37 protein-coding genes are annotated in these 40677 nt (G+C 70.6%); 24 read left to right on the top strand and 13 right to left on the bottom strand.

The features are described 5' to 3' along the window. Nucleotides 1-111: 111 nt before the first annotated feature. Nucleotides 112-732, bottom strand: coding sequence for a TetR/AcrR family transcriptional regulator (locus AB0E05_RS34925; RefSeq protein WP_361971323.1), 621 nt, complete (start codon nt 730-732; stop codon nt 112-114). A gap of 217 nt (nt 733-949) precedes the next feature. On the opposite strand from AB0E05_RS34925, the gene AB0E05_RS34920 reads away from it, so the two are divergent. The 3 genes from AB0E05_RS34920 to AB0E05_RS34910 all read left to right on the top strand — a co-directional run bounded on the left by AB0E05_RS34920 (nt 950) and on the right by AB0E05_RS34910 (nt 4092). Beyond that, nucleotides 950-1849, top strand: coding sequence for an ABC transporter permease (locus AB0E05_RS34920; RefSeq protein WP_361971332.1), 900 nt, complete (start codon nt 950-952; stop codon nt 1847-1849). Nucleotides 1850-1856: 7 nt separating this feature from the next. After that, complete coding sequence (locus AB0E05_RS34915; RefSeq protein ID WP_361971330.1) at nt 1857-2705, top strand: ABC transporter ATP-binding protein; 849 nt, start codon at nt 1857-1859, stop codon at nt 2703-2705. A gap of 286 nt (nt 2706-2991) precedes the next feature. After that, nucleotides 2992-4092 (top strand): glycosyltransferase 87 family protein, encoded by a 1101-nt coding sequence (locus AB0E05_RS34910; RefSeq protein WP_361971328.1) that lies wholly within the window; start codon nt 2992-2994, stop codon nt 4090-4092. 73 nt (nt 4093-4165) lie between these two features. Here the strand turns inward: AB0E05_RS34910 and AB0E05_RS34905 are convergent, their stop codons facing one another. Further along, nucleotides 4166-9184: an NAD-glutamate dehydrogenase gene (locus AB0E05_RS34905; RefSeq protein WP_361971320.1), complete on the bottom strand. Its 5019-nt coding sequence runs from the start codon at nt 9182-9184 to the stop codon at nt 4166-4168. Between the two features lie 545 nt (nt 9185-9729). On the opposite strand from AB0E05_RS34905, the gene AB0E05_RS34900 reads away from it, so the two are divergent. Continuing rightward, nucleotides 9730-10287: a DJ-1/PfpI family protein gene (locus tag AB0E05_RS34900; protein WP_361535018.1), complete on the top strand. Its 558-nt coding sequence runs from the start codon at nt 9730-9732 to the stop codon at nt 10285-10287. A 78-nt stretch (nt 10288-10365) separates the two neighbouring features. On the opposite strand, the gene AB0E05_RS34895 is transcribed toward AB0E05_RS34900, so the two are convergent. Beyond that, nucleotides 10366-11034, bottom strand: coding sequence for an HAD hydrolase-like protein (locus AB0E05_RS34895; RefSeq protein WP_361971318.1), 669 nt, complete (start codon nt 11032-11034; stop codon nt 10366-10368). Between the two features lie 40 nt (nt 11035-11074). Further along, complete coding sequence (locus AB0E05_RS34890) at nt 11075-11581, bottom strand: hypothetical protein (RefSeq protein WP_361971316.1); 507 nt, start codon at nt 11579-11581, stop codon at nt 11075-11077. Nucleotides 11582-11937: 356 nt separating this feature from the next. Here AB0E05_RS34890 and AB0E05_RS34885 point away from each other — a divergent pair, with 356 nt between their 5' ends. Continuing rightward, entirely contained in the window at nt 11938-12429 is a 492-nt protein-coding gene (locus tag AB0E05_RS34885; RefSeq protein ID WP_361971314.1) for an Rv3235 family protein, read from the top strand. 108 nt (nt 12430-12537) lie between these two features. Here the strand turns inward: AB0E05_RS34885 and secA are convergent, their stop codons facing one another. Next, complete coding sequence (gene secA, locus AB0E05_RS34880; RefSeq protein ID WP_361971312.1) at nt 12538-15357, bottom strand: preprotein translocase subunit SecA; 2820 nt, start codon at nt 15355-15357, stop codon at nt 12538-12540. Between the two features lie 236 nt (nt 15358-15593). On the opposite strand from secA, the gene AB0E05_RS34875 reads away from it, so the two are divergent. Together AB0E05_RS34875 and AB0E05_RS34870 are read left to right on the top strand one after the other, a co-directional pair. After that, nucleotides 15594-16178 carry a GNAT family N-acetyltransferase gene (locus AB0E05_RS34875; protein ID WP_361971310.1) on the top strand — a complete coding sequence of 195 codons (585 nt, stop codon included), beginning with the start codon at nt 15594-15596 and terminating at the stop codon, nt 16176-16178. A 44-nt stretch (nt 16179-16222) separates the two neighbouring features. Beyond that, on the top strand, nt 16223-17386 hold the full coding sequence (locus AB0E05_RS34870) for a crosslink repair DNA glycosylase YcaQ family protein (protein ID WP_361971308.1): 1164 nt from the start codon (nt 16223-16225) through the stop codon (nt 17384-17386). A 58-nt stretch (nt 17387-17444) separates the two neighbouring features. Here AB0E05_RS34870 and AB0E05_RS34865 read toward each other — a convergent pair whose 3' ends face one another. The 7 genes from AB0E05_RS34865 to AB0E05_RS34835 form a co-directional block, all read right to left on the bottom strand. Further along, nucleotides 17445-18191, bottom strand: a complete 747-nt coding sequence (locus AB0E05_RS34865) for a response regulator transcription factor (RefSeq protein ID WP_361971306.1) — start codon at nt 18189-18191, stop codon at nt 17445-17447. A gap of 205 nt (nt 18192-18396) precedes the next feature. Next, the gene (gene raiA, locus AB0E05_RS34860) at nt 18397-19083 is read right to left on the bottom strand and encodes a ribosome-associated translation inhibitor RaiA (protein ID WP_361971305.1); all 687 of its coding nucleotides are present in this window, start codon (nt 19081-19083) and stop codon (nt 18397-18399) included. A 471-nt stretch (nt 19084-19554) separates the two neighbouring features. Further along, nucleotides 19555-20400, bottom strand: coding sequence for a ComF family protein (locus AB0E05_RS34855; protein WP_361971303.1), 846 nt, complete (start codon nt 20398-20400; stop codon nt 19555-19557). Nucleotides 20401-20580: 180 nt separating this feature from the next. After that, on the bottom strand, nt 20581-22338 hold the full coding sequence (locus AB0E05_RS34850; RefSeq protein ID WP_361971301.1) for an LpqB family beta-propeller domain-containing protein: 1758 nt from the start codon (nt 22336-22338) through the stop codon (nt 20581-20583). A gap of 82 nt (nt 22339-22420) precedes the next feature. Continuing rightward, nucleotides 22421-24607 (bottom strand): MtrAB system histidine kinase MtrB, encoded by a 2187-nt coding sequence (gene mtrB / locus AB0E05_RS34845; RefSeq protein WP_361971299.1) that lies wholly within the window; start codon nt 24605-24607, stop codon nt 22421-22423. A gap of 1 nt (nt 24608) precedes the next feature. Then, entirely contained in the window at nt 24609-25298 is a 690-nt protein-coding gene (gene mtrA / locus AB0E05_RS34840; protein ID WP_361535051.1) for a two-component system response regulator MtrA, read from the bottom strand. An 846-nt stretch (nt 25299-26144) separates the two neighbouring features. Next, complete coding sequence (locus AB0E05_RS34835) at nt 26145-26903, bottom strand: GntR family transcriptional regulator (protein ID WP_361971296.1); 759 nt, start codon at nt 26901-26903, stop codon at nt 26145-26147. 217 nt (nt 26904-27120) lie between these two features. Between AB0E05_RS34835 and AB0E05_RS34830 the strand changes: the two genes are divergently transcribed. The 12 genes from AB0E05_RS34830 to AB0E05_RS34775 all read left to right on the top strand — a co-directional run bounded on the left by AB0E05_RS34830 (nt 27121) and on the right by AB0E05_RS34775 (nt 33696). Continuing rightward, the gene (locus AB0E05_RS34830; RefSeq protein WP_361971294.1) at nt 27121-27450 is read left to right on the top strand and encodes a hypothetical protein; all 330 of its coding nucleotides are present in this window, start codon (nt 27121-27123) and stop codon (nt 27448-27450) included. Between the two features lie 4 nt (nt 27451-27454). Continuing rightward, entirely contained in the window at nt 27455-28792 is a 1338-nt protein-coding gene (locus AB0E05_RS34825) for an FtsK/SpoIIIE domain-containing protein (protein ID WP_361971326.1), read from the top strand. An 87-nt stretch (nt 28793-28879) separates the two neighbouring features. Then, nucleotides 28880-29035, top strand: a complete 156-nt coding sequence (locus AB0E05_RS34820) for a hypothetical protein (RefSeq protein WP_361971293.1) — start codon at nt 28880-28882, stop codon at nt 29033-29035. A 63-nt stretch (nt 29036-29098) separates the two neighbouring features. Then, a complete protein-coding gene (locus AB0E05_RS34815) occupies nt 29099-29791 on the top strand; it encodes a DUF2637 domain-containing protein (protein WP_361971291.1) in 693 nt (230 codons plus the stop codon). Between the two features lie 18 nt (nt 29792-29809). Further along, nucleotides 29810-29992, top strand: coding sequence for a hypothetical protein (locus tag AB0E05_RS34810; protein WP_361971289.1), 183 nt, complete (start codon nt 29810-29812; stop codon nt 29990-29992). Nucleotides 29993-29995: 3 nt separating this feature from the next. Continuing rightward, nucleotides 29996-30184, top strand: coding sequence for a mobile element transfer protein (locus AB0E05_RS34805; protein ID WP_361971287.1), 189 nt, complete (start codon nt 29996-29998; stop codon nt 30182-30184). Between the two features lie 7 nt (nt 30185-30191). Further along, entirely contained in the window at nt 30192-30482 is a 291-nt protein-coding gene (locus tag AB0E05_RS34800; protein WP_361971285.1) for a hypothetical protein, read from the top strand. 90 nt (nt 30483-30572) lie between these two features. After that, a complete protein-coding gene (locus tag AB0E05_RS34795) occupies nt 30573-30755 on the top strand; it encodes a hypothetical protein (RefSeq protein ID WP_361971283.1) in 183 nt (60 codons plus the stop codon). Beyond that, on the top strand, nt 30748-30942 hold the full coding sequence (locus tag AB0E05_RS34790) for a hypothetical protein (protein WP_361971281.1): 195 nt from the start codon (nt 30748-30750) through the stop codon (nt 30940-30942). The genes AB0E05_RS34795 and AB0E05_RS34790 overlap by 8 nt, the downstream gene beginning before the upstream one ends. Beyond that, nucleotides 30939-32333 carry a replication initiator protein RepSA gene (gene repSA, locus AB0E05_RS34785; RefSeq protein WP_361971279.1) on the top strand — a complete coding sequence of 465 codons (1395 nt, stop codon included), beginning with the start codon at nt 30939-30941 and terminating at the stop codon, nt 32331-32333. The genes AB0E05_RS34790 and repSA overlap by 4 nt, the downstream gene beginning before the upstream one ends. Continuing rightward, nucleotides 32330-32518, top strand: coding sequence for a helix-turn-helix domain-containing protein (locus AB0E05_RS34780; protein ID WP_361971277.1), 189 nt, complete (start codon nt 32330-32332; stop codon nt 32516-32518). The genes repSA and AB0E05_RS34780 overlap by 4 nt, the downstream gene beginning before the upstream one ends. Beyond that, on the top strand, nt 32518-33696 hold the full coding sequence (locus tag AB0E05_RS34775; protein ID WP_361971275.1) for a tyrosine-type recombinase/integrase: 1179 nt from the start codon (nt 32518-32520) through the stop codon (nt 33694-33696). The genes AB0E05_RS34780 and AB0E05_RS34775 overlap by 1 nt, the downstream gene beginning before the upstream one ends. Nucleotides 33697-33803: 107 nt before the next feature. Here AB0E05_RS34775 and mtnA read toward each other — a convergent pair whose 3' ends face one another. After that, nucleotides 33804-34946: an S-methyl-5-thioribose-1-phosphate isomerase gene (mtnA, locus tag AB0E05_RS34770; RefSeq protein ID WP_361971274.1), complete on the bottom strand. Its 1143-nt coding sequence runs from the start codon at nt 34944-34946 to the stop codon at nt 33804-33806. A 182-nt stretch (nt 34947-35128) separates the two neighbouring features. On the opposite strand from mtnA, the gene AB0E05_RS34765 reads away from it, so the two are divergent. From AB0E05_RS34765 to AB0E05_RS34745, 5 genes are read left to right on the top strand one after another with little or no spacing between them, the layout of a single operon-like run. Beyond that, nucleotides 35129-36340 carry a glycerophosphoryl diester phosphodiesterase membrane domain-containing protein gene (locus AB0E05_RS34765; RefSeq protein ID WP_361971272.1) on the top strand — a complete coding sequence of 404 codons (1212 nt, stop codon included), beginning with the start codon at nt 35129-35131 and terminating at the stop codon, nt 36338-36340. A gap of 10 nt (nt 36341-36350) precedes the next feature. Then, complete coding sequence (locus AB0E05_RS34760) at nt 36351-37031, top strand: DUF4129 domain-containing protein (protein WP_361971325.1); 681 nt, start codon at nt 36351-36353, stop codon at nt 37029-37031. Beyond that, entirely contained in the window at nt 37028-38215 is a 1188-nt protein-coding gene (locus AB0E05_RS34755) for a DUF4350 domain-containing protein (protein WP_361971270.1), read from the top strand. Before AB0E05_RS34760 ends, AB0E05_RS34755 begins: the two co-directional genes overlap by 4 nt. Next, a complete protein-coding gene (locus AB0E05_RS34750; protein ID WP_361971268.1) occupies nt 38212-39195 on the top strand; it encodes a MoxR family ATPase in 984 nt (327 codons plus the stop codon). The genes AB0E05_RS34755 and AB0E05_RS34750 overlap by 4 nt, the downstream gene beginning before the upstream one ends. A gap of 10 nt (nt 39196-39205) precedes the next feature. After that, entirely contained in the window at nt 39206-40516 is a 1311-nt protein-coding gene (locus AB0E05_RS34745) for a DUF58 domain-containing protein (protein WP_361971266.1), read from the top strand. Nucleotides 40517-40677 lie beyond the last annotated feature (161 nt).

Below are 40677 nucleotides of genomic sequence, written 5' to 3'. Positions count from 1 at the left end.
CACCCCCTTAAAAACACTCCCCCCACCCCCCCCCCTCTCCCGTCGTGGGCGGGGGGGGGGGCGGCGCCCCGGGGGGGGCGGCCCCCGCGCCCCCCCCACCACCTGTTTGCTTCAGACCCGCAGCGCCGCGACCGCGCCCCGCGAGAGCTGGTCGAGGTACCCCTTCGGCAGGTCGTCGCGGACCACCACCAGTCGCCAGTACAGCGGCCCGACCGCGACGTCCAGCAGCCGGGAGGCGTCCGTGGTCGCCGGCAGCTCCCCGCGGGCCACGGCGTCGCGCACGATCAGCGCGGCCATGCCGTGCTGGCTGTCGAGGAGCGCCGCCTTGATCGCCTCGGCGATCTCCGGATTGCGTACGGACTCCACCAGCAGATCGGGGATGACCTGGGAGGCGACCGGGTGGCGCAGGGCGTGGGAGGCGACCTCCAGCAGCGCCCGTACGTCCCCGTACAGCGATCCGGTGGCCGGGGCGGGCAGGCCCTGGGCGGCGAAGGCGGAGACCAGGTCGAGGACGAGGGAGAGCTTGGACTTCCAGCGCCGGTACACGGCGGTCTTGCCGACGCCGGCGCGGCGGGCGATCCCCTCGATGGACATCCGGGCGAAGCCGACGGAGGCCAGTTCCTCGAAGACGGCGGCCCGGATGGCCTCCGTCACGTCCTCGCGGAGCACGGCGGCTCCCGCGGGAGCGCGTCGGGGACGTCGTGGGTCCGGGGCCGGGTCCGTCGTGGTCATGGTCATGGAGCATACCCGTGACGACGAAACGGTTGCGTTGCGACGCGAGTACGCCTTAGTCTCGCCGTAGCGACGAAACGGGCCCGTCCCGTCGTCATCCCGGCGGTCGGCCGGACGTCCCGCCCTCCCCTCCCCGACCGCGCCTCTTCTCCGCCCCCCTCCGCCTGAGGCGAAAGCGATCCGAGTGAGCAGTCAGACGATCTCCCCACCTCTCGTGATGGGGACCGCGTCCCCTTCGGGGCTCCCCGGGGAGACCCCCCGGGAGTTCGCCCTGCGCCACGGCCTGACCGTCAGCGGGCAGCGCCCCTCGCTCGGCGCGTACGTGCGCCAGCTCTGGGCGCGCCGGCACTTCATCACCGCCTTCGCCACCGCCAAGCTCACCGCCCAGTACAGCCAGGCGAGGCTCGGCCAGCTCTGGCAGCTGATGACCCCGCTGCTGAACGCGGCGGTGTACTACTTCATCTTCGGGATCCTGCTGGGCACCAGCAAGCAGGTCCCGGACTTCGTCCCGTTCCTGGTCACCGGGGTCTTCATCTGGACCTTCACGGCGAACTCGATCATGGCGGGAACCAAGGCCATCTCGGGCAACCTCGGGCTGGTCCGCGCGGTGCACTTCCCGCGCGCCGCCCTCCCCGTCGCCTTCGCCCTCCAGCAGTTCCAGCAGCTGCTGTTCTCGATGGGCGTGCTGCTGCTGATCCTGATGGGCTTCGGCGAGTTCCCCGAGCCGTCCTGGCTGCTCGCGGTCCCGGCGCTGGCGCTCCAGGCCGCGTTCAACACCGGTCTCGCCATGGCGATGGCCCGGATCTCCGCGCGCACCCCGGACGTGGCGCAGCTCATGCCGTTCCTGCTGCGCACCTGGATGTACGCGTCCGGTGTGATGTGGAGCATCTCGACCATTCTGAAGGACCACGACCTGCCGGAATGGGTCATGCTTGCCCTGCAGTACAACCCGGCGGCGGTCTACATCGATCTCGTGCGCTTCGCCCTGATCGACAGCTACACCTCGGCCCAGCTCCCGCCGCACGTGTGGGCGGTCGCCCTCGGCTGGGCCGCACTCTGCGGGGTGGGCGGATTCATGTACTTCTGGAAGGCGGAGGAGCGGTACGGCCGTGGCTGAAAACCTGATGACGAAAGACGCGACGCAAGCGGCGCAGGAGGTAGGAGTGACCGCCCCCGTCCCCGAGAAGGTGCCCACGGTCGTCGTGGACGACGTGCACATCAAGTACCGCGTCCAGGGCGGCAAGGCCGCCAAGGGCAGCGCCACGGCGGCCCTGAGCCGGATGGTCTCCCTCAAGGCGCGCCGGGCCCGCAAGTCCGGTGCGCTGCCCCCCGGCGTGCGCGAGGTGCACGCGGTCAAGGGTGTGACCTTCACCGCGTACAAGGGCGAGGCCATCGGCCTGATCGGGTCGAACGGCTCCGGGAAGTCCACCCTGCTGAAGGCCATCGCCGGTCTGCTGCCCGCCACCGAGGGCAGGGTCTACACCCAGGGCCAGCCCTCCCTCCTCGGGGTGAACGCGGCCCTGATGAGCGATCTCACGGGCGAGCGCAACGTCATCCTCGGCGGCCTCGCCATGGGCATGTCGCGCCAGGAGATCCAGAACGCCTACGCCGGCATCGTCGACTTCTCCGGGATCAACGAGAAGGGCGACTTCATCTCGCTCCCGATGCGGACGTACTCCTCCGGCATGGGCGCCCGGCTCCGCTTCGCCATCGCGGCGGCCAAGAGCCACGACGTGCTCCTCATCGACGAGGCGCTGGCCACCGGTGACGCGAAGTTCCGCCGCCGCAGCCAGGCCCGCATCAACGAACTGCGCGCCGAGGCCGGCACGGTCTTCCTGGTCAGCCACAGCAACAGCACGATCCTGGAGACCTGCGAGCGCGCCCTGTGGCTGGAGGCGGGCGTCCTGCGGATGGACGGTTCCGCCAAGGACGTCATCGCCGCGTACGAAGAGTTCACCAGCGGCAAGAAGTAGTCCTCGCACCTCCGGGCGGTCCGGCTCCGCCCCGACCGCCCGGAGGGCCCGCGACCGCCGCCAACACTGCACCGATAGACCATCAATAGCGACTGAACATGACTAAAGCGGACTAAAGTGCCGGGCGATGACGCCCCACGGGATCACTCCGCTGCCCGCCACCCACCGCCTCGCCCCGCGGCCCGCGCTCCACGACCCGTACGACGGCCGAGGGCGCGACCGGCGCAGCGCCCAGCCGAGGGACGTCGCGGCCCTCGCCGCCGTCTGGGCGCTCACCCGGGCCGTCATGCTCGCGCTGCTGGTCGTCGACCGCCTCGGGGACAGCGGCGTGGCCGGCGAGGTCCACGCGCTCTACCGGAGCTGGTACGGGCAACTCGCCCACGGCGCGTTCCCCGTCCACGACGTCACCTGGCAGTACCCGCCCGGCGCCGCCCTCGTCTTCCTCTCCCCCGCCGCACTGCCCTGGCTCACCTACTTCCAGGCGTTCGTACTGATCGTGCTGGCCTGCGACGCACTCGTCACCACCGCCCTCACCCGCGCCGGCATCCGCGGCGCCTGGCTGTGGGTCTGCGGGCTGCCGCTGCTGCTGAACCTGCCGCTGGCCCGCTACGACGTCCCCGTGACCGCCGTCGCCGTCCTCGCGCTGCTCGCCCTGCCCACCCGCCCCCGCCTCGGCGGCACGCTCGCCGGCGTCGGCGCCACCCTCAAGGTCTGGCCGCTGCTGACGCTGCTGGGCACGCCCCGCGGCCCCGGCACCCGGGCCGCCTGGGGCGCGGCCGTCGCCTCCGGCGCCGCCCTCCTCGCCCTGCTCGTGCTGGGCTTCAGCAACACCCTGGACTTCCTGCGCCAGCAGGGCGCCCGGGGCGTGCAGATCGAATCGCTGGGCGGCACGGCGCTCCACGTCGCCCGCAACCTGGGCTGGCCCGGCGAGACCCGGTACCAGTACGGCGCCTTCGAGTTCGTGGGGCCGTACGTCTCCTCCCTCGCCCGGCTCTCGCTCGCACTGACCGCCGCCGCCTTCTGCTGGCTGCTGCTGTGGCGCGTGCGGGCGCGGCGCTGGGGGCCGGCGACGCCCTGCGACGCCGCGTTCGCCGCCGTCCTGCTGTTCACGGTCACCAGCCGGGTGATCAGCCCCCAGTACCTGGTGTGGCTGCTGGGGCTGGCCGCGGTGTGCCTGACCTCCCGGCACACCGTGATGCGCCCCGCGGCGCTGCTGGTGCTCCCCGCCGCGGCCGTGAGCGCCCTGGCGTACCCGCTGCTGTACGACGACGTCGTCGCCGGCACCGCGGTCGGCTGCACCCTGCTGGTGCTGCGCAACGGGCTGCTGCTGCTCGCCGCGGCGCTGGCCTGCCGGCGGCTGTGGCGGTCCGCCGCACGCCCCGGCTAGCAGCCGTACGGCGAGGGGCCCGCCCCGGCATCCCGGGACGGGCCCCTCGTACGCGTCCGTGCGCGTCGGTCCGTCAGCTGTGCGTGCGCAGCAGCTGGCGCATGGTCCGCATCGCCACCGACAGGTTCGCCAGGTCGAACGTGTCCGAGCCCTGGATCTCGTCCAGCGTGGCGCGTGCCCGGCTCAGGATCGAGGCGTTCTTCGACTCCCAGGTCGTGAACCGCTCCTCGGGCGTCGAGGTGCCGTTGCCGACGGAGAGCACGTCCGCGGTGAGCATGGCGTGCGCCGCGTACAGGTCCTCCCGGATGGCGGCGCGGGCCATCGACTGCCAGCGGTCGGCCCGCGGCAGCTCGATGATCCGGTCCATCAGCTGGGTGATCCGCAGCCGGTCCGCGAGGTCGTAGTACACCTCGGCGACGTCCAGCGGGTCCTGGCCCGTGCGGTCGGCGATGGCCACGATGTCCAGCGTCGGGAACGCCGAGGAGAACCCGGCCACCCGCAGCGCCAGCACCTGGGGCACGCCCTCCGCGGTCAGCTCGTCCACGATGCCCTGGTACCACTCCAGGTCCGTGCCGCGCATCAGCTTCGGCAGCTCGTCCCAGACGCGCGCCACGCGCTCCGCGAAGAACTCCACCGTCTCGGCCAGCTCCAGCGGCTGCGGGCGGTTGCCCAGCAGCCAGCGGGTGCCGCGCTCCACCAGCCGGCGCGAGTGCAGCCGGATCCGGGTCAGCACGTCGGCCGCGACCTCGTTGTCCAGCGCCTCGACCGCGTCCCAGACCGCGCCGAGCCCGAAGATCTCCCGGGCCGCGGTCTGCGCCCGCACCACTTCCTCGATCGACGCGCCGGTCTCCTCCCGCAGCCGGTGCAGGAAGGTCGCGCCACCGGTGTTGACGGTGTCGTTGACCAGCACGGTCGTGATGATCTCGCGGCGCAGCGCATGGCCGTCGACCGCCTCGGAGAAACGCTCCCGCAGCGGGGTCGGGAAGTACGCGTGCAGCAGCTTGCGCAGGTACGCGTCGTCCGGCAGGTCCGTGCCGATCAGCTCGTCCGCCACCGTGATCTTGGTGTACGCGAGGAGGACCGCCAGCTCGGGCTGGCTCAGGCCGCGGCCCGCGTTCAGCAGCTCGCGGATCTGGCGGTCGGCCGGCAGGAACTCCAGCGACCGGTCCAGGGCCCCGTCCCGCTCCAGCCGGCGCATGTGGCGCTGGCCGGCCTGGAGGAGGGAGGGCGCCTGGGCGAGCGCGTTGGCGAGGGCCACGTTCTGCGCGTAGTTGTTGCGCAGCACCAGCGCGCCGACCTCGTCGGTCATCTCGGCGAGCAGGGCGTTGCGCTGCTTGACGGTGAGGTCGCCGTCCGTGACCAGGCCGTTGAGCAGGATCTTGATGTTCACCTCGTGGTCGGAGGTGTCCACGCCGGCGCTGTTGTCGATGGCGTCGGTGTTGACCCGGCCGCCGGTGGAGTCGGGGCCGCCGGAGCGGGCGAACTCGATCCGGCCGAGCTGGGTCAGGCCGAGGTTGCCGCCCTCGCCGACGACCTTGACGCGCAGCTCGTCGCCGTTGACGCGGATGGCGTCGTTGGCCTTGTCGCCGACGTCCGCGTTGGACTCGCCGGACGCCTTGACGTACGTCCCGATGCCGCCGTTCCACAGCAGGTCGACGGGGGCCTCAAGGACGCTCTTCATCAGCTCGGCCGGCGTCATCTTGGTGACGCCCTCCGGGATGCCGAGGGCGGCCCGCAAGTGTGCGTTGATCGGGATGGACTTGGCCGTACGGGGGTGGATTCCGCCGCCCGGGGAGAGCAGCGAGGTGTCGTAGTCGGCCCAGCTGGAGCGCGGCAGCTCGAAGAGGCGGCGGCGCTCGGCGTACGAGACGGCCGCGTCGGGGGTCGGGTCGACGAAGATGTGGCGGTGGTCGAAGGCGGCCACCAGCCGGATGTGCTCGCTCAGCAGCATGCCGTTGCCGAACACGTCGCCGGACATGTCGCCGACGCCGACGACCGTGAAGTCCTGCGTCTGGGTGTCGTGGCCCAGCTCGCGGAAGTGGCGCTTGACGGACTCCCAGGCGCCGCGGGCCGTGATGCCCATGCCCTTGTGGTCGTAGCCGGCGGAGCCGCCGGAGGCGAAGGCGTCGCCGAGCCAGAACTCGTAGGCGAGCGCGACCTCGTTGGCGATGTCGGAGAAGGAGGCCGTGCCCTTGTCGGCGGCGACGACGAGGTAGGTGTCGTCGCCGTCGTGGCGCACCACGTCCGCCGGCGGCACGACCTCACCGGCGACCAGGTTGTCCGTGATGTCGAGCAGCGCGGAGATGAAGGTGCGGTAGCTGGCGACGCCCTCGGCGAGCCAGGCGTCCCGGTCCACGGACGGGTCGGGCAGCTGCTTGGCGACGAAGCCGCCCTTGGCACCCACCGGCACGATCACGGTGTTCTTCACCATCTGTGCCTTCACCAGGCCCAGGATCTCGGTACGGAAGTCCTCGCGCCGGTCGGACCAGCGCAGACCGCCGCGGGCGACCTTGCCGAAGCGCAGGTGGACGCCTTCGACGCGGGGCGAGTAGACCCAGATCTCGTACGCCGGGCGGGGCGCGGGCAGGTCGGGGATGGCCTGCGGGTCGAACTTCATCGACACGTAGCCGTGGTGGCCGCCGTCCGACGTCTGCTGACCCCTCTCGTCGCTTCCCTTGCTGGCGCTCTGGAAGAAGTTGGTGCGCAGGGTGGCCTTGATGACCACGAGGAAGGAGCGCAGGATGCGGTCCTCGTCGAGGCTGGCGACCTGGTCCAGAGCGCCGTCCAGCTCCTCCATCACGCCGTCGATCAGCTCGGTGCCCGCGTTCTGGCGGCCGGGCGACATCCGGGCCTCGAAGAGCGAGACCAGCAGCCGGGTGGTGTGGACGTTGGTGCGGAGGGTGTCCTCCATGTAGTCCTGTGAGAACGTCGACCCGGCCTGGCGCAGGTACTTGGCGTACGCGCGCAGCACCATCGCCTGGCGCCAGGTGAGCCCGGCGCCGAGGACGAGGGAGTTGAAGCCGTCGTTCTCCGCGGCCCCGGTCCACACCGCGGCGAAGGCTTCCTGGAAGCGCTCCCGGGCGTCGTCGCCGAGGTAGTCGTTGTGGCCGTTGCCGGAGGCGCTGGCGGCCGAGCCGTTCGGGACCGGCATGCGCAGCCCGAAGTCGTAGATCCAGGCGTACGTGCGGTCGGCACGGCACAGCTCGTACGGACGCTCGTCGACGACCTCGCAGCCCAGCCGCTGGAGCACCGGCAGCACGGCGGACAGGGAGACCTGGGCGCCGGTCCGGTAGATCTTGAAGCGGCGCTCGCCGGGGCCGGCACCGACCGGCTCGTACAGCGAGAGCGCGAAGTCCCGACCCGAGTGGGTCAGGTCGTCCAGGTGGACCAGGTCGGCGACGGCGCTGCGCGGCGAGTGGTCGGCCTTGTAGCCCTCGGGGAAGGCGTTGCCGTACTGGCGCAGCAGCTCGGCGGCGCGCTCCTCGCCCAGCTCGGCGGTGAGCGCCTCGGCGAAGCCGTCCTCCCAGGAGCGGGCCGCCTCCACCAGACGCGCCTCGATGCGCTCGGTGTCGGCGTCCGTGAGGTGCGGCAGCTCGGTGCCGGAGGGGACGCGGACGACGAAGTGGATCCGGGAGAGGATCGATTCGGTGTTCCAGGCGGTGAAGTCGACGCTGGTGCCGCCCAGCTCCTCCTTGAGGATCTCGATCAGCCGCAGCCGCACCGCGGTGGTGTAGCGGTCCCGCGGCAGGTACACGAGGGCGGAGTAGTAGCGCCCGTACTCGTCCTGGCGCAGGTAGAGCCGGAGGCGACGGCGTTCCTGGAGGTAGAGCACGCTGGTGACGGTGGCCCGGAGCTGGTCGACGGGCGTCTGGAACAGCTCGTCGCGCGGGTAGGTCTCCATGATCTGGAGCAGGTCGCGGCCGTCGTGGCTGTTGGGCGAGAAGCCCGCGCGGTCCAGGACCTCGGCGACCTTGCGGCGGATCACGGGGACGCGGCGCACGGACTCGGTGTACGCGGCGGACGAGAAGAGGCCGAGGAAGCGGCGCTCGCCGACGACGTTGCCCTTCTCGTCGAACTTCTTCACGCCGACGTAGTCGAGGTAGCTGGGCCGGTGGACCGTGGAGCGGCTGTTGGCCTTGGTGAGGACGAGGAGCTTGTGCTCCCGGGCCTTGGCGCGGGCGTCCGCGGGGAGCCGGCTGAAGGAGGGGCTGACGGGGTGCGCCTCGTCCTCGCGGTGCTGCGGGTCGGAGCGCAGGATGCCGAGGCCGGTGCCGGGGACGGCCGCCAGGGCGTCGCCGTCCACCAGCTCGTACTCGCGGAAGCCGAGGAAGGTGAAGTGGTCGGCGGCCAGCCAGCGCAGCAGCTCGCGGGCCTCGTCGATCTCCTGGCCCAGGATGTCGTCGGCGGTGGGCTCGGCCGGCAGGTCGTCGGCGATGCGCAGCGCCGCGTCCCGCATCTTCTCCCAGTCCTCGACGGCCTCGCGGACGTCGGAGAGCACGCGCAGCAGGTCGGTGGTGATCTGCTTGAGGTCGGCGCGGTCGGTCTCGCGGTCGATCTCGACGTGGATCCAGGACTCGACGAGCGCGTCGTGCGGGAGGTCCTTCTTGGCGGTGCGGGCCTCGCCGGAGAGCACCTCGATCAGCTTGCCGGTGACGTCGCGGCGGACCGTGACCTGCGGGTGGATCACCACGTGGATGCCGCGGCCCTGGCGGGAGAGCTCGTTGGTGACGGAGTCGACGAGGAAGGGCATGTCGTCGGTGACGACCTCGACGACGGAGTGGCTGCACGTCCAGCCGTTCTCCTCGACGGTCGGAGTGTGGACCCGCACGTTGGCCGTGCCCTGGGGGCGGTTCTCGGCCAGGCGGTAGTGGGAGAGCGCTGCTCCGAAGACGTCGACCGGGTCGCGGTCCGCGAGGTCCTCGGGTGCGGTGTGCAGGTAGTAGCGCTGGAGGTATGCGAGAAGGGTGTCCTGGTCCGGCCGCTTGCCCTGCTCGGGCCCGGCCGGTTGGTGACCACCGCCCGGACCGTTCTCGGCTACCCGGGCGGCTCGTGCGAGCAGCTCGGCCTTGGCGTCGTCCAGCTTGGTCTGCATGTCCTCTGGCTCCTGTCGCGCGCCGTTGCGTGACGTAGGTGAAAGGTGCGGCGCAACGCCACAGCACGGGGTGTCCGGTCTGGGTCGACGTTATGCCGCGATGAGAGGTGCCCGAGCCACAATCGACGAAATTCAACAGAATTCAACAATGGGGTCGGTACACGGGGACCAGCGATCGCCCGGCTGCGTTCGCGCGCCGGGCGACGGCCGGGGGCTTCGCTGCCCCCAGGGCGTATCGCACTGATCACGGCTCCAGGCTATCCCCCCGCACCCGGTCACCGTCATGGGCCTTATGTGTACAAAAGCAGGGTCGGAAGTTTGACACTCTGCACAGCGACAAGGAAGGAACGGGGCGGGCGGGTAGGTACCGGGTCGTCCCCGTCAGCCGCCGGGTCCCGCTCGACGGCTGGACCGGTCCGTCCCAGCTAGTCCGTTCCAGTTCTTTCTCGTCAGCTCCAGTCAGCCCGATCCAGTCAGCCATACCCAGTCAGCCCGACCCAGTCAGCTCGTTCCAGTCACCGCGCGACTCCACACCGGGAGCAGACATGGCAACGAAGGTCCTCATCGTCACCGGCGACGCAGCCGAGTCCCTGGAAGTGCTCTACCCCTACCAGCGGCTGTTGGAGGAGGGCTACGAGGTCCACATCGCCGCCCCCGCCCGCAAGAAGCTGCAGTTCGTCGTGCACGACTTCGAGCCGGGCTTCGACACCTACACCGAGAAGCCGGGCTACACCTGGCCGGCCGACCTCGCCTTCTCCGAGGTCGAGCCGGGTCAGTACGCGGCGCTGGTCATCCCGGGCGGACGCGCGCCGGAGTACCTGCGCAACGACCCGGAGCTGCGCAAGATCCTCAAGTCCTTCTTCGACGCGGACAAGCCGGTCGCCCAGATCTGCCACGGCCCGCTGCTGACGGCCGCCATCGGCAGCCTGGAGGGCCGGCGCGTCACCGCGTACCCCGCGCTCGAACTGGACATGCAGGCCGCGGGCGCCACCTTCCAGGACGTGGCGGCGGTCGTCGACGGCACCGTCGTCTCCTCCCGCGCCTGGCCGGACCACCCGATGTGGATGCGCGAGTTCCTGAAGGTGCTGCGCGCCAAGGGCTGACGCCGGCGGCGGACCGGACCACCGGGCTGGTGCCCGCCGGGCCGTCGGTCGGGCTGACGGGCGCTGACGGGCTGACGGTCAGGCCACCAGGCCGGTGGCCAGGTCGACCGCCTCCGCGAGGGAGTCCACCACCGGTGCGCCCGTCGCCTCCAGATTGGCCCGGCTGTGCGAACCGCCCGTGTACAGCACCGCCATCGCACCCACGTGCGCCGCCGCCACCGCGTCGTCCGCCGCATCACCGATCACCACGGTGCGCTCGACGGAGACGGTGGCGGCGAGCGCCGTGAGGTGGCGCTCCATGGACTCCGCCTTGGACGGGCCCGAGGGCCCCCTGCGCCCGTCGACCCGTATGAAGTGGCTCTCGATGCCGAAGCCCCGCACGGTCGGGACCAGGTCCTCGTGCACGTGCATGCTCAACAGCGACTGGCTGCGGCCGGCGCCCTGCCAATCGCGCAGCAGTTCCTCCACGCCCTGGGTGAGCCCGCACCCCACCCGGTGGTCGAGGTAGGCCCGCTGGAAGACGCCGTCCATCGCCTGCCACTCCGCGTCCGTCGGCAGCCGGCCCAGCATCCGCTCGTAGAACCGCGGTATCGGCACGCGGTACCACTCGCGGTACTGCTCGACCGTGATCGCGTCGAGGCCCACGACCTCCAGCGCGGCGTTCGTCGCGCCGACGACCGCCGTCACGTCGTCCAGCAGCGTGCCGTTCCAGTCCCAGACCAGATGGCTCCCCGAAATCTTCCCCATGTCGAACAACCGTACCTGCCGGGTCCGACAGCGGGCGGGGTCAGCCCACGAGGTTGGGGATCTCCTGCACGCCGTACCAGAGCAGCTCGTGGTCCTCGGCGCCGTCCACGGTGAACTGGGCGTCGTCGTCGCCCTGGTCCGCGGCGCCCAGCGCGTCGGCCGCCGCCGAGACGTCGGCCACGGCGTCGTCGGCGTCCACGTGCACCGCCGCGGCCAGCGACAACGGCACCGCCGCGGCGATCCGCACCTCGCCGAGGGAGGTCGCGTCCAGCGCCCGGTCGGGGTCGGCGGAGGCGTCCTGGTCCCGTACGTCGACCGCGACGACGACCCGGCGGCGGGCCGCGTCCGGAGCGCCCGCGATCATCCGCAGCGAGGCGGCAGCGGCCCGGCTGAGCGCCGCGTACTCCAGCTCCTCGATGTCGTCGGAGACGTACCACTCGCGCAGCCCCGGGGTGACTCCGTACGCCGTCACCGGCCCCGGGCCCAGCTCCCCGGTCTTGTGCGCCTCCGCGAGTCCGGCGAGGGTCAGGGGGACGTAGACACGCATGGCTGGCCGCTTTCGTAGTCGGAGGACGCACCTCAGGATACGTGCGCGGTCCCCCTTCGGACTGCCGCTCCACCAGGGCGGAACCGTCCACTCCGGGCAGCCCGGATACCGGGCCGCATGCCCCCGTCACGCCCCGCGATCACCCTGATAGGTGAATCGGGCGGCTCCCACGACCGCCCCGGCGCCCCGTTGCGACCGGCGCGCGCCGGCCCGTAGAAGGTCACCGAGCGCAGTTACCGCCCGGTATCGACCGCGGTCGAGCCGGGCCCGAGCGGACGGGGGCGATACAGATGGACGAAGTGAGCGGAGCGTACGGAACGTCCGGAACGGCTCCGGGCGGGCCGGCGGACGGAGTCGTGGAGAGAACGGCCGGCGGTGCGTCCGCGCCACCGAGCAGGACGCCGGGTCGGCCGCCCGGGCGGGCCGTCGCCGGGACCCGCCCCGGAGGACGGCGCGACCGACGCGGCCCGGGCCGCAGCACCCCTTCGGGACCGGCCCGTCCCCAACGGCAGGACAAGCCCCACTACTGGTTCGCCGAACGCCTCCTCGCCGTCCTCAGCGGCCAGCGCCCGGTGCACTGGATGCTCGGCCACACCATGGGCGTCGCGTACGAGCAGCTCGTACGGCTCGCCCCGGGCGCCCCGCTGCGCCCCGGCGAGCGCGTGATGCCCGTCGTACGCCACTGCGGGGAGTTCCGCCCCGGGCCCGGTGTGATCGAGGCGTTCGCCCGCATCAACGCGGGCGAACGGGTGCACGCCATGGCCTTCCGACTGGAGCAGGGCCCCGATGACCGCCGCTGGCGCTGCTCCGCGGTCGAGCTGGGCGACGACCGGGCCGCGGCGCCCTAGGACGTGCCGCACCCGGTCAGCACGACGGCGGCCGGGTCGGACTCCCGATGGGGAGTCCGACCCGGCCGCCGTCACGCACCACCCCGCATGCGCGGGGCTGTCGCGCGGTTACTTCTTGCGGCGGCGACCGCCGCCCTTCTGCGCCTTGCGCCGCTCGGCGCGCGTCATCCCGTCACCCGAGACGGACGCGGTGCGGTTCTCGGTGGTCTCGAAGTCGCCCTCGACGACACCGCCCTCGCCGTCCACCGTGGGGGCGGAGAAGTGCAGCCGGTCCGGACGCTGCGGGGCCTCCAGGCCCTTGGCGCGGATCTCGGGGCGCGCCGCCGGGACGGCGTCCTTCTTCTCCAGCGAGGTGCGCTCCGCGTCGTCCTCGACCGGGACCTCCTCGACCTGCTGCTCGACCTGGACCTCCAGGTTGAACAGATAGCCGACGGACTCCTCCTTGATGCCGTCCATCATGGCCGTGAACATGTCGAAGCCCTCGCGCTGGTACTCGACCAGGGGGTCCTTCTGCGCCATCGCGCGCAGACCGATGCCCTCCTGGAGGTAGTCCATCTCGTAGAGGTGCTCGCGCCACTTGCGGTCGAGGACGGAGAGCACCACGCGGCGCTCCAGCTCGCGCATGATCTCGGAGCCGAGCTGCTTCTCCCGCTCCTCGTACTGCTCGTGGATGTCCTCCTTGATGGACTCCGCGATGAAGTCGGCGGTGATCCCGGCGCGGTCGCCCGCGGCCTCCTCCAGCTCCTCGATGTCGGCCTTGACCGGGTAGAGCTGCTTGAACGCGCCCCACAGCCGGTCCAGGTCCCACTCCTCGGCGAAGCCCTCGACCGTCTCCGCCTGGATGTAGGCGTCGATGGTGTCGTTCATGAAGTGCTGGATCTGCTCCTGGAGGTCCTCGCCCTCCAGGACGCGGCGGCGCTCGCCGTAGATGACCTCGCGCTGGCGGTTGAGCACCTCGTCGTACTTGAGGACGTTCTTCCGCGTCTCGAAGTTCTGCTGCTCCACCTGGGACTGGGCGGAGGCGATGGCGCGGGTGACCATCTTGTTCTCGATCGGGACGTCGTCGGGGACGTTCGCCATCGCCATGACGCGCTCGACCATCTGGGCCTTGAACAGCCGCATCAGGTCGTCGCCGAGGGAGAGGTAGAAGCGGGACTCGCCGGGGTCGCCCTGACGGCCGGAACGACCGCGGAGCTGGTTGTCGATGCGGCGGGACTCGTGGCGCTCGGTGCCCAGCACGTACAGTCCGCCGAGGTCCGTGACCTCCTCGAACTCCGCCCGCACGGCCCCTTCGGCCTTCTCCAGCGCGGCGGGCAGCGCCGCCGCCCACTCCTCGACGTGCTCGACCGGGTCGAGGCCGCGCTGGCGCAGCTCCGCCTCGGCGAGGTCGTCCGGATTGCCGCCGAGCTTGATGTCCGTACCGCGGCCGGCCATGTTGGTCGCGACGGTGACGGCGCCCTTGCGGCCGGCCTGGGCGACGATGATCGCCTCCCGGTCGTGCTGCTTGGCGTTCAGCACCTCGTGCTGGACGCCGCGCTTGCTGAGCTGCTGCGACAGGTACTCGGACTTCTCGACGGAGGTCGTGCCGACCAGGATCGGCTGGCCCTTCTCGTGCTTCTCCGCGATGTCGTCGACGACGGCGGCGAACTTGGCGACCTCGGTGCGGTAGATCAGGTCGGACTGGTCCATGCGGACCATCGGCCGGTTCGTCGGGATGGGGACGACGCCGAGCTTGTAGATCTGCTGGAACTCGGCGGCCTCGGTCATCGCCGTACCGGTCATGCCGGAGAGCTTGTCGTAGAGGCGGAAGAAGTTCTGCAGGGTGATCGTGGCGAGGGTCTGGTTCTCGTCCTTGATGTCCACCCCTTCCTTCGCCTCGATCGCCTGGTGCATGCCCTCGTTGTAGCGGCGACCGGCGAGGATGCGGCCGGTGTGCTCGTCGACGATCATGACTTCGCCGTCGATGACGACGTAGTCCTTGTCCTTCTTGAACAGTTCCTTGGCCTTGATGGCGTTGTTCAGGTAGCCGACGAGGGGGGTGTTCACCGACTCGTAGAGGTTGTCGATGCCCAGCCAGTCCTCGACCTTGGCCACGCCCGACTCGTGGATGCCGACGGTGCGCTTCTTCTCGTCGACCTCGTAGTCGCCGGTCTCCTCGATGCCCTTGAGGTGGTTCCCGGCCTCGCCCTTGGTCAGGCGGGTGACGAGCTTGGCGAAGTCGCCGTACCACTTCGTGGCCTGGTCGGCGGGGCCGGAGATGATCAGCGGCGTACGGGCCTCGTCGACGAGGATCGAGTCGACCTCGTCGACGATGGCGAAGTTGTGTCCGCGCTGGACGAGCTCGTCCTTGGACCACGCCATGTTGTCGCGGAGATAGTCGAAGCCGAACTCGTTGTTCGTGCCGTAGGTGATGTCGCAGGCGTACTGCTCGCGGCGCTGCGCGGGCGTCATGTTCGCCAGGATGCAGCCGACGTCCAGGCCCAGGAACTTGTGGACGCGGCCCATCATCTCGGAGTCGCGCTCGGCCAGGTAGTCGTTGACCGTGATCAGGTGGACGCCCTCGCCGGAGAGCGCGTTCAGATAGGCGGGGAGGGTGCCGACGAGGGTCTTGCCCTCACCGGTCTTCATCTCCGCGACGTAACCGAGGTGCAGCGCGGCGCCGCCCATCAGCTGGACGTCGTAGTGGCGCTGGCCGAGGACGCGCTTGGCGGCTTCACGGACGGTGGCGAACGCCTCCGGAAGCAGGTCGTCCAGGGTGTTCTCACCGCTGGCGAACCGCTCCTTGTACTCTTCCGTGAGCGCCCGCAACTCGGCGTCGGAGAGGCTGACGAAGTCCTCTTCGATGGAGTTGACCTGGTCCGCGATGCGGTGCAGTTTGCGCAGGATCTTGCCTTCGCCTGCACGCATGAGCTTGTTGAAGACGGACACTGAGGCTGGTCTCCTTGCCGATTCGGGCCTGGCTGGGTCGTGGGGACTCGGACACGGGCACGGCAGGCGGGCCCCACCGCAACGGCCATCGTAAGCGAGGACCACGCCGGCTCGGGAGGTCCGCACCCGTCCCGGGCGGTCCGCGCTCCCCATGTGAACGCACGGGACGCACGGAAGGTGCCGGTGCGGCACGAAAAGTGCTCGCCTCCGGTAGGGGGCCCGTGAAGAATCCGGTCATGGAGCCCATCACACTCACCACCGAGCGACTGCTGCTGCGCAGCTTCACCGAGGACGACACCGACGAGGTGTACCGGCTCTGCCAGGACGCCGACATCCAGCGGTGGACGACGATCCCCTCCCCCTACGAGCGGCAGCACGCGATCGACTTCGTCGGACAGATGGTGCCGGAGGGCTGGCGCACGGGGACGATGTTCACCTTCGCCGTCGTCCCGGCGGGCGGCGGGCCGATCATGGCCTCCGTGGCGGTCACGCTCCGCACCCTCTCGGGCACGTGGGAGGTGGGCTTCTGGCTCGGGGAGCAGTACCGGGGCCGCGGGATCATGACGGAGGCGGTGGACGCGCTGGCCCGCTGGTCCTTCTCCCGGCTGGCGGCGACGCGCCTGGAGTGGCGGGCCGAGGTCGGCAACGCCGCGTCGCGGGCGGTCGCGGTGCGCGCGGGCTTCACGGTCGAGGGCGAGCTGCGGGCTTCCCTGCTGAACAACGGCAGCCTGCGGGACGCCTGGGTGGGCTCCTTGCTGCCGTCCGACCTGGGGATGCAGAGCGCGTACGCCTATCTCCCGGCCGCCCCGGCGCGGGGGTGAAACCCCCGGGTGGGCTGTCAGTGGCACCCTCTATCGTTCGGAGCATGACGACGCCGCCGCCCCCCGTTGCCGAGTTGTCCGCCGACGAGGCCCGCCGCATAGCCCTGCGCGCCCAGGGCTTCATGGGTGCGCCGGACAGACGCGCCGGCGTGCGGGGCGTCCTGCGTCACCTGGGAGCGGTCCAGTTGGACACGATCTCGGTGCTCGCCCGCTCGCACGAACTCGTGCCGTACGCCCGGCTGGGCGCCGTCGGCCGCACGACGGTCGACAAGGCGTACTGGACCGAGGGCCACAGCTTCGAGTACTGGTCGCACGCCGCGTGCATCCTCCCCGTCGAGGAGTGGCCGCACTTCGGCTTCCGCCGGCGCGCCTACCGCGCCCGCCCGCAGTGGTACCACGACCTGCCGGACGGCGTGTACGACACGGTGATCAAGCAGCTGCGCACCGAGGGCCCGCTGACCGCGACGGAGCTGGGCGGCGCGAAGAACGGCGGGGAGTGGTGGGACTGGTCCGCCTCCAAGGTCGCCGTCGAGCGCGCGTTGATGTACGGCGAGGTGGTCTGCACCGAGCGCCGCGGCTGGAAGCGGGTGTACGACCTTGCGGAGCGCGCGGTCCCGGACGCCCTGCTGGGCGTCGAGCTGGACGACGCGGAGTGCCTGCGCCGGCTCGTCCGCCTCGCCGGCCGGGCCCTGGGGGTCGGCACGCGCGCGGACATCGCGGACTACCACCGGCTGAAGGGCGAGCAGTTCGACGCGGTCGTCGCGGACTCCGGTCTGGTGCCGGTCGCGGTCGAGGGCTGGGCCAAGCCGGCCTGGGCGGACCCGGAGGCGCTGGCCACGGTGCCGCGCGGCCGGCACCGCACGACGCTGCTGTCCCCCTTCGACTCCCTGATCTGGGAGCGGGCCCGCACGGAACGGATCTTCGGCTTCAGCCACCGCCTGGAGGCGTACGTCCCCAAGCCCAAGCGGGTGCACGGATACTTCGCGATGCCGCTGCTGTCGGGCGGCCGGCTGCTCGGCCGGGTCGACCCGGCGCGCGAGGGCCGGACGCTGGTGGCCAAGCAGGTCTCCCTGGAGTCCGCCAAGGCCGTCGCGCCCATGGCCCGGGCGCTGCGGGAGGCGGCGGAGTGGGTCGGCTGCGACGCCGTACGGGTCGAGCGCGTCGACCGCCCCGAGTGGACCACTCCCCTCGTCGCCGCCCTGTCCTGACCCCGCCCCGCCCGTGCGACGGGCGTCCGACTCGCGGTCGGACGCCCGGACGGCGCTTCTAGCGGATCTCCAGGATCTTCTCCCGCATCGCGTAGACCACGGCCTCCATCCTGGAGTGCAGCTGGAGCTTCTCCAGGATGTTGCGGACGTGGTTCTTCACGGTGTTCTCGGAGATGAACAGCTCTTTGGCGATGTCGCGGTTGTTCATGCCCGTGGCGACCAGCTTGAGCACTTCCAGCTCCCGGTCGGTGAGCCGGGGCGCCGGCACGAGCCGGCGCTCGTCCGTGCGCTGGATCATCGACTTGAACTCGGTGAGCAGCTTGGACGCCATGGACGGACTGATCTGCGACTGCCCGTCGGCCACCGCCCGGATCGCGGTGGCGACCTCGTCCGTGGAGATCTCCTTGAGGAGGTACCCGGTGGCCCCCGCCTTGATCGCGTCGTAGAGATCGGCCTCCTCGTCGCTGATCGTCAGCATGATGATCTTCGCGCTGGGGGCCACCTCCTTGATCGAGGTGCACGCCTCGATGCCACCGCGCCGCGGCATCCGCACGTCCATCAACACGATGTCGGGCAGCAGGTCCGCGGCCTTGTCGACGGCCTCCGCGCCGTCCCCGGCCTCGCCGACGACCTGAATGTCCTCCTCTTGCGCGAGGACGATCTCCAGCCCTCTCCGGAAGAGGGCGTGGTCATCCACCACGAGGACTCGGATCGGCTCGGCTCGGTGGCCGCTTGCGGCGACCTCGACGGCCGTGTCCCGGGCACCGGCCGTTTGGTGGTGCACCGGTCCGAAGCTGTCCGGCATCGTTCCTCCCCCTGAGATCAGGGCCTGACGGTCATGTTCCATCAGCCAACGCCGTTGTGCGACACACCGGTTGGCCGTGACGCCATGCTTTCATGCCTGACCGTCACTGCGGTGATCCTGTGGGCGCACGGTGGTGCCCCCGAGGGCGCACGGGGCGCTCCCGGGGGCATCGTCACCGGGTCACCCGTCGTGAACGGTGCCGGTGTCAGCCGCCGAGCGCTCCTCCGGCGCCGCCGGCCGGGGAACCGGCCAGGGGGTCCGTCTCCAGGTGGATGACACCGTAGTCATAGGCGTGTCGCCGGTAGACGACACTGGGCTGCTTCGTCTCGGAGTCGACGAAGAGATAGAAGTCGTGTCCGACCAGCTCCATTTCGTAGAGCGCCTGGTCGAGGGTCATCGGGGCCGCGGTGTGCACCTTCTCGCGGACGACGAGCGGCCCTTCGCCCTGTACTTCGAGCGAACCGATCTTGGTGGTGGGAATGGATTCCGATGTGTGTGCGACGGGCTGCCCGTTCGCGTTCAGCTCGGCGACGTTGGGGACGACGTCGGGCACTTCCGCCGCCGACAGTCGGCCGTTGCCACGGCGGTCGCTCCGCTTGTCGTGCTGCTTGCGCAGCCGGGCCTCCAGCTTGCCCGTGGCGAGATCAAGCGCTGCGTAGGGGTCGCTGGCCGATGCCTCGGCCCGGATCACCGGGCCGCGGGAGCGGAGCGTGATCTCCACTCGGTCCGAACGGTCGGCCTGCCGCGGATTGTGCTCCTTGGACACCTCGACGTCCAGGCTGATCACCTTGGCGTCGAGCTTCTGGATCTTGTCCAGCTTCAGCTTGTCGGCCACGTGCTTGCGGAACCGCTCCGGCACCTCGGTCTTGCGGCCCTTGACGACGATGTCCACGCAGAACTCCGTTCCCGGATTGCTCCGCTGTCACAGCGGACGCGGAGCGTCTCCCTCTTGCACCAGACCCCGGTGGTGAACCGGAGCCTCGGACTAGGCGACTTTCACCTCCTCCTCCCCAGTCGACAAGATCCCCACCCCACCAACTTTCGAGGATTTCGCAGCCCCGAATCCCCGCCCACGAGGGACGGCAGTGCATTCGGTGAGGTACGGGACCTCATTCCGCACTCCACACCACCGAACATAGCCCCATCCAGCGGGTGTCGGCACCCGCTACCAGCGCGTACGTCCGTTTGGGCGGACACGGACCGTTTCACCTGTCACCCAGACCAACGTTTGTGCGTGATCTTTAAGTTCCGCTTTCCCAGAATCTCTTCAGTTCACTCCAATCACTTCTGATTCAACAGCTTCCGCGCCTTGCGTTGGGTGCTTCGTACAACACTTCCCGCGCTTTCCTTCGTTGCCCGTCCGTTATCGCACGGGCAGCGCGCTGGCGGGGGCCGCCACCACCGCGGCGCTGAGCGGGGCCGGCCAGGCACCCGCCTCCTCACACGCTTCCCCCAGCGCCCTGGCCGCCTCCGCCAAGGACGCGCCCGTCGTCATCAGGTCGTCCACCAGCACCACCCTGCCGCCCGCCAGGAGCCGTCCTGTCCCACTCACGGCCCGCAGTGCCCCGGAGAGGTTCTCCGCCCTCTCCCGGGCGGTGAGGCCCGCCTGGTCGGCCACGGGACGGAGCTGTCGCAGCACCGGCAGGGCGCGCGCCTGCCAGCCCGTACGCCGCAACTCACCCGCCGCCGCCCGGGCGATCCGCCGCATCGCGTCGTGCCCGCGGGCCCGCACCGCACGCCGCGCCGACGGCACCGGCACGAGCAGCAGCGACGCCCCCTGCCGCTCGTCACCGACGTCGAGCACCGCGCGCCTGAGCCCCGCCTCACGGAGCATCCGGTCGTCGAACGCAGGGCCGTCCCGCACCCCGCCACGGCGCGCCTCGTCATGGCCCGTCCCGTCTTGGCACACCCCGCCATCCACCACCGCCGCCCGCACGGCCCCCGCGAGCGCGACGCCCAAGGGCCGGGCCAGCCCCAGCACGCCCCGCTCCTTGTGGGCCAGGAGCACCGCGCGCACCGCGTCGACGTACGCGGCTGCCGCGTGCACCACCGGCAGCCCGACGGGCTCGGGATCCGGTGTCGCCAGGCGCGCAGCGGAGCCGTACATCTCATGCGCGCACTCTTCGCACAGTGGCGTGCGCGGGACACCGCAGCCACCGCATGCGGCCGGCAGCACCAGGCCGGAGATCTCCTGCCACCACCCCCGCATGCACTCCACTGTGCCCGGCGCCGCAAGAACCCGCCACCCCTGTGGATAACTCCCGCAGCACCTCATCTGAACTGCGGTTTCCTCGATCTACCGAAGGCGACCAGTCGAAGGCCGTCAAAGGCCGTCCGTCGAAGGCGCTCGATCGAAAGTGGTCAATCGGGGGCGATCGATCGGGGGCGGTCAGCCGGGGTAGATCGGGAACGAGCCCGTCGTGTCCACCGTCTGCCAGTTCCCGCCGGGCGGCAGCCGCACGATGCCGTCGTCCTGCGAGTACGCCACCAGGGGGCGGCCTTCGATGTCGGACGCGGTCACCGACTTCACCGAGTTCAGTCCGGGCAGCACGCTCCCCGCGGGCGTCGAGCCGTCCGTCTGGATGTACCGCACCTGCGGCACGCCGCCGGCCTCCCTGCCGACCAGGACGAGACGGCTGGCCCCGGCCCAGGAGACGGCCGTGACGGTCTCCATCTGCGGTGCCGCGGCCCGTAGCTGGGCCACCGAGACCGCCGCGCCGTCCCCCGTCCCCGACCGCTCCACGCGCCCGATCTGCAACGTCGTCTTGCCGTCCTTCTCCAACAGCAGCGCGATCCGCGCCCCGTCCGCCGAGACCTTCAGCGAACTGATCCGCGCCCCGTCCAGCCCCGGCACGATCGGGACCTCCTGGGGCGCTCCGCTGCCGGACGGCAGCCGCAGCAGCTTCGCCCCTTCCGGGTTGCGGTCGGCCACCCACAGATCGCCGAGCCCGTCCCAGCTCGGGGCCGTCAGCCGGTCGTTCGCGGTCTTGCCGCTGCTGGTCACGACGGGAGGCTTGGGATCGCTCGGGGCCGTGATCGGCGCCACGTACAACTTCGTCCCGTCCTGCGACACCACGGCTGCGGTGCGCTCGTTCTCCCGGGAGACCGCCGCCAGCCCCACCGGCACGTGCCCCTGGCCGAACGGCCCCTGGACCGGCTCCGGCACGCTGCCGTCACTCCCGCTGCCGTTCAACACCGCCAACTGACGCTTGTCGTTGACGAAGTACTGGCGCACCTCGCGCCCCGCCGCCCCGCTGTCGGGCGCGTAATGCTTCTCCTGCCCCTTGAGGAACGTGCACAGCTGCGAGCCGTCCGCCCGCTGCAACTCCACCTGTTCCACGTTGGCCGACGACAGGTCCTTCAGCGTGAACATGATCTGTACGGCCATCTTGGTGCACTGCGAGCGACCCGTGTTCGCCGCCTTCTCGTTGAGCGGCACCTTCAGCACGTCACGGTCGTCGATCGTCAGCGAGGTGACGCCCTTCTTCAGGGCCGTACCGCTCGGGAAGGGCGACTCCACCACCGGCTTCAACCAGTTCGTCGGCCCGTCCAGGAGCGCCTTGACCGCCTGCGTCACCGGGTCCATGCCCGTGACCGGATCCACCCGCTGCCGGATGAAGACGGGGTCGGCGACGACCTTCGCCCGGCCGCTGGCGAAGTAGTACTTGTTCACGGATCGGTAGTTGCGCTGGAAGTCGGAGAGGCCCAGCACCAGGCCGTCCGGCAGCGAATCGATCCGCCACTCCCCGTCGCCGTTCTGCTTCGAGACGTGGATGTTCCAGCTGTGCTCGGTGGGGGTTTCGGCCTCGTACTCCAGCTGTGAGTTGACCGTCGCCATGCGCATGCCGACGAGCGGAAACGTATACCCCTGGCTCTCCTGACTGTCCCGCCGCGGTGCGTCCCGCGTGGTCGGCGCCGCCGTCAGCACCGTCGTCCCGTCCTCTGGCCGCCACTTGCTCGCGGCCTTCTGCGAGAGATACGTACGAGCGGTGCCGAAGTGGGCGTCATCGCTGGTCATCGCCTCAAGGAAGCCATTGATGATCTCCCTCGGCTCGGCGCCGTTGCGGGGCGGCACGGGATACACCCGCACCTGTGCGTCCGCCCGCGGTGACGCCTTGACGGCGTGGATGTCCCCGCTGTCGGGCATCGACGCGCACCCGGCCAGCAAGACCCCGCTCCCGCCGAGAGCCGCGCCCAGGCGCAGCCGCATCCGGCGGCCCCCACGAGATTCAGCGCCCACGCGTCGTGTCCTCCCGGTCCGAGTCCAAAGACGAGTCCAAAGACGAGTCCGAATGCACGTCCTGCCCGTCCGAGTGCACGTCCGCATTCGAGTCCCGCGACGGGCCGGCAGCGGATCCGGACGTACGGTCCGCGGGCCGGTCCGGCGACACCTGCGCTGCTGGAACGTCCCCGGTCGGGCGGGCCACCACCCGCGCGCCGTTCCCCGGCAGCGCCGTCGGGTCGACCCCGGGCGGAGCGGCCGGCGGCGGCACCGGGAGCGCCGAACGGGCGCCCGACGCGTGCTGCACCGGTACGGACGTCAGCCGGTGCCCCTGGGCGACGCCGTGCGCACGGGTCTGCGCCCGGGGCCGCTCCTGGATCTTGGTCTTGCCGCTGCCGTCCCCCTCCGACGCGGCGCGTTCCCGGCTCTGCCGCGAGTCCTCCGGCTCCAGGGGTATCGGGGAGCCCCGCAACGGTTCGTCCGCCGTACGCGGCAGGGTGAGCCGGAACTGCGAGCCGCCGCCCGGCTCCCCCCACGCCTGGAGCCAGCCGCCGTGCAGCCGGGCGTCCTCCACGGCGATCGACAGCCCGAGCCCGGTGCCGCCCGTGGTGCGCGCCCGCGCCGGGTCGGCCCGCCAGAAGCGGTTGAACACCCGGGTCGCCTCGCCCGGCTTCAGCCCCACGCCGTAGTCCCGTACGGCCACGGCCACCGCCCCGCCCGCAGCCGCCAGCCGGACCACGACGTCCCGGCCCTCGCCGTGCTCCACGGCGTTGACGACCAGGTTCCGCAGGACCCGCTCGACGCGCCGGGGGTCCGCCTCGGCGACGACGGGCTGGTCGTCGCCGAGCACGCGTATCCGGGTGCCCTTGCGCTCGGCCAGCGGCTCGGCACCGCCGATCACCCGCCGCACCACCTCGCGCAGGTCTATCGGCTCGGCGTCCAGCGCCGCCGCCCCGGCGTCGAAACGGCTGATCTCCAGCAGGTCGGACAGCAGCGACTCGAAACGGTCGAGCTGGTCGCCCAGCAACTCCGCCGAGCGCGCCGTCACCGGATCGAAGTCACTGCGCGCCTCGTGGATGACGTCGGCCGCCATGCGCACGGTCGTCAGCGGAGTGCGCAGCTCGTGGGAGACGTCGGAGACGAAGCGCCGCTGCATCCGTGACAGCTCCTCCAACTGCTGGATCTTCAGCTGGAGGTTCTGCGCCATCTTGTTGAACGCTTCACCGAGGCGGGCGATGTCGTCCTCGCCGGTGACCTTCATGCGCTCCTGGAGCCGGCCCGCGGACAGCCGCTCGGCGATCCCGGCGGCCATCCGCACGGGCGTGACGATCTGCCGTACGACGAGCCAGGCGATCGCCCCGAGCAGCACGACGAGGAACAGCCCAGCGGTCGCCAGCGTCCCCCTGACGAGGTTGAGCGACTGCTCCTCCTGCGCCAGCGGGAAGACGTAGTACAGCTCGTACGGCTGGTCCTCCGCGTCGTTGAGCTGCGTGCCCACGGCCAGCCCCGGCTCGGCCGGTGACTCTCCGTTGTTGTACTCGATCCTGATGTACGTCTCGTAGCTCTTGCTGCCCTTGCGGACGTCCTGGCGCAGCCGGTCCGGGATGGACGCGGGGTCCATGTCGCCGGACGTACGGGCCGCGCGGGCGCCCATGGACTCCGAGTCCACGCTGAGCGCCACCACGTGGAAGGCGCCCTGGCCGCCGCTCGCGAGCCGCTGCACCAGGTCGGTGCGCCATGAACCGGTGGCGGCCGAACTGTCCTGACCCGCGCCACCCGGCCCGCCGGGCGCCGTCGGCGTGTCAGCGGCCTCCCGGGCCACGGCGAACCCGCCGGCGGCCTGGCTGCGCGCCGACTCCCGCTTGGCGTCGAGCAGGCCGTTGCGCACCTGCCCGATGACGACGAACCCCAGCAGCACCACGACGCCCACGGACATCAGCAGCGTCATCACGACGATCCGCAGCTGGATGTTGCGCCGCCACAGCCGAATCGCGGGCAGCAGCGGACGCCGCACCCAGCGCAGGAGGATGCGCAGCATCAGCCTGCTGGGCTCGCCGTCCTGCCCCGCGCGCCGACCGCGCAGCAACCGACCGAGCCACAGCGGCCCGGCCGTCCCCCGCTGCTGTCCGGCAGCAGCCCGCCCCTTCACGGCCCCCGACTCACCGGGCTGCGGAGCAGCACTGCCGCCGGGCACGTCAGCTCGGTCCCGCCTTGTAACCGACACCACGGACGGTCACCACGATCTCCGGGCGCTCCGGGTCCTTCTCGACCTTGGAACGCAGCCGCTGGACGTGCACGTTCACCAGCCGGGTGTCCGCGGCGTGCCGGTACCCCCACACCTGCTCCAGCAGCACCTCACGGGTGAACACCTGCCACGGCTTGCGCGCCAGCGCCACCAGCAGGTCGAACTCCAACGGAGTGAGCGCGATCGACTGCCCGCCCCGCTTCACCGAATGCCCGGCGACGTCGATGATCAGGTCACCGATGGTCAGCTGCTCCGGCGCGGGCTCCTCGGACCGCCGCAGCCGCGCCCTGATGCGCGCCACGAGCTCCTTGGGCTTGAACGGCTTGATGATGTAGTCGTCGGCCCCGGACTCCAGGCCCACCACGACGTCCACCGTGTCGCTCTTCGCCGTGAGCATCACGATCGGCACCCCGGACTCGGCCCGGATCAACCGACACACCTCGATGCCGTCCCGCCCGGGCAGCATCAGGTCGAGCAGCACCAGGTCCGGTTTGGCCTCCCGGAAAGCGGCGAGCGCCTTGTCGCCGTCCGCCACGAACGACGGCTCGAAACCTTCTCCACGCAGCACAATGCCGAGCATCTCGGCCAGTGCGGTGTCGTCGTCGACGACAAGGACTCGTCCCTTCATAACCGACATCATCCCATTAGCTCACGACCAACAATGGACCCGGTGAGATAGCTCACGGACCAGCGACGATAGCCGTACTGGGCTGTCCGTGTCCGCCCGTGTCCGTCGCTGTTGATGTCAGTAACGGATGTCAGCTCCCCCTCCATCCCCTCCTCTCCGCCTCTCCTCCTACTCACACCATCTCGCCGTTCGTCGGTCCTTGGCCTGGGCCGGCCGGTTGTGGGCTGCGGCGTCAGGGTGGTGGAGCGGCTTTGGCCGGTGTCCTGCCCGGTCTGGGGCCGTGCATGATCAGGGGGCCTTACGCTGGCCAGCGAAATCGGGCAGCCCCTGGCCTGCCCGCTGATGTGCCCGATTGGCCCCCTGATCTTGTACGGCGAGGGACCCTGATCGGGGAGGTGGGTAAAGCCGTGGAACCGCCCGTTCCCAGATCCGGCCTGGATTTTCGCCCCTCTCGGGGCGCGGGATGGTCACCGACGCGCAGCCCCGGTGCCGAAGGCAAGGAGGGGCGGAAGCGGCGGGGGCCGATCCCGGCGCCGCCGCGCTGTGCGCGGCACCTCTGACCTTGGTCAGACTGCTTCGCAGTTCAGGAGGCCGGAAACGTCGACGCTCGCGCGTCAAAGTGTGCTGCTGGCTGTCGCCCTGGCCCGTTCGGTAGCTCCCCCGCCTACAGATCGTGGGAGAGCTCCCAGGGGGCCAATCGAGCACATCAGCAGACAGTGCTGGGGGCGCCTGGGGCGCAGGGGTCGTGGGTGACGGTCGCATCGATCGGTGAAGGCTGCTCGCTGTCCGGACGACCGGCTGGACAGCGAGCGCAGCGAGCCTTGATGAGGTAGAGAAACCCGTAACAACGCCAGGCCGTCATGCGTCCCAGTCGTACTCCAGGACGTACGAGGCTGAGTCCAAGGTCATCTCGTTGACCTCCACAGCGCGCTTCCCGTCGGCGAACGCCGTGCGGCAGACCGCCACCACAGGTGTCCCCGTGGCCAGGCTCAATCGCTCCACTTCCTCACCGGACGGCATCCGGCAGCGGAGTTCCTCACGGTAGTGGACGGGCCCAAAGCCCAGTTCCTTCAGGCGCGCGTAGATGCCTCCCGGCCCCGTATCCACCTGGGTGATTGCGCTTCCGGCCACGACATCAGAAGGAAGGAAGCTGGTCGCCAGCATCACCGGCTTACCGTCCAGGACATAGCGGCGCCGGCGCACGCAGACAGCCTCCCCCGACGCGATGCCGAGGGCCTGAGCGATCCTGTCGGGTGCGGGCTCCTCAACCACGGAAACCTGATCCACCGACAGTGGACGGTCCTCGATCTCCTCGGCCCAGATGGAACGACCGGAACCCCACTGCTCAGCAGACAGACGCTGGATGCCCCGGCGCCGGATCGGCCGAAACGACCGGACGAACACTCCAGCGCCCTTGCGCGACTCGGCCAGCCCCTCGTTCTGGAGCACCCCGAGAGCCTGCCGCGCGGTCATCCGGGCCACTTCGTACGTGGCCATGAGGTCGTTTTCGCCGGGAAGGCGCGCCCCTGGCCCGTACTGACCAGCCTGAATGGCATCCCGCAGCTCATCTGCGATGCGTTGGTACTTCGCCCGCCGCTGGGCGCCTTGGGTGGCCATGAACTCTCTCCTTCGCCTCTCTAGACAGCCTAGAGCCTTCGTTCGTCCATGAACGGAAACCGTTCGCCCCTGAAAGAACGATCCGCCTCACATCCTCAGCACCCAGAGCGAAGCATCTCTAGAGAGCTAGTTGACATCTCTAGACAGGTTCGCTTCACTGAGGATGTCTAGAGAGGTTGCCGATTGGCGGTGACTTCCTGAACAGGGAGAGGTTGCTATGCCGTCGTTCAAGGTGGACACGTCGACCGCTGTGGTGTTCGTGGCTACGGCGCCTGTGCCGAAGCTGATCAGCAAGCAGACCGCTGAGCGGGCCGTGGACCGGGAGACCGGGGCGGGCCTGTCGACGGTGGGTCTCCTCGTCTCGGATGAGGGGGAGGGGAACCTGTACCAGGTGACCGTGCCGGAGACGGGTCTCCCGAAGGGTCTGGCGCCGGGGATGCCGGTGACGGTGGTCGGGCTGCGGGCCAGGGACTGGGAGAACACGTTTAACGGCCAGGCCCGGCACGGGATCTCGTTCCGCGCGGTCGCGATTGCTCTGGTGGGCTGAGATGGTGACGAGTCTGCCGCTGTGGGTGGAGGGGTCCTGCGCGTTAGCGGGCACGGGTGGCCTCTACTACGCGAAGCACCACGCTCCCCGGGTGTACTGGTCGTTGGTCGGGTTTCCGGTGACCTGGTACCGGTTCACCTACTCGTACGCCTCGACCATGGAGGTGTGCGGGCTGACGGTGCAGCCGACGCGGTTGCGGGCCTTCATGACCCGCACGGTTGCGCGTCGCGAGGTGCGCCCGGTGGCGCCGAAGATTCGCAAGGTTCGGGGGACGTCGACCGGTCTGCGGGTCACGCTGCGGCTGCCGGCCGGCTTGGCGCCCGCCGACATCATCACCGCGTCGGAACGGCTGCGGCACGCGTGGGGTGTCCGGTCGGTGACCGTGGTGGAGTCGAAGCCTGGGTTCGTGGAACTGCGGATGACCGGGTACGACGTCCTGCGCCGGGTGCGCCTGCCTCGGTCGGCCCGTCCTCGTGATCTGGTGGTTCCGGTCGCGATGCGGGAGGACGGCACGGCCTTCGTCCGTGACTACCGGGCCGTGCCGCACGCCCTGACCCTGGGGGCGAACCAGTCGGGCAAGTCGATGTATCAGCGGAACCTGATCAAGGGCTTGGCGTCGCTGCGGGTCGCGTTGGTGGGGATCGACTGCAAGCGCGGTGTGGAGCAGTCCCGTTACGCGTCCCGTCTTTCGGCGTTCGCGACCACGCCTGATGAGGCGTCTGGGCTCCTGGACGCCCTGGTCGGTGAGATGGAATCCCGCTTCGACCTGCTGAAGGAACATCAGGCGGGGGACGTGTGGGAACTGCCGGGCAAGGTTCGGCCCGTTCCGATCGTGGTCCTGGTGGACGAGATCGCGGAACTGTTCCTCATCGCCACGAAGAAGGATGAAGAGCGTCGGGATCGGATGGTCACGCAGTTGATCCGGCTGTCTCAGATGTCGCGTGCGATCGGGATCTTTCTGGAGATCTGCGGCCAACGCTTCGGCTCCGACCTCGGAAAGGGTGCGACGACGCTCCGTGCCCAGCTCACCGGGCGTGTGGTCCACCGGGTCAACGACAAGCAGACCGCTGACATGGGCCTCGGCGACATCGCGCCGGACGCGGTAGCAGCCGTGACCACGATCCCGTCGGACCGCCCCGGAACTGCGGTGGCCGGTGACACGTCCGGGGGCTGGTCCCGCATCCGCACCCCCGAGATCACGGCAGAAGAAACCGCCGCCGCCTGCGCCCGGTTCGCAGATCTCACCCCGCGTATCCCGTCGCTGGCCGCGTTCCGGCCCGCGCTGACCACCACGCCCGTGGCTGTGGACCCGGTGGTCAAGCCCCGCCCGATCACCGACTGAACCAGCGCTCTTCAAACCGGTTGGCGTGACCTCCTTCGCGCCAGGTCCCTACCCCGCCCATGCCCAAAGCCTGAAGGGAGAACCACCATGCCCCGCAAGACCACCACGCCCAAGCCCCCGAAGTGCCCCGCCTGCAAGGGAACCGGGACCGTCGCGGTCGCCGTTCGCGTGGGGCGCCGGCGCCGCGTGGTCGGCCAGCAGGACGGAATGTGCCTCGGCTGCCTCGGCTCCGGCACCACCTGACCACACGTCACCCCTGCCCGGCCGTGCTGGTCGGGCCTGATCCCCCCTTGGAAGGGAGGAGACATGTCCCGCATCCGCGTCGATGCCGTGTTGGTTCAGGCGGTGATCGCTGGTGCGCTGTCCTTCGCCCACCTGCACGACCTTGCCGAAGCGGCAGGGCAGTCCGGGTGGAAAGCCTGGCTCTACCCGATCAGCGTGGACCTGCTGCTGGTCGCCGCGTGGCGCCGGCTCCGGTCCGGACACGGCGGTAAGGCGTCGGGTTGGTCCTGGTTCCTCATCGCCCTGGCCGCGTCCCTCGGGGCCAACATCGCGACGGCTGGTCTTCTCGACCTCGCCTCGCCGCCCGCGTGGCTGCGGGTCCTGGTCGCCGGCTGGCCCGCAATCGCGTTCCTCGGCGGAACCCTCCTCGTCCACACCCCGCCCACCAACACCCCCGAGCCTGCCCCGGCTTCGGCCAGCGAACCGCCCGTCGAGCACGAGCCTGCTCCTGCTCCTGCTCCTGCTCCTGCTCCTGCGGTGGTCGAGGAGTCACCGGTTCTGCCTGCGCCGGCTGCTGAGCCTGCCGCACTACCAGCCCCGGAACCCGCCCCCGTCGCTGCACCGGTCGTGCCGGTGGCGTTGGTCGAGCACGCTCGAAAGCTCGACGCAGCCCACCACGACGCGACCGGAAGCCACCTCGACGCCGACACCCTGCGCGCCCGCCTCGGCGGCATTCCCGCCCCCATGGCCTCAGCCATCCACGCACAACTCGCCTGATCAAGAAGGGAAACAGTCATGTCCTTACGCTCTCGCCTCACCCGCGAGGACTACCTGACCGCCGCCCAGGAGGAGCGGAGCACCGGTAACCCGGGGCTCGCGTCCCTGCTGGCCGAGGAAGCCGAGTGCCGCGCCAACACCCCCGCCGAAAACGCCCGCATCGCCTGGGACTTCCCCGGTGGCGAGCGTCGGGAGAGCTGACCCATGGCCCGCCCGAACCGCTTCTACGACCTGATCCAGATCGGCCCGGTGCAGGTCGGCACGTTCCACAACGGACGCGGCCAGACCAAGCACACCGCCGCCTGCACCGCCCCCGGCTGCGGCTTCTCGACCGAACACCGTGACCGGTCCGCCGCCGAACTCGCCGCCCGTACCCACCGCTGCACGGTCTGAGAAGGAGGTGCTTCCCTTGCGTGGACCTGAGGACCAGTACGCGGCCGGACACATCCCCGCCGACCTGCTGCGCCAACTCCCGCCCGGTACCGACCCCCGCCACGTCGTGATCGTCCGGACCGCGCCCCGCTCCTACACCGGCCCCATCCTGCTGACCATCACCCTCGCGAGCGGTGCCGCGCTCATCGTCCTGATGATCGCGGTCACCCTCCACGTGGCCTCGGTCGCCGCTGTCGCCGTGCTCTCCGCGACCGGTGGGATCGGCCTCACGCTCAAGCGCTCCAAGCCCAGCAAGTAGGCCCCCGGGGCGGCTTCTACCGCCAAGTTTCCGCCGCCCCGGGCGCTCGTCCACTTCCTGATCCATCGGACCCGAAAGGGAACTCTCATCATGTCCCAGCACACCCCTGCCCCGGTGCGTGTCTGCTCGAACTGCGACGGCTTCCCCGTCGTCACCATCACCACGGGCAACCGCCGCCACGACGGCACCCGCGCCACCCTCCAGGCCACCTGCCCCACCTGCAACGGCACCGGCGCCACCCCGGCACCCCGCCAGGCGGTGGCCCGTGTCTGACCTCACCCCCACCCCCGAGCGCCCCGGCCTCCATATCGCCGCCCCGACCCGCACCACACCCGCCCGAGGGTCCGCCGTGTGCCACTGCGGCGCCTCCGCCAAGGCGACCGGTGACAGCCAGGTGAAGGCCCTTGTCGACGGCTGGACTGCGAACCACGGACCCACCCATGGGGGTGCGACTCAGTGACCGCTACCGCCTCCTTGGCGGGCCTGGACCCGGTCATCCTCGCCGACGCGCTGAGGGTGACCGGGTCCCCCGGCTACGACCGCTGGCAAGACCAAATCCGACGGACCGGGGGCTGCTCCGACCCGATCCGCCTCACCGGCGCCACCAAGATGATCGACCGCGCCACGAGAACCGTGTTGCACGCGTACTCGACCGACCATGAGCCTGGCGGCACCCTCCGCATCGCCTGCGGCAACCGCCGTGCCTCCCGCTGCCCCGCCTGCGCCTGGACCTACGCCGGCGACACCTACCACCTCATCCGCGCCGGCCTCACCGGCGACACGGCCAAAGGCACCCCCGAAACGGTGCGCGATCACCCCCGCGTCTTCGCCACCCTCACCGCCCCCTCCTTCGGCCCCGTCCACAACCGCCTCAGCAACCGCTCCTGCCGCTGCGGCACCCACCACACCGAAGACGCCCCCGAACTCGGCACCCCGCTCAACCCCGAGTCCTACGACTACGAAGGTGCGGTGCTGTGGAACAACTACGCCCCTGACCTGTGGCGACTGTTCACGATCTACCTGCGCCGCCAGATCGCCCGCCTGGCCGGACTCACCCAGAAGGACGCCCACGCACAGTGCCGCGTCTCCTTCGGCAAGGTCGCTGAGTATCAAAAGCGCGGGGCCGTGCACTTCCACGCGGTCATTCGCTTCGACGGGCCCGACGGACCCGACACCCCGCCCCCGCACTGGGCCAGCGTCGACCTGCTCACCGACGCGATCCACGCCGCCGCCGCCCGCGTCGCAGTCGACGTACCCGCACCCGGGGACCAGCCGGCCCGCACCCTCACCTGGGGCAAGCAGCTCGACGTCCAACCCATCGGCGCCTTCGGCCACGGCGAGGAAATCACTGAACAAGCCGTCGCCTCCTACGTCGCCAAGTACGCCACCAAGGCCGCAGAGACCACGGGCACCGTTGACCGCCGCATCGGCAACAAGGAAGCCCTCCTGCTCCTCGACGTCCCCGACCACCCGGCCCGCCTCATCGAAGCATGCCTAGACCTGCACCCGGCCTACCCGGGCCGCAAGCTCCGCGACTGGGCTCACATGCTCGGCTTCCGCGGCCACTTCTCCACCAAGTCCCGCAGCTACTCCACCACCCTCGGCGCCCTGCGCCAGGTCCGCGCCGACTACCGCGCCGCCCAACAACGCGCATCCCTCGGCCTACCCGACCCCGACGACCACCCCGAAGCAACCACCCTCGTCATCGCCCACTGGGCCTACGCAGGACACGGCCACACCCCCGGCGAATCCTGGCTCGCCGCCACCATCCACAAGGACCTCCAGGAACAGCGCGAAACCGCCCGCCAAGAACTCCCCGCCCTACTCGACCTGGAAGGAGCCGCAGCATGACGACCGCCGCCCCCGACCTGCTGACCGTGCCGGACGTCATGGCCCGGCTCAAGCTCGGTCGAAGCAAGGTCTACGACCTGATCCGCACCCGCCGCCTCATCTCCATCAAGATCGACGGTTGCCGACGGATCCCCAGCGATGCCGTTCACGACTTCATCGCCGGCCAACTCGGGGAGGTGGCCTGATGGCGAAGCGACGGCCCAACGGTGGCGGCACGGTCACCAAGCGGAAGGACGGCCGGTATCAGGCTGCCGTGTACGTCCCTCAGCCGGACGGGACCACCAAGCGGAAGTTCGTGTACGGCAAGGACTACGACGAGTGCGACCGGAAGCGGCGCGAACTGCTCGACCGGGCCAGCAAGGGCATTCCCACGCCGACGCGTGACATGACCTTGGGGCAGTGGTTTGACTACTGGTTGGAGTGCATCGTCAAGCCCGACCTGTCGGCGGGTAGCTACCGGACCTACGAGCAGACGGTTCGCAACCACCTGCGTCCTCGGCTGGGATCGAAGGTCATGGTGAAGCTGGGCGTCAAAGAGCTGCGCGGGGCCATGACGCGCCTTGCGAAGGAGAAGACGCCCCAGACCGCCCGGCACGCGCTGCGGGTGCTCTCGGCGGCTCTCACGGCCGCGATGGTCGAGGACATCGGCCTGACGCGGAACGTCGCCAAGCTCGTCCACGTGCGGGCCACCACCAACAGCGGGAAGAGCTGGGATGCCGTCACCGTGCTGCGCTTCCTCGCTGAGGCTCGGCGTTCGACCGTCTACTACCCGGCCTTCCTGCTGCTGTGCCTGCTTGGCCTGCGCCGGGCTGAACTCTGCGGCCTGCGGTGGGAGAACGTCGACTTGGACGCCCGGATTCTCTGGGTCGAGACGCAGCGTCAGCGCACCAGCGCCGGCACGGTCGACGTGGAACTGAAGTCGGACACGTCGAAAGCCCCGTTGCCTCTGCCCGCTCAGTGCATCGCGCCGCTTCGATGGACCCGCATGCGGACAGTGTGGCTGCGTGAGCAGGCTCTCAGCGCCGGTCGGCCGTGGTTCGACGACCCCGAGGGCCACGTCTTCGTGACGCGCACCGGCCAGCCGCTCCAGGTGTCACCGCTCTACGCGACCATGCAGCGCGTCACGGCCAAGGCGGGTCTGAACCGGATGAACCCGAAGGGACTGCGGAAGTCCTGCGGCACGCTCCTGGTGCACCTCCGCGTTCATCCGAGGATCATCAAGGCGGTCCTTCGCCACAGCCGGATCGCGACTACCTTGGACATCTACGCGGAAGCGCTCGACCCCGACGTGATCGAAGCGGTGGGCCAGCTCGACCGCCTGCTACGCCAGCCGGCTCGGCTCCGACGGCTGGATGAGGATTGACCGTCAACGATCACTGTTGATGTCACCCGTGGATGTCACGGCCCCTCGCTCCTGCGATCGCCGCAGGTGGAGGGGCCATTTCCGTCATTCAGTGCGCCAGCATCCCATTAGCTCATCGTTACCTGTCGTGACCTGGCACACAGCTGTGCCACCCCGTCCCCCGTGACCGGCGACAGCGCACCCTCCTCGGTCACGATCGCCGTGACCAGTTCCGGTGGAGTCACATCAAAGGCAGGGTTGTACGCCTGTGTTCCGTGCGGCGCAAGCCGAACGCCGCTGGCCGGGCTTTCCGGGGCCCCGCTCGCCCGTGGCGGATGGATCTCCGTCACCTCGTGCGCGGCCCGCTGCTCGACCTCGATGGACGCCCCGTCCGGAGTGGCGAGGTCGATCGTCGTGGTCGGTGCGACGACGACGAACGGCACCCGGTGGTACTTCGCCAGCACGGCCAGCGGGTAGCTACCCACTTTGTTCGCGACCGCACCGTTGGCGGCGATGCGGTCCGCGCCGATGAGGACAGCATCCACCTCACCGCCCGCGAACAGCGAACCGGCGGCGTTGTCCGTCAGCAAGGTGTACGGCATGCCGGCGCGCGCCGCCTCGTACGCCGTCAGCCGGGCGCCCTGGAGCAGCGGGCGGGTCTCGTCGACCCACAGCCGCTGGAGCCGGTCGGCGCGGTGGGCGGCGAGCGCCACCGCGAGCGCCGTGCCCTCGCCGCCCGACACCAGTGCACCGGTGTTGCAGTGAGTCAGGATCCGGTGCGCGCCGTCGGGCAGCAGTTCGTCGAGCAGGGCCAGGCCGTGGGCGGCCATCCGTGCGCTCGCCTCCGCGTCTTGGTGGTGCAGCTCCCGGGCGGCGGCGAGTGCCGCGCGCGCGGCGGGCTCGGCGCCCCCGCCCCGGGCCGCCCGGTGGGCGGTGGCCGCGAGGCGCACCCCGTACGCCAGGTTCACCGCGGTGGGGCGCGACTGCGCCAGCTGCGCGGCGGCCTCCTCCACGTCGTCGCCGCGGGCCGCGGCGAGCGCCACTCCGTAGGCGCCCGCGATGCCCAGCAAGGGCGCACCCCGTACAGCCAGCGTCTGGATCGCCCGCACCAGCGCGGGGACGTCGGCGCAGGCCAGCAGCACCTCCTCCGCGGGCAGTCTGGTCTGGTCGAGGAGCACCAGTACAGGCCCGTCCACCGGCTCTTCCCAGCGAATGACCGGGAGCTGCTGCGGCTCCGCTCCGGCCCGCTGTCGCGCGTACTGATCAGCCATCCGACCAGTCTGCCCGGTGACGAACGTCCAGAGAAGGCGTGATCGGCACACGGCCGCCCGCCCACGGCTGGGCCGTGCGTGGCACGATGGCTGCCAGCCTGCCGATTCTTTGTGCGGACGGGCACCCCGCAGACGCTGGCTCGCCGAGCCGGCGCCGATACCGACACACGAGGTGGACGACCGTGAACGACACTCCGGGCTGGGCCTCGCCCGGATCTGCTCCTTCCGAAGGACAGGGCCAGGGCGCCCAGGTGCCCCGACCCGCGGAGCCCGTCGACCAGACCGGCCCCGCCTCGAACTGGTCCAGCAAGCAACCGCCCGCCGGCCAGTGGTCCGCACCTCCTCCACCACAGCCCGGCCCCGGCTGGGGCGGGCCGCAACACCACGGCAACTGGGGCGCACCACCCGCGGCAAAGCCCGGTGTCATCCCGCTGCGCCCGCTGAGCGTGGGCGAGATCCTCGACGGCGCGGTCTCCACCCTGCGGACGCACTGGCGCACGGTGCTCGGCATCACGATCACCGTCTCCGTGATCGCCGAGATCGGCAACATCCTCGTCACGCGCTACCTGGTGCCCGAGCCGTTGGAGATCGACTCCGACGCCGACGGCGAGGAGGCCCTGCGCCAGGCCGTCGACTCCCTCCAGTCGACGATGCTGTCCACGGTCCCGATGATGATCATCGCGCTGATCGCGACCCTCTTCACCACGGCGCTGCTGACGATGGTCATCAGCCGCTCGGTGCTCGGCAAGCCCGTGACGATCGCCGAGGCCTGGCAGGAAGCCCGTCCTCGGCTGCCGCAGCTCCTGGGCGTGACCCTGCTGCTGCCGCTCATCGCGGCGGGCATCGTGACCGTCGCCGCCCTGCCGGGCGTCGCCCTGGGCGGTGCCGGAGGCGCGGCCCTCGCCGTGCTCGGAATCATCGCGGCGCTGCCGGTGGCGATCTGGCTGACGATCCGGTTCACCCTGGCTCCGTCCGCGCTGATGCTGGAGCGTCAGGGCGTCATCGCGGCCATGCGACGGTCCGCCAAGCTGGTCAGCGGCTCCTGGTGGCGCACCTTCGGCATCGTGCTGCTCACGACGGTGCTCTCCCTCATCGTCTCGATGATCATTTCGATCCCCTTCAGCATCGCTGCCCTGGCGGCGGACGACGGCGGGGTACGCGGCTTCGTCTCCGGCGACCTGCCCGACTACAGCTGGACGTACCTGATCGTCACGGGCATCGGCGCCGTGATCGCCTCGTCGATCACCTACCCGATCACCGCCGGCGTGTACGTGCTGCTCTACATCGACCAGCGGATCCGCCGCGAAGCCCTGGACGTCGAACTCGGCCGCGCGGCCGGTCTCCCCGGCTACGGCACCGAGTCGCCGCCCGGCACGTCCACCGGGAGCCAATGACGTGTCCGCCATGGGGGGAGCGGCGGCCGTGGGCACCCTGGTGCGCGCCGATGGTGACATACCGGTGGACACCTCCCGGGATCCCGCACGCGAAGCGGCGCAGCGGGAGCTCACCAAGCCGATGTACCACGAGAACGATCCGAACCCCCTCCAGCAGGCCGTCAACGACTTCTGGGACTGGGTCGATGACCTCTTCGGCGCCGCCTCCACCGCCGCCCCCGGCGGCACGGTCGGGCTCGTCGTGATCATCCTGGTGGTCATCGCCCTGGTCGGCGCCCTGTGGTGGCGTCTGGGCACGCCCCAGCGCATCCCCGCATCGGCGTCGCCGCTCTTCGACGACTCCCCCCGCAGCGCCGCCGAACACCGAGCCGCCGCGGAGGCCCACGCCGCTGCGGGCCACTGGAGCGCAGCCGTCCAGGAACGCATGCGGGCGATCGTCCGTGCCCTGGAGGAACGCGCTCTCCTCGACCTCCGTCCGGGCCGTACCGCCGACGAAGCAGCCGCCGAAGGCGGCCGGTCGCTCCCAGCCCACTCCGCTGACCTGCGGGCCGCAGCCCGCGAGTTCGACGACGTCACGTACGGCGGTCGAACGGCCGACCAGCACGCGTACCACCGGCTGCGCAGCCTGGACCGCGAGTTGGAACGAGCCAAGCCGCACCTGGTCGACACGTCCTCGGGAGCAGCCGAATGACCAGGGCCGCCCCCAGCACCACCTCCCTCGCCCCCACCGGCCACCAGATATGGACGCGTACCCGCGGACTCCTGCTCGGACTGGCAGTCCTGATCACCGCCGGGATCGTGATCGCCGCGATGCGCTCCGGCGATCGGCACGGCAGCCTCGACCCGCGCTCCGCCGACCGCTCCGGCAGCCGCGCCGTCGCCGAACTCCTTGAGGACCGCGGCGTCACCGTCCGCGTCGCCACCACCCTTCGCGAGGCCACGACCTCCGTCGGCCCCGACACCACGCTCCTCGTCGCCGCCCCCGACCTGCTGACGGACAGCCAGCAGCAGGCCCTCCGGAAGGCGGCCAACGACTCCGGCGGACGCACCGTCCTCGTGGCCCCCGGCCCCACGTCCTTGAGCGCCCTCGCGCCCGGCATCCGCTCCGTAGCCACGACCGATGTCACGTCCCTGGACGCCGAGTGCTCCCTGCCCGCGGCCCGCAACGCCGGCGACGTCGAACTCGGTGGCGAACAGTACGCCGTCGCCGACGGACCGGGCACCGACAGCTGCTATCCGGTCGACGGCCTGCCCACTCTCGTCAGGACCGACACCGGCGAGGGCGACACCGTGCTGCTCGGCGCTCCCGACCTCCTCAAGAACGAGCGACTGGACAAGAACGGCAACGCCTCCCTCGCCCTGCAACTCCTCGGCTCCCGCAACCATCTGGTCTGGTACCTCCCCTCCTTGAGCGACGGCTCCACCGCCCCCGACGGCGGTGACGAGTCCTTCCTCGACCTGCTCCCCTCCGGCTGGCTCTGGGCCTCCTTCCAGCTCTTCGTCGCAGCCGCCCTCGCAGCGATCTGGCGCGCCCACCGGCTGGGCCCCCTGGTCACCGAGCGTCTTCCGGTGGTCATCCACGCCTCCGAGACCACCGAGGGTCGAGCCCGGCTGTACCACCAGGCGAAGGCCCGCGACCGGGCAGCTGACGTGCTGCGTACGGCCACGCGCGAGCGCCTGGCGCCCCTCCTCGGTGTCGCACCGGCCCACGCCCACTCCTCCGACGCCCTCCTCCCCGCCGTCGCGGCCCGCATCGGCCCCGGCGACCAGGGCCCGGCGACCCTGCTCTTCGGGCCGCCACCGACCGACGACGCCGCACTCGTCCGCCTGGCCGACCAACTCGACGCCCTCGAAAGAGAGGTACGCAGCTCATGAGCGCCCCGTCCCCCGAGACGACCACGACCTCGGACGGCGCCCGCGCCTCCCTGGAGGCCCTCCGCACGGAGATCGCCAAGGCCGTCGTCGGACAGGACCCCGCAGTCACCGGACTCGTCGTGGCCCTCCTCTGCCGGGGTCACGTCCTGCTGGAAGGGGTGCCCGGAGTCGCCAAGACCCTCCTGGTACGGGCCCTGGCCGCGTCCCTGCAACTCGACACCAAGCGCGTGCAGTTCACCCCCGATCTGATGCCCAGTGACATCACCGGCTCGCTGGTCTATGACGCCCGCACCGCGGAGTTCTCCTTCCAGCAAGGGCCGGTCTTCACCAACCTGCTGCTGGCCGACGAGATCAACCGCACGCCACCCAAGACCCAGTCCTCCCTGCTGGAGGCCATGGAAGAGCGACAGGTCACGGTCGACGGCACGCCGCGCCCGCTCCCGGAGCCCTTTCTCGTCGCAGCGACCCAGAATCCCGTCGAGTACGAGGGCACTTATCCCCTGCCCGAGGCGCAACTGGACCGATTCCTGCTCAAGCTGATCGTCCCGCTGCCGTCCCGCCAGGACGAGATCAGCGTCCTGACCCGCCACGCCGAGGGCTTCAACCCCCGGGACCTCCAGGCCGCAGGTGTCCGCCCCGTCGCGGGCCCCGCCGACCTGGAAGCGGCCCGGGCCGCTGTCGCCAGGACCGCGGTGTCACCCGAGATCGCCGGCTACGTCGTCGATATCTGTCGTGCCACGCGTGAATCCCCCTCGCTCACCCTCGGCGCATCGCCCCGAGGCGCCACCGCGCTGCTCTCCGCAGCACGTGCCTGGGCCTGGCTGACCGGTCGCGACTACGTCATCCCCGATGACGTCAAGGCGCTGGCCTTGCCCACCTTGCGACACCGGATCCAGCTCCGGCCCGAAGCGGAAATGGAAGGAGTCACTACCGACTCCGTCATCGCCGCCATCCTGAGTCACGTCCCCGTCCCCCGCTGAGAGCGAGCCCATGGCCCTCACCGGAAGAACTGCGCTCCTCGCCGCCATCGGCGCCCTCCCCGTCGGCATCCTCGCGCCCAGTTGGACGGGGATGCTGGCGGTGAATGCACCGCTGTCACTAGCAATCGTGTGCGACTACGCCCTCGCCGCGCCAGTGCGATCGCTTCGATTCACTCGAAGCGGTGAAACAACAGTTCGACTTGGTGGGCAGGCTGACGTTCAGCTCAGCATCACCAACGCGTCCAAGCGGCGGCTGCGCGCCCAGGTCCGGGACGCCTGGCCGCCCAGCAGTTGGGGAGCCGGCACCGAGCAGGCCACATCCCGAAGCCGCCTCACCATCCCCGCCGGCGAACGCCGACGCATCACGACCTCATTGCGCCCCACGCGCCGCGGCGACCGCCACGCGGACCGAGTGACCGTCCGTTCCTACGGCCCCCTCGGCCTTGCGGCCCGCCAGAGCAGCCACAAGGTGCCGTGGACCGTACGCGTGCTGCCACCGTTCACCAGCCGCAAGCACCTGCCGTCCCGGCTGGCCCGCCTACGGGAACTGGACGGCCGTACCAGCGTCCTCATCCGGGGCCAGGGCACCGAGTTCGACAGCCTCCGCGACTACGTTCCCGGCGACGACACGCGCTCCATCGACTGGCGTGCCACCGCCCGCCAGGCCAACGTCGCCGTACGCACTTGGCGCCCCGAGCGGGACCGCCACATCCTTCTCGTGCTCGACACAGGCCGCACGTCCGCGGGCCGGGTCGGTGACGTCCCCCGTCTCGACGCCTCGATGGACGCCGCCCTGCTCCTCACGGCGCTCGCGTCGCGAGCCGGCGACCGGGTCGACCTCCTCGCCTACGACCGGCGCGTCCGCGCCCAGGTCCACGGTCGATCGGCGAGCGAACTGCTCCCGGCCGTGGTCGACGCCCTGGCTCCGCTGGAGCCCGAACTCGTGGAGACGGACGCGCGCGGCCTCAGCGCCGCGGCTCTCAAGAGTGCGCCACGCCGTTCGCTGATCGTGCTTCTCACGAATCTCGACGCCGCGCCCATCGAGGAGGGCCTGCTACCAGTGCTCCCGCAGCTGACCCAGCGACACACGGTGCTCGTGGCGTCCGTCGCCGACCCGCAGGTGGAGAAGATGTCGAAGGCCCGGGGCAGTGTGGAGGCGGTGTACGACGCAGCGGCTGCCGCTCAGGCCCAGGCTCAGCGCCGTCGCACGGCCGAGCAGTTGCAGCGACACGGGGTGACCGTCGTGGACGCGACGCCGGAGAACCTGGCACCTGCACTGGCGGACGCATACCTGGCGCTCAAAGCAGCCGGCCGGCTCTAAGGAAGAAGGGATTCAGGTGACCCGGCGGGGCAGCGGCCTCACGGGTCACCTTCTCGAAGGAAAGTGTCCGGAAATGCGAAAAGGGCCCCACACCGAAGTGTGGGGCCCTCTCCTCAAATATTGTTCGGCGGCGTCCTACTCTCCCACAGGGTCCCCCCTGC

The organism is Streptomyces sp. NPDC048057, from assembly GCF_040653095.1.
In the GTDB taxonomy this organism is placed as follows: domain Bacteria; phylum Actinomycetota; class Actinomycetes; order Streptomycetales; family Streptomycetaceae; genus Streptomyces.
The sequence above is the reverse complement of the archived record's forward strand: the minus strand, read 5'-3'. Positions and strand labels throughout refer to the sequence as shown.

Coding starts and splice junctions, on each gene's coding strand:
- AB0E05_RS34925 (WP_361971323.1), bottom strand. CDS start 732: ATGACCACGACGGACCCGGCCCCGGACCCACGACGTCCCCGACGCGCT.
- AB0E05_RS34920 (WP_361971332.1), top strand. CDS start 950: ATGGGGACCGCGTCCCCTTCGGGGCTCCCCGGGGAGACCCCCCGGGAG.
- AB0E05_RS34915 (WP_361971330.1), top strand. CDS start 1,857: ATGACGAAAGACGCGACGCAAGCGGCGCAGGAGGTAGGAGTGACCGCC.
- AB0E05_RS34910 (WP_361971328.1), top strand. CDS start 2,992: ATGCTCGCGCTGCTGGTCGTCGACCGCCTCGGGGACAGCGGCGTGGCC.
- AB0E05_RS34905 (WP_361971320.1), bottom strand. CDS start 9,184: ATGCAGACCAAGCTGGACGACGCCAAGGCCGAGCTGCTCGCACGAGCC.
- AB0E05_RS34900 (WP_361535018.1), top strand. CDS start 9,730: ATGGCAACGAAGGTCCTCATCGTCACCGGCGACGCAGCCGAGTCCCTG.
- AB0E05_RS34895 (WP_361971318.1), bottom strand. CDS start 11,034: ATGGGGAAGATTTCGGGGAGCCATCTGGTCTGGGACTGGAACGGCACG.
- AB0E05_RS34890 (WP_361971316.1), bottom strand. CDS start 11,581: ATGCGTGTCTACGTCCCCCTGACCCTCGCCGGACTCGCGGAGGCGCAC.
- AB0E05_RS34875 (WP_361971310.1), top strand. CDS start 15,594: ATGGAGCCCATCACACTCACCACCGAGCGACTGCTGCTGCGCAGCTTC.
- AB0E05_RS34870 (WP_361971308.1), top strand. CDS start 16,223: ATGACGACGCCGCCGCCCCCCGTTGCCGAGTTGTCCGCCGACGAGGCC.
- AB0E05_RS34865 (WP_361971306.1), bottom strand. CDS start 18,191: ATGCCGGACAGCTTCGGACCGGTGCACCACCAAACGGCCGGTGCCCGG.
- AB0E05_RS34855 (WP_361971303.1), bottom strand. CDS start 20,400: ATGCGGGGGTGGTGGCAGGAGATCTCCGGCCTGGTGCTGCCGGCCGCA.
- AB0E05_RS34850 (WP_361971301.1), bottom strand. CDS start 22,338: ATGCCCGACAGCGGGGACATCCACGCCGTCAAGGCGTCACCGCGGGCG.
- mtrA (WP_361535051.1), bottom strand. CDS start 25,298: ATGATGTCGGTTATGAAGGGACGAGTCCTTGTCGTCGACGACGACACC.
- AB0E05_RS34835 (WP_361971296.1), bottom strand. CDS start 26,903: ATGGCCACCCAAGGCGCCCAGCGGCGGGCGAAGTACCAACGCATCGCA.
- AB0E05_RS34830 (WP_361971294.1), top strand. CDS start 27,121: ATGCCGTCGTTCAAGGTGGACACGTCGACCGCTGTGGTGTTCGTGGCT.
- AB0E05_RS34820 (WP_361971293.1), top strand. CDS start 28,880: ATGCCCCGCAAGACCACCACGCCCAAGCCCCCGAAGTGCCCCGCCTGC.
- AB0E05_RS34815 (WP_361971291.1), top strand. CDS start 29,099: ATGTCCCGCATCCGCGTCGATGCCGTGTTGGTTCAGGCGGTGATCGCT.
- AB0E05_RS34810 (WP_361971289.1), top strand. CDS start 29,810: ATGTCCTTACGCTCTCGCCTCACCCGCGAGGACTACCTGACCGCCGCC.
- AB0E05_RS34805 (WP_361971287.1), top strand. CDS start 29,996: ATGGCCCGCCCGAACCGCTTCTACGACCTGATCCAGATCGGCCCGGTG.
- AB0E05_RS34795 (WP_361971283.1), top strand. CDS start 30,573: ATGTCCCAGCACACCCCTGCCCCGGTGCGTGTCTGCTCGAACTGCGAC.
- AB0E05_RS34780 (WP_361971277.1), top strand. CDS start 32,330: ATGACGACCGCCGCCCCCGACCTGCTGACCGTGCCGGACGTCATGGCC.
- AB0E05_RS34775 (WP_361971275.1), top strand. CDS start 32,518: ATGGCGAAGCGACGGCCCAACGGTGGCGGCACGGTCACCAAGCGGAAG.
- mtnA (WP_361971274.1), bottom strand. CDS start 34,946: ATGGCTGATCAGTACGCGCGACAGCGGGCCGGAGCGGAGCCGCAGCAG.
- AB0E05_RS34760 (WP_361971325.1), top strand. CDS start 36,351: ATGGGGGGAGCGGCGGCCGTGGGCACCCTGGTGCGCGCCGATGGTGAC.
- AB0E05_RS34755 (WP_361971270.1), top strand. CDS start 37,028: ATGACCAGGGCCGCCCCCAGCACCACCTCCCTCGCCCCCACCGGCCAC.
- AB0E05_RS34750 (WP_361971268.1), top strand. CDS start 38,212: ATGAGCGCCCCGTCCCCCGAGACGACCACGACCTCGGACGGCGCCCGC.
- AB0E05_RS34745 (WP_361971266.1), top strand. CDS start 39,206: ATGGCCCTCACCGGAAGAACTGCGCTCCTCGCCGCCATCGGCGCCCTC.